Below are 56,111 nucleotides of genomic sequence, written 5' to 3' on the forward strand. Positions count from 1 at the left end.
GATCGAGACCAGCCCACGCCTGACAGAAGTCCAGCAACGGACGCTTGGCGTCACACCTTTCGCGGTTCGTTGGCACGAAACCATCGAGACGCTGCCGCGGCAGCCGCTGTTCATCGTCGGCAACGAACTGTTCGACGCCGTGCCCGTCCGCCAGTTCGTCCGCGCCGGCGCCGGCTGGCGCGAGCGCATGATTGGCCTGGATGACACCAACGAACTGCGCTTCTTCGCCGGTGCCGGCTCGGTCGACCCGACGCTGCTGCCCGCCGATGCCGACGGTGCACCGCAAGGCGCTATCGTCGAAGTGGCGCCTGCCCGCACGGCACTGATGGCGGCCATCGCAGAGCGCATATCAAGGCATGGCGGTGCCGGCCTGTTCCTCGACTATGGCCATCTCCAGCCGGGCGTCGGCGACACGCTGCAGGCATTGCGCGGCCACAATCGCGAAGATGTGCTGGCAAATCCCGGCGAGGCCGACCTCACTACCCATGTCGATTTCGCCGCCCTTGCCGCAGCCGTTCGAGCGCACGGCCTCGACGCCCATCTGTCGACCCAGGGCGATTTCCTGCTCGGCATGGGGATTCTCGAACGCGCCGGCCGCCTCGGCGCCGATGCCGACCAGGCGACACGCGACAACATAACTGAGGCTGTCGAGCGCCTCGCCGCTCCGCAAAACATGGGCGCACTGTTCAAGGTGCTTTCGGTGCTGCCGCGCGGCGTGGCCGTCCCATTCTCTGCAACAACGACCTTCGCGGCGGATTGACTTTTCACCGCCGCCCCTCCCAATCTCCCGTCCGGCGAAAAGAGACGGTCACACCGCCCAGCCCGCCTCCTTCTCGACGAAGCACCTTCTTCTTGACGAAACCGCCCACACGGACAACAACGCCCGCATGCTGAATCAGACCAAACCGGATCCCGTTCGGTCGCCGCTGCTGGACAAGGCGCAGGCACAAGGCATTCGCCACGGCTATTTCACCCGCATTGGCGGTGTCTCCAGCGGCATCTATCACGGCCTCAACATCGGCACCGGATCGAACGACGATCAGGCCCTGGTGGCCGAGAACCGCGCCCGGGTCGCTGCGTGGATGGGCGTGCCGGCACGCCATCTGTTGACCGCCTGGCAGATCCACTCACCCGATGTCGTCATCGCCCGGGAACCCTTTGCCGGCGAGCGCCCCAAGGCAGACGCCATCGTCACCGACCGGCCGGGCGTCGCCATCGGCGCCTCGACCGCAGATTGCGGTCCGGTGCTCTTCGCCGATCCGCAGGCGCGCATCATCGGCGCCGCACACGCCGGCTGGAAAGGCGCTTTCACAGGCGTGCTTGAAAACACCGTCCTCGCCATGGAAAGCCTCGGTGCCCATCGCCAAAACATCGTCGCGGTGCTCGGCCCTTCGATCGGCCCGCAAAATTATGAAGTCGGACCGGAATTCGTTGCCCGCTTTGTTGAAGCCGACGCCGAGAACATCAGCTATTTCGCGCCTTCCGCCAACGCCGGCCATGCGATGTTCGACCTCAGCCGCTACACGGTCGACCGGCTGGCCAAGGCCGGTGTAACAGCCGACGGCCTCGGACGCTGCACCTATGCCGAGGAAGATCTGTTCTACTCCTACCGGCGCGCCACGCACCGCAAGGAGCCCGATTACGGCCGGCAGATTTCGGCAATCGTTTTGGAGAGGGAATAATGGCGCTGCATTTTGAACGATCCGAATTCGACGCGCGGCGCGACCGGCTGATGATCGAGATGGCCGAGAAGAAGCTCGACGCCATCCTCCTGTTCGCGCAAGAGAGCATGTACTGGCTGACCGGCTACGATACGTTCGGTTTCTGCTTCTTCCAGTGCCTGGTGGTGAAGGCCGACGGTTCGATGGTGCTTCTGACCCGCTCGGCCGATCTGCGTCAGGCGCGCCAGACCTCGATCATCGACAACATCGTTCTGTGGACCGACCGCGATGGCGCCAATCCGGCGGTCGACCTGCGCAATCTGCTCAACGAACTCGACCTGCTTGGCGCTCGCATTGGCGTTGAATACGACACTCACGGCCTGACCGCCTTCAACGGCCGCCGGCTCGACGAACAGTTGCAGACCTTCGGCCAGATCGCCGATGCATCCGGCATCGTCGGCCGGCTGCGCCTGTTCAAGAGCCCAGCCGAAATCGCGAAGGCCGAGAAGGCCGCCAATCTCTCGGACGACGCGCTCGACGCGGCCTTGCCGCTGATCAAGCAGGGTGGCGACGAAGCCTTGATCCTGGCCGCCATGCAAGGTGCGATCTTCGCCGGCGGCGGCGACTATCCAGCCAACGAGTTCATCATCGGCTCCGGTGTCGATGCCCTGTTGTGCCGCTACAAGGCCGGCCGCCGCAAGCTCACAAAGAACGACCAGCTGACGCTTGAATGGGCTGGCGTCTTCAACCACTACCATGCGCCGATGATGCGCACGGTGCTGACCGGCAAGGTCTCCAAGCGCCATCAGGAGCTGTTCGACGCCGCCCGCGCCGCCCTTCTGGCCGTCGAGAAGGCGATGACGCCGGGCAACAGCTTCGGCGACGTGTTCGACGCCCACGCCCGCACCATGGAGGCGCACGGCCTGACCAAGCACCGGTTGAACGCCTGTGGCTACTCGGTCGGAGCCCGCTTCACGCCATCCTGGATGGACATGCCGATGTTCTACCAAGGCAATCCCGAGCCGATCGCGCCCAACATGACGCTGTTCGCCCACATGATCATCATGGATTCCGACACCGAGACGGCGATGACGCTTGGCCGCACCTACCTGACCACAGAATCCCAGCCGAAGCCGTTGTCCCGCCATGATCTCGACTTGATCGTACAGTGAATCCATAATGGGAGGCGTTCTTCGCCAAGGAGTTAGAAGGCAAATGAGACGATCGCATGTGACGACCGTGTCATTGCTTGTGGCATTGGCTCTTGGCGCCTGCACCAACGCAAAGGACGTGCTCGAACCCTCTGCCATCACCCCGCCGGCAACGTCGACCCAGACACTGCCCGCCACATCAGGCAACACGGCAGCTGCGGTTGCGGCCCCGGGCGGCCCTGCCACCACCGCGGCGGGCGCTCCTGCAACCACCACCACACCGGTCACATCAGCCCAAAGCGCCGCCGCCCTGGCGAAGACCCGGCTGCAGATCGCGCCGATTGTCGGCGCGTCGGTCGAGGCCGCGACACCGCTGACGGCGGAGCTGCAGACGCGCGCCCGGCAGCGCGGCATTACGCTCGCCGGCAGCGCCGACCAGACCGCGACGCATGTGCTCAAAGGCTATTTCTCGACGATGTCTGAAGGCACCGACACCACCGTCATCTATGTCTGGGACGTCTATGACCCGGCAGGCAATCGCCTGCACCGCATCAACGGTCAGCAGAAGGCGCCTTCGGTTAGTGGCGGCGCCAGCGGGGCCGGTGACAGCTGGAAGGGGGTCTCGCCGGCCACCATGCAGGCAATCGCCGACCAGACCATCGACCAGTTCGCGGCCTGGCTTGGCGGCAAGGCGGGCTGAAATGATTTCTACCGGCGATGGTGCAAGGCTTTCCTAGGATTATCCGGCGGATTCCCGATCTCGGTGCTTGCAATACCGGCGCGGGCCGCTAAAAGCCCGGTTAAAGGGCGCAGGCGAGTCCGTCAGGGCTTTCCATCCTCCACCAGGAACGGTGCATGAAACTCTTCGCGGGCAATTCCAACAGGGTGCTGGCCGAAGCGGTCGCCCGGTACCTCAACGTCCCGCTGGGCAAGGCCACTGTCAGGCGCTTCGCCGACCAGGAAATCTTCGTCGAAATCCAGGAAAATGTGCGCGGCGAGGATGTCTTCATCCTGCAGTCAACCTCGTTCCCGACCAACGATCACCTGATGGAACTGCTCATCATGATCGATGCCTTCATGCGCTCATCGGCCAAGCGCATCACGGCGGTCATCCCCTATTTCGGCTACGCCAGGCAGGATCGCCGCGCCTCCGGCCGCACGCCGATCTCGGCCAAGCTGGTCGCCAACATGATCACCCGCGCCGGCGTCGACCGTGTTCTGACGCTCGACCTCCACGCCGGCCAGATCCAGGGCTTCTTCGACATCCCGACCGACAATCTGTTCTCGGTGCCAGTGATGGCCCGCGACGTGAAGGCCAAATACAAGCAGCTCGGCAACGTCGTGGTGGTATCGCCCGACATCGGCGGCGTCGTGCGGGCGCGCGCGCTGGCCAAGCGCTTCGACGCGCAACTCGCCATCGTCGACAAGCGCCGCGAGCGACCCGGTGAATCGGAAGTGATGAACATCATCGGCGCGGTTGCCGGCAAGGATTGCCTGCTGATCGACGACATCGTCGATTCCGGCGGCACGCTGTGCAACGCCGCCGATGCGCTGCTGGCCAACGGCGCCACCAGCGTCACCGCCTATATCACCCACGGCGTGCTGTCGGGCGGCGCGGTTGCCCGCATCAGCGGCTCGAAACTGCAGGAACTGGTGATCACCGATTCCATCCAGCCGACCCAAGGCGTGCTCGATGCTCCCAACATCCGCGTCATCTCGATCGCCGACCTGATGGGCGAAGCCATTTCGCGCACGGCGACCGAGGAATCGGTGTCCAGCCTCTTCGACTAAGACCGATACCTGACCTTACGGCGCGGGGCCCTCCAGCCGGACCGGACCGATCAGGCGACGAGCGACTTCGAGCTTTCGCGTGCGCCGCGCATATAGCCGCGCGGCGACGCGCCCAGCATGCGTTTGAACATGGTGATGAAGGCCGGCACGCTGTCATAGCCGAGATCGAGCGCCACCCTGGTGATCGGTTCGCCATCGGCCAGCCGCGGCAGCGCCGCGAACAGGCAGGCTTGCTGGCGCCATGTCGACAGCGACAGGCCGGTCTGGCGCTGGAAGGCGCGGGTGAAGGAGCGGCGGCTCATGCCGGCGGCATCGGCCCACTCGTCGATCGTCGCGTGCGGCGAAGGTGCGGCGACGAAGCGCCGACAGAGTGCCGAGAGTCTGGGATCGGACGGGAACGGCAGACCGAGCGGCCGTTCCGGCAGGGTCGGGATTTCGTGCAGCAGCAGATTCATGATCAGCCCGCCGCGCCCTTCCAGCTCGCCGCCTTGCGGCAGCTTTTCCGATTCCACGATCAGGCTATGCATCAGGTCAGTGACGCCGACGACGCGCAAGCCTTCCGGCAGCCCGGGGATCGCCTGCGGCATGACATAGACCGAACGCATCGACACATCGCCCAGCATCTCCACGGAATGCTCGGTGCCGGCGGGAATCCACATTGCATGGTCGGGCGGCACCATCCAGCGACCGTAGCGCGTGGTCACCAGCACGACGCCTACCAGCGCATGAAGCAACTGACTGCGGCTGTGGCGGTGCAGCGGCACACGATAGCCGTCAGGATATTCGGTCGGCAGCGCCACCGCCGGCCCGGCCACTTCCTCCAGCCACTGCCAGCGGCGCTCGTGCAACTGCTCGAGATCGGCACTGCCGGCGTGGAAGACTTCTTTGCCGTGCGGCATCTTGTATGGCCCACTTGCGAAACTATTGGACCAAACCACGAAAGAATTCACCCTGCAAGCAGCTTATAAGGCAACCGTTCCTTAGGCGGCCTTCAGCAGCGTCCGCCAGTTTGCCCTGCGGGCGTGCCGCCAAAAAGACCACGGAGCCTACCTTGACCGACACGACAGCCGCCAGCGTCGCCCCACCGACCGCCAGTCACGCTTCAGCCCAGGCGACGGCCTTCACCGTCATCCTGGCGGTGAGCTTCTGCCATTGCATCAACGACATCATGCAATCGCTGCTATCGGCCATCTATCCCTTGCTGAAAGAGAATTACGGCCTCGATTTCTGGCAAATCGGCCTTCTGACCTTCACCTTCCAGGTGACCGCATCGCTGCTGCAGCCGGTGATCGGCATGATCACCGACAAGCGGCCGATGCCCTATTCGCTGCCCTACGGCATGGCATCTTCGCTGATCGGCCTGGTCGTGCTCGCCTATGCCGGGCACTATTCGCTGCTCCTGGTCGGCGCCTCGCTGATCGGCATCGGCTCGGCGATCTTCCATCCGGAATCCTCGCGCATCGCCCGCTTCGCCTCTGGCGGCCGCTTCGGTCTGGCGCAGTCGCTATTCCAGGTAGGCGGCAATTTCGGCCAATCCATGGGGCCGCTGCTGGCTGCCTTCATCGTCGTGCCCTTCGGCCAGACCAGCATCTCCTGGTTCGCTGTCGGCTCGCTGATCGGGATCATCGTTTTGTGGCGGGTCGGCGGCTGGTACAGCCGGCTGCGCGCAGCACAGGGCAATCGCAAGATGGCGAGCTTCGTCTCGCCCTTCCCGCGCCGCAAGGTGATGTGGGCACTGGCGGTGCTGACGCTGCTGGTGCTGACCAAGAACGCCTACATCGCCAGCCTCGCCAGCTACTACACCTTCTATTCGATCCATAAGTTCGGCGTTTCGGTGCAGATGTCGCAGGTCATGCTGTTCCTGTTCCTTGGCGCCTCGGCGCTAGGCATCCTGCTTGGCGGCCCGTTCGGCGACCGCTATGGACAAAAGGCCATGATCTGGTTCTCCATCGTCGGCGTGCTGCCCTTCACGCTCGCCCTGCCCTACGCCAACCTGGAATGGACGATGGTGCTGACGGTGCTGATCGGCCTGATCCTGTCATCGGCCTTCTCCAACATCGTCGTTTTCGCCCAGGAACTGGTGCCGGGACGTGTCGGCATGATCGCCGGCATCTTCTTCGGCTTCGCCTTTGGCATGGGCGGCATCGCGGCTGCCGTGCTCGGCGTGGTCGCCGACATGAAGGGCATCGATTATGTCTTCCAGGTCTGCTCGTACCTGCCGCTGCTTGGGCTACTGACCGTGTTCCTTCCGAATATGAAGGAAGCCAGGAAGGCTCAGGCGGTCGCTGCAAGCCGGTAAGGCCGGGCGATATAGGCACCCGCCCGATGGCGGGTGCCTTCTGGAAAAATATCCTAGGCCTTGAAGAAGGCCAGCAGGTCGGCGTTGATGATGTCGGCATGGGTCGTGGCCATGCCGTGTGGGAAGCCCTTGTAGACCTTGAGCTCGCCTTTCTTGAGCAGCTTGATCGTCAACAGCGCCGAGTCGGCTATTGGGACGATCTGGTCGTCGTCACCGTGCATGACCAGAACCGGCACGTCGATCTTCTTCAGGTCTTCGGTGAAGTCGGTCTCCGAGAAGGCCTTGATGCAATCATAATGCGCCTTGGTACCGCCCATCATGCCCTGGCGCCACCAATTGTCGATGATCCCCTGCGAGATTTCCGCGCCCGGACGGTTGAACCCGTAGAACGGACCTGCCGGGACATCGCGGAAGAACTGGGCGCGGTTGGCCGCCTGGGCGGAACGGAAGCCGTCGAAGACCTCGATCGGCAGGCCGCCGGGATTGGCCGCGGTCTTGAGCATGATCGGCGGCACCGCGCCGATCAGCACCGCCTTGGCGACACGGCCGTCCGAGCCGTATTGAGCGACATAGCGCGCCACCTCACCGCCACCGGTCGAATGGCCGACATGGATGGCGTCCTTGAGATCCAGATGGGCGGCGAGTTCCGCGACATCGGCGGCGTACGTATCCATCTCGTTGCCGACGTCCGTCTGGGTCGAGCGGCCGTGCCCGCGCCGATCATGGGCGACGACCCTGTAGCCTTGTGACAGGAAGAACAGCATCTGGGCGTCCCAGTCATCGCTGCTCAATGGCCAGCCATGATGGAAGACGATCGGCTGCCCGGTCCCCCAGTCCTTGTAGTAAATTTGCGTTCCGTCCTTGGTGGTGATCGTGCCGCTGCCGGAGCTGGGCTTGGATTGCGAGGTCATCTCAATCTCCGTTCTGTTGACTTCGCGATAAACGATATCGCGATAACTATCGCTATCGCAGTTCGAAAACCTTGTCCATAAAAATATATATCGCGATATCGTTTTTCGTGGTATAGAACCGACTGCCGTACCGGCAGAAGGAAATGCGCCGTGCCTCTCCCGTTGGACAATCAACTCTGTTTCACGCTCTATGCCACCAGCATGGCGATCAATCGCACCTATAAGCCGATGCTGGACCAGATGGGCATCACCTATCCGCAATATCTGGTTCTGAACGCGCTTGGAGAGACCGATGGCATGTCGGTTGGCACGGTTGCGCGGCGGCTTGCCCTTGAATCGAGCACCGTCACGCCACTGGTGAAGCGGATGGAGCAGGCTGGACTGGTGACCCGCCAGCGCAGCCAGACCGACGAGCGCCAGGTGCAGGTCGATCTGACCGCCGCCGGTCGCACACTGCTTGTCCAGTGCAACTGCCTCAACGAGACCTTGATCGAGCGCTCAGGCATGACTCTGGCACAGCTTGATGCGCTGAACCGGCAGATCAGGGCACTGCGCGCCGCGTTGAGCGGCGAACACTAAGCCACACCCCTTGCGTGCCCGCCTGGCTTTGCCATTGGTCGATAGCAATCGGCGCGGCCCTTGAGCCATAGCGGCCAAGGGCAGCTAAGCCAAACCTCGGAGAGCAGGCGCAATCATGCCGATTTAAGCACGGTGAATGGGCGTTTGCGGATGGCCCGCTTTGGCTGGTAACTGACGGCGGGAGCGGGACGGCCGACATGAAAGCCTTGGACCTTGTCTATGCCGAATTCGCGCATGAGTGCCATCTGTTCGTCGGTTTCCACCCCTTCGACCAGGATTTTGTGGCCGCGATTCCGCACCAGGGTGATAATGTCCTGGAGCATTGCCTTGCCGTTCGGGGCGCTGCAATCGTGCAGGAACGAGCGATCGATCTTTACCGTATCGAAATCGATCAGGCGGAGCCACGAAAGGCCCGCGAAGCCCGTCCCGAAGTCGTCAAGCCATATCTTGATCCCCAGCAGCTTCAGGTCGCTGATGCACCGAAGAATGTCCGAATGCATCTCCATCTCCAGCCCTTCGGTGATCTCGAAGGCCAGCCTGCTTCCGGAGACGCCGGTCTCGCCCAGAATGGTCGCTACCGACGTTGCAAAGCCAGGTGTCTTGAGCTGGATCGGAGAGACGTTGACACTAACGACGCGGACGTAATCGTCCGCCAGGAGCTCGGCGCACACCGTTCTTATTGCCCAGCGCCCGAGTTCCAGGATTGCGCCGGTTCGTTCCGCGACGGGAATGAACAGGCTCGGCGGAACCGACGTGCCGTCCAGCATTTTGAGGCGCATCAGAGCCTCTACGGCTTCAACTCGGTCCGTTTTGACATCCTGGATAGGCTGGTAAACGAGTGACACGAGGTTCTGGCCGATAGCGATCTTCAGCAAAGCCGCAATGTTCTCGCTCTCGTCGCTGCTCTGGGGATCGGAGGGGTCGAACAGGCGAGCACAGTTTCGGCCACCGGCTTTTGCCAGATAGAGTGCGCGATCAGCCTCGTGGATGATCTTCTCCAGCTTGGCGCCAGTCTGCGTTCTGGTGAACGCAGCGCCAACGCTCACGGTCACGATCGAGACGCCGTCTCGCCGCAGCTCGTGGATGAGCGCCAGGTTCTCCACCGTGCTGCAAATGGCTTCCGCGATCTCCAGGATCTGCTCTTTGTTCTCCACGCGAGCCAGGATAATGAACTCTTCACCGCCGTAGCGGCCGATGGAGCCATTGTACCGCCTGATCATTTCGCTAAGAGCATTGGCGACATGGATCAGGCAGCGGTCGCCTTCCTGATGGCCGTAACAATCATTGAACTTCTTGAAGAAGTCCACGTCGATGAGGATCGCCCCAAAACTGGTGCCAACCTTTTGCCAGTCGTTCCAGTAGTCCCTTAGCTTCTCGTCGATCGCCCGCCGGTTCTCCAGGCCTGTAAGCGGATCGGTCCGCGACAGTCTCAGCAGGGCCTTACCGCGTTCGGTCGCCTCGTTGTGCTGGATCTTCGCTTCCAGGGCGTTCAGGAAGACGTTGTAGCGCTCTTCATTCAGTTTCCAGTTGACATATGAGGTAAACGTGAAGCAAGAGATATAGAAAGTTCCGAATACCATCTTGTATATTAGCGTCGAAGGCACGAAATAATTTACCACGTACAGTATACACAATATTATTGTGGAAGTTACTATCGAAAGTTTGAAATTGAACGTGAAGAAAAGATTGGCGCTCATCATGAAGATGGTGCCGAAGACCATATAGTAAGAGACGCTTTCTTTGTCCGCACCAAAAACTGCAGGGCACAGCCAACCGACATAGCCAAAGATGATGGCTCCGGCGCAAGTGACGTCAAGCCATTCCGTTGCTACCTCCCGGCGAAGCTGCGCTTCCAGGATCAAAAGCGCAGTCAATCCGACCGCGAAGCGCGCAGTGATCGTGTATGCAGCCACATCTGGGATCAGCAGCAGATCCGTTGCAGAAAACAAGAGATAGATGACAACGGCCATCCAAAGCCCTGGCCGGGCTTCCCCTCTTCGCGTCGCATGAGCTTCCGTACGGTAGAGGGCGCGGAGCTCGTCGGTCCCCAGTTCATAGCGCGGTTCGTACGGCTCCGCATGAACAGTATCGGCCAATGCGGATGACGCGTGATCGTTCATCACAGCAAACCCCGTTTGAAGGGGATTTTCGGCTCCGAACTCATTTCTAGTTTCTGCCCTCACGCAGGCCGACTCCCTGGACGCGACAGCGATTGCGACGCCACGCGTACAAATGCAATCGCGCAGGACAAGTTTCCGTTAACTCGAAACCCGAATCCGGCCCGGAAGAAGTGCAATGATTAAAGATGGTTAGCGGGAAATTAATCATAACGCTAAAATGCGCCCGGCCCATCATTGGCAAATGGAGCATTCTACGCAATAAGTTAACTGACTGTTAACTATGGAGCGTTGGTGTGCAAACCGTTCTTGATGGAAAAAGCCTGATTACTGCCGAGATGCTCGCCGGAAGTCTGCCTCGGGGAAGACCCGAGGATCACGGCGAAGTCTTCGAAACCGCTCGTGCAGAGCTTGCACTCATTCTCCATGCGACCCATCAGCAAATCGAACAAGGAAAGGACCCCGCCGAGGTCATTCGTAGTCTGATGTCGCACCTCAACGCGACACGTGCCAAAGTTCATCCCGACGTTTGGCAAGCATTGATACCGGTGGTGCAGAACCATCCGGTCCTGGAGTATTTTCTCGAGGATCCGCTTACGCGGTGGTCTTTCAGCAAGCCCAGAGGTTATGCTGGTGATGCGGAGTTACTCGACTACATCTATTGTGATCCGCACGTGGCCGAGAGCGTGGCAAACGCCTCGGAGATCGGCAAGGCGCTCTATACCCATACCCAGGACGTCCCGTCTTGCGTCGCTGCACGGGAACGACGTGACCTATTGACCCGCTATGTCGATGAGATCGCGGCCAAGAACGGACCGGAAACCGAGATCCTGGCGATCGCGGCCGGGCATTTGCGGGAGGCCAATCGCTCGGTCGCCCTGGCGGAAGGACGTCTCAAGCGTTGGGTTGCGCTCGACCAGGATCCACAGAGCGTTGGGTTGATCGCACGTGACTTCCAGGGCACCGCGATCGAGGCCGTCGACGGGTCGGTGCGGACCGTGCTCACGAGGGGCCACAGGCTGGGCAAGTTCGACTTCATCTACGCCTCCGGCCTTTACGACTACCTCCAGCACAACGTCGCCGTAAAACTCACGAAGACCTGCCTGCAGATGTTGAAGCCGAACGGGACATTTCTCTTCGCGAACTACGCCGAGGACAATCCTGACGCCGGCTACCGGGAGACCTTCATGGACTGGGTGTTGCTGCTGCGATCGGAGGTCGACATGTGGAACATCGTCAATGCCAGCGTCGACCGCAACGCCGTCAACGCGCAGGTGTTCTTTGGCGAGAACCGCAACGTGCTCTATGCCGTCATCGAAAAGCGGGGATAATCACCGCCCCGAACTGCGCGCCGGCGGACGTGCCTTTGGCTGACGTGCCTTTGGCTTGCACCTCCGGCCGCCTTCCGCTATAGAGCCGCCACCCGCGTAGACACCCTTGGAGGCAACGCGGCGGAAGGCCGCCTTCCCGCACGATCCCGAAAAGTGGATTCCGGTTTTCGGACCAGATCATGCATGGGTATGTCGGCTTTCGACGTTTACGGCCAGGCAGGTTGCCAACCGTAAGCGCTCCAGAACAAACCGAAAGGAAATGCCATGAGCCACGACACTTACGAGCTCAAGGCCGAAGCACGCGAACAGGTCGGTAAGGGGTCCGCCCGTGCAGTTCGCCGCAACGGTAAAGTGCCTGCAGTAATCTATGGTGACAAGCAGCCTCCCCTGGCGATCGCACTCACCTACAAGGACATCTACTACAAGATCCATGGCGGCGGGTTTTTGACCACGATCGCCACGATCGATGTCGACGGCAAGAAGATCCAGGTCCTGCCGAAGGACTTCCAGCTCGACCCGGTCAAGGATTTCCCTGTCCATGTCGACTTCCTGCGCATCGGCAAGGACACCCAGGTCAATGTCGACGTGCCTGTCCATTTCATCAATGAGGACAGGTCGCCCGGCATCAAGCGCGGCGGCGTGCTCAACATCGTGCGTCACGAAGTCGAGTTCCACTGCCCGGCCAATGCGATCCCGGAATTCATCACCATCGATCTCACCGGCGCCAACATTGGCGACTCGATCCACATCTCGTCGGTCAAGCTGCCGGCTGGTGTGAAGCCTGTGATCTCCGACCGCGACTTCACCATCGCGACCATTGCCGGTTCGTCGGCGATGAAGCCGGAGGCGGAAGAGACGACTGAAGTGGCTGCACCCGAAGCGGCTCCCGCCGCCGAAGAGAAATAACTCTTTCCCGCTCGGAGCAGACGATGCTTGTCTTTGCAGGCCTCGGCAATCCGGGCGCGAAATATGCCAACAACCGCCACAATGTCGGTTTCATGGCGGCGGACGCAATCGCCCGCCGCCATTCCTTTTCGCCCTGGTCGAAGAAATTCCAGGGCCTGATTTCAGAAGGCACGCTCGGCGGCGAAAAGATCGTCCTGATCAAGCCGCAGACCTTCATGAACCTGTCCGGCCAGTCGGTCGGCGAAGCGCTGCGATTCTACAAGCTCGAGCTGTCCGCACTCACCGTCTTCTATGACGAGATCGACCTTGCCGAAGGCAAGCTGCGCATCAAGACCGGCGGCGGCGCCGGCGGCCATAACGGCATCCGCTCGATCGACGGCCATGTCGGCAGCGCCTACCGCCGCGTGCGCATCGGCGTCGGTCACCCCGGCGTCAAGGAAATGGTCCAGCACCATGTGCTCGGCGATTTCGACAAGGTCGACCGCGAATGGCTCGAACCGCTGCTCGACGCAATCGCCGAGAACGCCGCCATGATCGCCAAGGGCGACGACTCCGGCTTCATGAACAAGGTCAGCCTCGCCGTCCAGGGCAAGGCCGGCACGGAACCAGAAAAGCCGGCGCAGAAGCAGCAGGGCCCCAAACACCAAAGCCACATCCGCCAGGCACGCCCGCAACAGGCCCCCGCCAAACCGCCTGAGACCGGCCCGATGGCCGCCATGCTGAAGAAGCTGTTCGGCGGCAAGGACTGAGCGGGATCGGCGCCACAGGGCTTGACGTTGATCACCCCTATCGCCCATAGCCCTGATCAAATTTCTATTTCCCTATAGGACCGGACAAAAAATGGGTTTCAAATGCGGCATCGTTGGCTTGCCCAACGTCGGCAAGTCGACGCTTTTCAACGCGTTGACCAGGACGGCGGCGGCGCAGGCCGCCAACTATCCGTTCTGCACCATCGAACCGAACACCGGCGAGGTAGCGGTGCCCGATCCGCGCCTGCAGAAGATCGCGGCGATCGGCAAGTCGAAAGAGATCATCCCGACCCGCATCTCCTTCGTCGACATTGCCGGCCTGGTGCGCGGCGCCTCGAAGGGCGAAGGGCTGGGCAACCAGTTCCTCGCCAACATCCGCGAGGTCGACGCCATCGTGCATGTGCTGCGCTGCTTCGAGGATGACGACATCACCCATGTCGAAGGCCGCATCGACCCTGTTGCCGACGCCGAGACGGTCGAAACCGAGCTGATGCTCGCCGACCTCGACAGCCTCGAGCGCCGCATCGTGCAATTCCGCAAGCGCGCCGGCAGCAAAGACAAGGAAGCGACCACCGTGCTGCCGATGATGGAGGCAGCGCTCGAACTGCTGCAAGCCGGCAAGCCGACCCGCATCCTGCTTAAGGGCATCTCGGCGGAAGACCTGCGCATCCTGCAGGGGCTGAACCTTCTGACCTCGCACCCCGTGCTCTACGTCTGCAATGTCGCCGAGGCAGATGCCGCCACCGGCAACGAGCACACCAGCGCCGTGGAAAAGATGGCTGCCGCGCAGGGCGCGGGCACCGTGGTGATCTCGGCGGCGATCGAGGCGGAAGTCGCCCAGCTCTCCGACGAGGAAGAGATGGAATTTCTGTCCTCGCTGGGCCTCGACGAACCCGGCCTGAACAAGGTCATCCGCGCCGGCTACGATCTGCTGCATCTGATCACCTATTTCACCGTCGGGCCGAAGGAGACGCGCGCCTGGACCATCCACAAGGGCGACAAGGCCCCTCAGGCGGCCGGTGTCATCCACACCGATTTCGAGCGCGGCTTCATCCGCGCCCAGACCATCGCCTACAATGATTTCATCACGCTTGGCGGCGAAGTGGCGGCCAAGGAAGCCGGCAAGGCGCGTGACGAAGGCAAGGAATACGTGGTCCAGGACGGCGACATCCTGCTGTTCAAGTTCAACACCTGACGCCTCAAGCGGCCGGGTATCCAAAACATCCCGGCGAGCTTTTTTCTCGACGAGTTCTTCCGAGCGGCCGACGCCCATCCGCCGGGCAGCCGCTTGTCTTGATTTTGTCATGCCACAGGTCTAAGCGGCAGGCGCGAGGTCGGCGCTGGCGCCGAGAACCGTGCAATCCGACACGACGCGTCAATCCGAACGCACCCTTTAATCCAGCAAGGGAGACCCGGCGATGATCAAGGCCTTCGTCGTGGACAATGACCGCCTGCGCGCCGTCGATGAACTCTTGGCAAACAGCGACAATGTCGTCTGGGCCGATCTGCTTAACCCGACCAAGGAAGAGGAAGCGGCGATCGAGGCGTGGCTCGGCGTCGCCATTCCGACGCGCGAGGAGATGGAGGAGATCGAGATTTCGAGCCGCCTCTATGTCGAGGATGGCGCCTACTTCATGACCGCCACCCTGCCCGCCCAGACCGAAATCGACGATCCCCTGATGTCGCCTGTCACCTTCGTGCTGGCCGGCACCAGGCTGATCACCGTGCGCTACCACGAACCGAAGGCCTTCAAGACCTTTCCGCAGCGCGCCGAGAAGGTGGCGACCGGCTGCACCAGCGGCGACACCATCCTGATCGGGCTGCTGGAGGCGATCGTCGACCGTCTCGCCGATATTCTGGAACGCGCCGGCCGCGACATCGAAGTAATCTCGCGCGACATCTTCGAGGCGCGGTCGACCAAGGTCTCCAAGCGCAACCGCGACTTCCAGGAGCTTTTGAAAGCGATCGGCCGCAAGGAGGACATCGCCTCCTCGATCCGCGACAGCCTGATCTCGCTGCAGCGCCTGGCCGGCTTTTTCGCCCATGCCTCGACCCGCACCAAGATGAGCAAGGACACCAAGGCGCGCATCAAGACGCTGTCCCGCGACGTGCTGTCGCTCGCCGACCACGCCACCTTCCTGTCGCAGAAGATTTCCTTCCTGCTCGACGCGACGCTTGGCATGATCTCGATCGAGCAGAACGCCATCATCAAGATCTTCTCGGTTGCCGCCGTCATCTTCCTGCCGCCGACGCTGGTCGCCTCGATCTACGGCATGAACTTCGACGTCATCCCCGAGCTCAAATGGGAACTGGGCTATCCCTTCGCAATTGCCATGATGGTGTTGTCGGCGATCCTGCCGTTCTGGTATTTCCGGCGCCGCGGTTGGCTCTGATCCGCCCGCCAAAGGCCATGCAGCCACGACTTGGCGCTATAGAAATCTCTTGACCAAATGTGCTGCGGCCTGCATCCGGAAACCCTTCGTCAGCCGGATTTCAGACCATGACTGCAAAAACAAAAACCTGGGCCTATGAGGATTTCGTCGAGGGTGCGTCGCTCGATCTCGGTAGCAAGCTGGTGAGCGCCGCCGAGATCGTCGAATTCGCTGGAGAATTCGACCCGCAGCCGATGCATCTCGACGAGGAGGCGGGTAAGGCCAGCATCCTCGGCGGTCTCGCGGCGTCTGGCTGGCACACCTGCGCCGTGTTCATGCGCATGCTGTGCGATGCGTTCCTGCTGGACTCCACCTGCCAGGGCGCACCCGGTGTCGACCATGTCAAATGGAAGAAGCCGGTCCTGGCCGGCGACCAGCTCACCGGCACCCTAGTGGTTGTTGCCAAGCGCCTGTCGAAATCGAAGCCGCAACTCGGCTTCGTGACAATGCGCAGCGAGCTGTTCAACCAGCGTGGCGAAAGCGTCTTCGAGCTTGAGAATTCCGCCATGTTCCTCACGCGCGATGCCGCGAGGAGCCAAGCATGACACTGGACGAATTCTTCCGCATCGGCACCACCGTGACGCTCGGCTCGCACACATTCGAGCCCGAGGCGATCAAGGCGTTCGCACGCAAATACGACCCGCAAATCTTCCATGTCGACGAGGACGCAGCGAAGAAGAGCGTGCTCGGCGGGCTCTGCGCTTCCGGCTGGCACACGGCGGCGACCTGGATGAAACTTAATCTCGAAAATCGCATGGACGCCGAGATCCCTGCGTGGAGCGGCCCCGGTCCGGTGCCGGAATTTGGCCCCTCGCCCGGTTTCAAGAACCTGAAATGGCTGAAGCCGGTCTATGCCGGGCAAACCATCACTTTCACGCGCACGGCGCTGTCGCACCGCCCGATCGCCTCACGCCCCGGCTGGCGGCTGCTGGCCCTGCGATGTGAGGCTTTTGAGTCGACCGGCGACATGGTGCTGGAGTTCGAGAGCGCAGTGCTGGTGAAGACGGGTGAGTAGCCGGTTCGGCGAATTCATCGTGCCAGCGGCACGATGAAAGGCCAACGAATGCTGCGAAGCAGCGGGGACCGCCCGGGCGGTCGTGATCAATCGCTTTTCAAACCCCTTCAAACCCAATCAGCGTCCGCACCGGCACGCCGAGCGCTTCGAGCTTCGCGCGGCCGCCCAGGTCCGGCAGGTCGATGACGAAGCAGGCGGCGAGGATATCCGCGCCGATCTGGCGCAGCAGCTTGACCGCCGCCTCAGCGGTGCCGCCGGTGGCGATCAGATCGTCGACCAGGATCACCTTCTCGCCGGGCGAAACGCCGTCCTTGTGCATCTCCATCTCGTCCAGCCCGTATTCCAGGCTGTAGGCGACGCGCACCGTCTCGAAGGGCAGCTTGCCCTTCTTGCGGATCGGTACGAAACCCGCCGAGAGCTGATGGGCGACAGCGCCGCCGAGGATGAAGCCGCGCGCCTCGATGCCGGCGATCTTGTCGACCTTCTGGCCGGCATAAGGATGCACCAGCTCGTCGATGGCGCGGCGGAAGGCGCGCGCATTGCTGAGCAGCGTGGTGATGTCGCGAAACAGGATACCGGGCTTGGGATAGTCCGGAATGGTGCGGATCGCGGCAAGCAGCGTGTCTTCTAGTGAGGATTTCATGTGTCGAGATTACCTGAAACGGAGATTGTTGCGCGACAATTGTTCGATCGAACTGCAGCCCATCAGCTTCATGCCGCGTTCGATCTCGGCCCGCATCAGTTCAAGCGCCCGTTCGACGCCGGGCTGGCCGGCCGCTGCCAACGGGAACAGATAATAGCGGCCGACGCCGACGGCCTTTGCGCCGAGCGACAGCGCCTTCAGCACATGCGTGCCGCGCTGCACACCGCCATCCATGATGACGTCGATCCTGTCTCCGACCGCATCGACGATCTCGGCAAACTGGTCGAACGCCGCCCGCGAGCCATCCAGCTGCCGGCCGCCATGGTTCGACAGCACAATTCCGCTGCAGCCGATGTCCACGGCACGCCTGGCATCCTCAACCGACATGACGCCCTTAAGGCAGAACGGACCCGACCACAGCTTGACCATCTCGGCGACGTCGTCCCATGTCATCGACGGGTCGAGCATCTCGGTGAAGTAGCGGCTGATCGACATCGTGCCGCCACCCATGTCGGCATGCTCGTCGAGCTGCGGCAGCTTGAACCCCTCATGGGTGAAATAGTTGATCGCCCAGGCCGGCTTGAGCGCGAACTGCAGCATCCCGGCCAGATTGAGCTTGAAGGGAATGGCGAAGCCGGTGCGTTTGTCGCGCTCGCGATTTCCCCCGGTGATGCTGTCGACGGTCAGCATCATCACCTCGACGCCAACCCCCTTTGCCCGCTGCATCATCGCCCGATTGAGTGCGCGATCTCTATGGAAATAGAACTGATAGACCTGCGGGCTGCTGCTGATCCGGCGCGCTTCTTCAAGGCTGACGGTGCCAAGCGAGGAGACCCCGAACATCGTGCCATATTTGGCGGCGGCCTTGGCGACCGCGCGCTCGCCCTGATGGTGGAACAGCCGCTGCAAGGCGGTCGGCGAGCAATAGAACGGCATCGCCAGCTTCTGGCCCATGACCGTCACCGACATGTCGATCTCGCTCACCCCGCGCAAGACATTGGGAACCAGGTCGCAGGTGTCGAAGCTTTCGGTGTTGCGGCGATAGGTGACCTCATCGTCCGCCGCGCCGTCGATGTAGTTGAAGATAGGCCCCGGCAGCCGCTGCTGCGCAATGCGGCGGAAATCGGAAAAGTTGTGACAGTCGCTGAGCCGCATCATCGAAATCCAAACACCATGCCGTCGACAATTCTTTTTTCAAAGATGCTGTGTGGCATACCATAGGGCGCCGTGCCAACGGACCTGTGCGACAAGAACGCACCTGACCACCATGTCGCCAACCCCCGTTCAGCAAAAAGGGCGCCCCTCGGCGCCCTTTTGTGATCAAATGGCTGTGTCGCTTAATGCGCCACGCCTTCCCACACCTTGCGCTTGGTGAGATAGACCAGTGCACCGAACAGCAACAGGAACACCAGAACGCGGAAGCCGGTCTTCTTGCGATCTTCCATGTGCGGCTCGGCCGCCCACATCAGGAAGGTCGCAACGTCGCGGGAATACTGGTCGACGGTCTGTGGCGAGCCGTCGTCATAGGTCACCTGACCATCGGACAACGGCTTGGGCATTTTCAGCGACACGCTGGACATGAAGTACGGATTGTAGTGGGTGCCTTCCGGGATCACCATGCCGGCCGGCGGCGTCTGGTCGTAGCCGGTCAGCAGCGAATGGATATAGTCGGGACCGCCCGCGTCGTACTGCGTGAAGATGTCGAAGACGAATTGCGGAAAGCCGCGCTCGACGCCGCGTGCCTTGGCCAGCAGCGACATGTCGGGCGGTGCAGCACCGCCATTGGAGGCAGCGGCGGCCTCGTCATTGGCGAAGGGCGCCGGGAAATGATCGGACGGCTTGCCGGGACGGTCGAACATGTCGCCGGCATCGTTGGGGCCGTCATGAATCGTGTACTCCGCCGACAGCGTCTTGATCTGGGCATCGGAATAGCCGAGGTCCGACAGCGTGCGGAAGGCCACCAGGTTCATCGAATGGCAGGCCGAGCAGACTTCCTTGTAGACCTTGAGGCCGCGCTGCAACTGCGCCTTGTCATAGGTGCCGAACGGGCCGGTGAAGCTCCAGCTCATTTCCTTCGGCTCGTTGATCGGGAAATGCGTCGGATTGGCCGCGTTGTGTGCCTCTTCGGCGGCGACCGCCCAAGTGCTTGCTGCCCCGGTGCCGGCGGCCACAAGGCCGATCAGCGCCATCGAGGTGAGAATCTTTTTCATGCCAAATCCCCTTAGATTCTCTACCCGTCTGTCTTCCTGCTTGAGCATGGCCTTGTCCGGAAACCGGTTCCCACTTTTCGGGATCATGCTCAGCCCTTGGTCTCTGGTGCGGCCGTGGCGCCAGCCGGATGTCCGCCACCGCCCTTGTTCTTCTCGAGAACTGCTTCGGTGATCGAGTTCGGCAGCCTTCGCGGCGTCTCGATCAGACCGAGCACAGGCAGGGCGACCAGGAAGAAGGCGAAGTAGACCAGCGTCGCCATCTGCGCCATGAACACATAGCTGCCTTCCGCCGGCTGCGAGCCCAACCAGCCCAGCAGGACGGCATCGGCCACGAACACCCAGAAGAACAGCTTGTACCAGGGCCGATAGACGGCCGACCGCACCTTCGAGGTGTCGAGCCACGGCACCAGGAACAACATGACGATCGCGCCGAACAGGCACAGAACGCCGCCGAGCTTGGAGTTGATCGGCCCGACATTGAAGGTGATGGCGCGCAGGATGGCGTAGAACGGCAGGAAGTACCATTCCGGCACGATATGGGCCGGGGTCTTCAGCGGGTTGGCGACCGTGTAGTTGTCGGGATGGCCGAGATAGTTCGGCAGGTAGAAGACGAAATAGGCGAAGAAGAACAAGAACACGAGCATGCCGAACGCGTCCTTGATGGTCGCATAAGGGGTGAACGCAACGGTGTCGGTCTTCGACTTGACCTCGATGCCGGTCGGGTTCGACTGGCCGACGACATGCAGCGCCCAGACGTGCAGCACGACGACGCCGGCAATCATGAACGGCAGCAGGTAATGCAGCGCAAAGAAGCGATTCAGCGTCGGGTTATCGACAGCAAAGCCGCCGAGCAGCAGCTGCTGGATCCAGTCGCCGACCAGCGGAATGGCCGTGAAGAAGCCGGTGATGACCGTGGCGCCCCAGAAGCTCATCTGGCCCCAGGGCAGCACGTAGCCCATGAAGCCGGTCGCCATCATCAGGAGATAGATGATGCAACCGAGGATCCACAGCAGCTCCCGCGGCGCCTTGTAGGAGCCGTAATAAAGGCCACGGAAGATGTGGATATAAACGGCGATGAAGAAGAACGACGCGCCGTTCGAATGCAAGTAGCGCAGCAGCCAGCCCGAATTCACGTCGCGCATGATCTTTTCGACCGAGCCGAAGGCAAGATTGCTATCGGCCGTGTAGTGCATGGCCAGCACGATGCCGGTCAGCATCTGTGCTACCAGCATGATCGCCAGGATGCCGCCGAAGGTCCACGCATAGTTGAGGTTGCGCGGCACCGGATAGGCGATGAAGCTGTCATAGACCAGCCGCGGCAGCGGCATGCGGGCGTCGAACCAGCGTCCGAGACCGGTTTTGGGCGTATAGGTCGAGTGTCCCTCGCTCATCGAAATATCCCCTGCCTCAACCGATAAGGATCTTGGTATCGGAAATGAACTTGAATACCGGCACCGCCATGTTCTCCGGGGCCGGGCCTTTGCGGATGCGTCCGGCGGTATCATATTGCGATCCGTGGCACGGGCAGAACCAGCCGCCGAAATCGCCTTCCTGGCCGAGCGGAATGCAGCCCAGATGCGTGCAGACCTGAACCATCACCATCCAGGCTTCCTTGCCGGGCGTGGTGCGGTTGGCATCGGTCGCCGGTGCGTCGGCCGGCAGATTGGCGTTGCGCGCGATCGGGTCCTTGAGATCGGCCAGCTTGACCGCCTCGCCGTCCTTCATTTCCTGTTCGGTGCGGTTGCGCACCACGACAGGCTTGCCGCGCCACTTGACGATCAGCGACATGCCCGGCGTCAGCGAGGCGACGTCGACCTCAACCGAGGCGAGCGCCAGCGTCGAGGCATCGGGGCGCATCTGGTCGATGAACGGCCACGCGAATGCACCCGCGCCGACCACTGCGGCCATGCCGGTGGCGACGTAGAGAAAATCACGACGGTTGGGATCCTGGGTGTCGGTTGCGCTCACGGGTGCCTGATCCTTTCGCCTCTTCCGTGCCGGTGGCTGAGCCTTTTTCCCCGCTCAATTACGCCAACCCGACAGCGCATGGCGAACAGGCTTGCGAATTCCTCCAGCATTTGGACCTCGGTTTATGCGTGAAGCCTGTTTTTGTCCAGACGGATCAAGGCACAAGGGCAGATTGTCGCGGGGACAAAATCCGCCGCCGGGCAATGCGACGCCGGATAGCCGTCAAACATCGCTAAGCAGCAGGGAAACAACCGCAAATCCGATGCCCTTGTGCGCCTCGACACAAGGGCGCCAGCCGGGTCTATCCTTACCATCATGGCATACGTGATAGACCGCGACACCTGGGCCGTTCGCTCCGACCGCTGGAAGGGCGAACTGCAATGCGGCGCCTACGGCTCCAACTCCTGCCTGATCTTCAACTACCTGCCCGATGTCGGCGGCGGTCCTCGGCTGCACACGCATCCCTACGCAGAGATCTTCATCATCCGCCAGGGCACCGGACTGTTCACGGTCGGCGACAAGGAGATCGAAGCCTCCTCCGGCCAGATCCTGATCGTGCCGCCGAACACGCCGCACAAATTCACCAATCTCGGGCCGGGTGCGCTGGAAACGACCGACATCCACGAGAACGGCACGTTCATCACCGAATGGCTTGAATGATCTCTAGGTCGCGCCGAGCCTCGCCAATACGGCCTTCGGGATGTTGTATTCGCGGATGACGGCGTCATGCCTACGCAATCCGCACAGTTCGCGCTGGATGAAATAGCCGTGCACCGCCTCGGCGGCCTCCTTGAGCAGCCGGGGGCGCAGTTGCTCGTCGGCATTGTCGCGCAGCCTGGCCAGCGTTTCCTCGACCCGCTGGCCGGCGCGGCCGAGTGCGGCTGCCTTCTCCGCCAATATCTCATGGCCGAGGGCGTCGAAGGCGACCTCGGCAGCCGAGGCGCCGGCAAGATGAGATGGCGGACGCAAGGACATTTCAGCCTCCTTTCCCGAAAATCATGTGGTGGGTAACGAATTCTTCGCCTTCCACGCGCAGAAAGCCAAGCCGTTCATAGAAACCGAAGGCTTCGTGCGGCGCGCGTGTGTTCAGCACGGCGAAATGGCGACGCGCCCTGTCGACGACGGTCTCGACCAGCATCCGGCCGAGGCCGGTGCGACGGTGACGCGCACTGACGAACAGGTGCCGGACCCGGCCATGGTCCCTGCCCTCGAAATAAGGATCGATGTTCAGCCCGCACACACCGACGAGTTCCCGGCCATTCCAGGCGCCGTACAGCGCCTCGCCGCGCCTCAGGAACTTGTTGCGGCCGCTTGCCCAGCCATCTGCCAGACCCACCAGCATCCAGTAGCCTTCCAGCCGGCTTTCCTGCTTCAGCGTATCGAAGGCCAGGGTGGTTGGCCGGAGCCGCTTGAGCACATAGCTCACCCCGGGGCCGATCTCTGGGTCCGCATATCCAACCATGGAGCTACTCCGCCGGGCGTGTCTCTTCGAGCAAGCTGTCCTCGTGATAGAGAAAACCGCCGGACTGGCGTTTCCACAGCCGCGCATAGAGCCCATCGAACGCCACCAGTTGGTCATGCGTGCCTTGTTCGACGATGCGGCCACCGTCGAGCACCACCAACCGTTCGAGCGCGGCGATCGTCGACAGCCGGTGGGCGATGGCGATGACCGTCTTGTTCTCCATCAGCCGCGTGAGATTCTCCTGGATCGCCGCCTCGATGTCGGAATCGAGCGCCGAGGTTGCTTCATCGAGAATCAGGATCGGGGCGTCCTTGAGGAAGACGCGGGCGATCGCCACGCGTTGGCGCTGGCCGCCCGACAGTTTGACACCGCGCTCGCCGACAAAGGCCTCGTAGCCGACACGATCCCTATTGTCGCGCAGGCCCAGGATGAACTCGTGCGCCTCGGCCTTCTTTGCCGCCGCGATCACTTGCGTCTCGGTCGCGCCAGGCATGCCGAGCTTGATGTTGTCGCGCAGCGAACGGTGGAACAGGGTCGTGTCCTGGCTGACGACGCCGATATTGGCGCGCAGCGAATTCTGGGTGACATCGGAGACGTTCTGACCATCGATGGTGATTAGCCCGCGTTCCAGGTCATAGAGCCGCAGGATCAAATTGGCGAGCGTCGTCTTGCCGGCGCCCGACGGCCCGACCAGCCCGACCTTTTCGCCCGGCCGCACCGCAAGGTCGATGCCGTTAAGCACGCCGAATCCCCTTCCGTAATGGAACTCGACGTTCTTCACCTCGATGCGACCGCCGGCCACCACGAGCTCCTTCGCGTCGGGTGCATCGACCAGGCCAAGTGGCTGCGAGATCAGCGCCTTGGAATTTTCCAGCACGCCGAGGTTTCGCAATATGCTGTTGAGCTGCATCATCAGCCGCCCGAGCAGCATGTTGAGCCGCAGCACCAGCGACAGCGTGAAAGCGACCGCGCCGACGGTGATCGAGCCTTCGACCCAGAGATAGACGGCAAAGCAGCCGATTGCCGTGATCATAGTGCCCGACAGCGTCGTCAGCGCCATTCGCACGCCGGTCAGCCGGCGGGTGAAGGGGCGCAGCGCGTCGAGATAGATGTCGAAGCCGTTTTTGATGTAGCGGTCGTCGCCGTCGGCCGAGAACAGTTTCAGCGTCTGCACGTTGGAATAGGAATCGACGATGCGGCCAGTGATCATCGAGCCGGCTTCGGCGGTTTCCTCCGCGTGCTTGCGGATCGCCGGCAGATAGAGCTTGGCCAGCCAGCCGAAGGCGGAAATCCAGATCACCACCAGCACCGCCAGCCTGAGATCGAGGCCAGCGACCAGCGCCAGCGTCGTCACAGTGTAGACGATCATGAACCAGACGACCTCGATGAAGCTTTCCATCAGGTCGCCGGTCGCCTGGCCCGCCTGCCAGACCTTGGTGGCAATGCGGCCGGCAAAATCGTTCTGGAAGAAGGCGTAGGACTGGCGCGACACATGCCTGTGCGCCTGCCAGCGCACCAGATTGTAGAAGCCGGGCGTGATCGTCTGTTCGTCGACCAGCGCCGACAGGCCAACGACGATGGTCCGGATGACCAGCACCACCGCGATCATGAACACCAGTTCAGGGCCGGCGGCATTCCACAAGGCATGCCAGCTGCGCTCGGCGGGAAGCTGGTCGAGAATATCGACCAGCCGCCCGACGAAGTAGAACAGGCCGGCCTCCACCAGCGGCGCGATGCCGCCGATGACCAGCATGGCGAAGAAGGCGAACTTCGCCTGGCCGACATAGTGCCAGAGAAAGCCGCCGACGCTGGTCGGTGGCCGAAGATTCGCTGGCTCCCTGAACGGATAGACCCAGTTCTCGAACCAGCGATAGACGGCAGTCATCATTCGGCAGCTTGGCCCTTTGCAAGTGCGTCATTTGCGGCGTCAGCTGGGGCGGCGTCGGCCGGACCGTCCGCGAGCAGGAACCCGCCCGACTGGCGCTGCCAGAGCTGCGCGTAGAGCCCGCCCTTGGCGACGAGTTCGTCGTGCGAACCTTCCTCGATGACACGGCCCTCGTCCATCACCACAAGCCTGTCCATCGCCGCGATGGTCGACAGCCGGTGCGCGATGGCGATGACGGTCTTGCCTTGCATAAGCTTGTAGAGATTCTCCTGGATTGCCGCCTCGGCTTCGGAATCAAGCGCCGAGGTGGCCTCGTCAAGGATAAGTATAGGTGCGTCTTTCAACATAACGCGAGCAATTGCGATGCGTTGCCGCTGGCCACCGGACAATTTGACACCGCGATCGCCGACATGGGCATCGAAGCCCTTGCGGTCGCTGGCGTCCGAAAGCCCTGATATGAAATCCAGCGCCTCGGCGCGCCGCGCTGCCTCGACAAGCATTTCTTCCGCGGCGTCGGGCCGGCCATAGAGGATGTTCTCACGCACGGAACGATGCAGCAGTGAGGTGTCCTGCGTGACCATGCCGATCTGGGCGCGCAGCGAATCCTGCGTCACACCAGCGATCTCTTGGCCGTCGATCAGGATCTTTCCGCTCTCCAGGTCGTAGAAACGCAGCAGGAGATTGACCAGCGTCGACTTGCCGGCGCCCGAGCGGCCGACGATACCGACCTTTTCTCCCGGCTTCACCGCCAGCGACAGGTCCTCGATCACCCCTTTCCGCTTGCCATAATGGAAGCGGATATTCTCGAAGCGGATCTCGCCCTTGGAGACGGCGATGTCCTTGGCGCCCGGCCTGTCCTCGACCAGACGCGGCAACGAGATCGAGGCGATGCCGTCCTGCACCGTGCCGATATTCTCGAACAGGCCCGACATTTCCCACATGATCCATTGCGACATGCCCCACAGCCTGAGCACGAGTCCGATGACCACGGCGACAGCGCCGATCGTGACCGACTGCCCGAGCCACAGCCACAGCGCCATCGCCGTGACCGAAAACAAGAGCAGCGAATTCATGATGTAGAGCAGGCCGAAAAGCACCGTCACCAGCCGCATCGACCGATAGACGGTCTGGAGGAAGCCGGCCATGCCTTCCCGCGCAAACGAAGCCTCGCGGCGTGCATGGCTGAACAGCTTGACCGTCTGGATGTTGGAGTAGCTGTCGACGACACGCCCGGTCATGGTCGAGCGCGCATTGGCCTGCTCCTCGCCGACCTTGCCCAGCTTCGGAATGAAATAGCGCAGCAACAGGATGTAGCCGACCAGCCAGACGCCCAGAGGCGACGCCAGCCGCCAGTCGGCCGAACCGACGATGAACAGCATGCCAAGAAAATAGACGATGACGTAGTTCAGGACGTCGATCAGCTTGATGACGCATTCGCGCACGGCGAGCGCGGTCTGCATCAGCTTGGTCGCTATGCGGCCGGCGAACTCGTCCTGGTAGAAGCTCATCGACTGCTTGAGCAGGTAGCGATGCACCTGCCAGCGGATGCGCATGGGATAGTTGCCCATCAATGTCTGCTGGTTGAGAAGCGAATGCAGCCATACCGTGCCCGGCAACGCGAACAGCACGATGAAGGCCATGCCGGCGAGCTTCCAGGCTTCCGTCTGCAGGAAGGTTTCGCGATTCTGCCCCGACAGCCAGTCGACGATGCGGCCGAGGAAGCCGAACATCCACACTTCCGCGATCGCGATGGCCGTCACCAGCACCGCGTCGAGAAGGATGTAGGGCCAGGCACCGCGCGTATAATGCACGCAGAAGGCCACCAGCGTCCTGGGCGGCTCGACCGGTTCCGCCGCGGGGAACGGATCGAGCCGTCTTTCAAACCAGCTAAACAACAACATAGGTCATGCTCATGAACTCTGTTTTCCGCTTATGCGGCGCGCGAACGTACAAGGTCCGCAGAACGAATGGCGCCGCGGGCCGACGGTCCGGAATCATCCGGACCGTCCGCCTTGCTTCGCGCAATATAGGGGCTCGCGGGCTTTTCGCCGACAGGTGCGCCTGACGATCCTGACGGCGCACTGTTCACGATCCGGACTTTCGCGCCAGGCCTGATCAGCCGGATGATCCGGCGCACCAGCGACGGCCGGCTGTGGTCGGGAACCGCGCGCGAGAAATCGACATCCGGCAGCATGCCGCGATGCGGCCGGCGGCGGACTTCGGCGTGAACCGCCGACGAATAGGTCTCGCCGATGAGCAGCGCCCAGGTCGGCAGTCGGTGGATATGCAGGCTTCTTGAGCCCGGTATTCTGTAGGGATCGAACATCGGTCCATCCTCCGTGTGAAAATCGAGATAAAAAGGCGAAGCAACATCGTCCGCCGGCATTCGGCCGGAGGCACGCATTGCGTCAGTCCGGACACGATAAGCATCGGTCTGGACACGACGGACAGCATCGGTCCGGACAGGTCCAAGTGGGGCGTTCAGCCCTTTTGACTTTTTGAAAAACATCGCAGGATTCCTTCGAGAGCCGAAAAATCGTTTCGGCGGGAATCGGTGCGATCAAGTCTTAGAGAGTCAGGAGAATTGTCGTACCGAAGCCGCCAGCAGGCAGGTAAGCCCACGAGAGGGGCGCTGAGTGTGCATGGTCATCATGAATTACCCCTCCATCGGTTCGGGTTGACAATGGAGCTGACATACCCGACTTCGCAGAAAATGGCCACCCGCAGGTCCAGCATTTTCCAAAACCGCGAGCCCTCTGTGGCCGATCTGCCACTTATTAGAAGGACGCGGAAATGAACTGCCGTCTCCGCATCGCGCTCTACCAGCCGGATATCGCCGGCAACACCGGGACAATCCTGCGTTTCGCCGCTTGCCTCGGGCTCGGCGTCGACATCATCGAACCGGCCGGCTTTCCGCTCTCCGACAAAACGCTCAAGCGAGCCGGCATGGATTACCTCGAAATGGCTGCCCTGACCCGGCATGTCGACTGGCACGCCTTCGAGGACTGGCGCAAAGCCAGCGAGCGCCGGCTGGTGCTGCTGTCGACCAAAGCCACGACCCCTTACACCAGCTTTGCCTTCGCCGATGGCGACATCCTTCTGTTCGGCCGCGAATCCGCAGGCGTTCCGGATCCTGTCCATCAGGCGGCGGATGCGCGGCTGACCATACCAATGCAGGGCGCGGCGCGCAGCATCAACGTCGCGCTTTCCGTCGCCATGGTGGCGGGCGAAGCCATCCGGCAACTCGGCTAACGGCACTCCGTCTCCCGCCATCTTGACCCAGGCGCACATCGCCTCCTCCTTCGTTTGCAGATCCTTGGCTTCTTCGCTACAAGCTCAACTTAACTTGAGGTCAAGCGGAAAAATCGGAACGAAAAACAGAGATGGCACCGGTAACGGAATTGACGGTCGGCCAAGTGGCCATGCGCAGCGGTGTGGCGGTGTCGGCGCTGCATTTCTATGAGGCCCGTGGGCTGATCCGCAGCCACCGCACGTCAGGCAACCAGCGCCGCTACGGCCGCGACGTGCTGCGGCGTGTGGCGATCATCAAGGTGGCGCAGGAGGTCGGTATCTCGCTGGCCGAGATCGGCCCGGCCCTGGCCTCGCTGCCCGAGGGCCGCACGCCGACGCGCGACGACTGGAACCTGCTATCGACCGCCTGGCGCGACGGGCTCGACCACAAGATCGCCCAGTTGAAGAAACTGCGCGACGGGCTGACCGACTGCATCGGCTGCGGCTGCATGTCGATCGACAAATGCCCGCTGCGGAACAAGGGCGACCGGCTGGCAAGGGAGGGGACGGGCGCGAGAAGGCTGGTTGCTCTTCCGTCTACCCGTTCACGGGGAGAAGGTGCCTGAACGAACTGAAGGCGGATGAGGGGCAGCGCCAGCATTCAGAGCTTCGCGCCACCCTCACCCGCTTGCCGGCGTTTGTCGTACGAAAAGAAAGCAGTTGGATTTCGCCCGCTGTGCGGACCACACTCAACTCGCCGCAAACGGGGCGAGGAGAACCTAATCCGCCGCCGGCAACCGCCTGATGGTGAACTCGATCACATCGCCCGGCCGCTCGAACCAGCTTTCGATCTCGGTCCAGTAGGCCTGCTTGGGAAAGCGATCGAACCATTCCTTGGCTTTGAGCCGCGCATCGGAGCGCGGCAGCACGAAGGTCTCGCGCAAGAAACCGTCGCGCGGCATGCGTGCGCGTTCGGCCCGGCTTTGGTCCAGCCTTTTCTTCAGGCCATCCAGCGGCGGTCTTGCCGGAGTGCGCACGAAACAACTCCTTGCACCTGGCGCATGAACCCGAAATCGGAATCGAGTTTCGGAAAGGATCATGCGCAAAACCAAAGTGACTTGACCCTTGCCCTTAAGAGATTAGGGATCGCGCCGGCAAAAGACGAGTCATTTGTCGGACTCATCGCCCCCGCAACCGGAGACGGCACTTGGAACGACCTGAAATACCGGCTGGCCTGCCCGCCGACATCGAGCAGAAGAAGATCAAGGCGCGCCTGTGGTTCGAGGCATTGCGCGAACGCATCTGCGCCGGGCTTGAACAGATCGAACAGGATCTTGGCGGCCCACTGGCCTCGTGGTCGCCAGGCCGTTTCGAAAAGACGCCCTGGGAACGAGACGAGGGCCGCGGCGGTGGCGGCACCATGTCGATGATGTACGGCCGCGTCTTCGAGAAGGTCGGCGTTCATACCTCGACGGTTTATGGCGAGTTCTCTCCCGAATTCAGGAAGCTGATGCCCGGCGCCGAGGAAGATCCGCGCTTTTGGGCATCCGGCATTTCGCTGATTGCTCACCCGTGGAATCCCAACGTTCCCGCCGTGCACATGAACACGCGCATGGTGGTTACATCCAGCCAATGGTTCGGCGGCGGCGCCGATCTGACGCCGGTTCTCGACCGCCGCCGCACACAGGACGATCCCGATACCGTCGCCTTCCATCGCGCCATGCAGTTCGCTTGCGAGAAGAATGCCGGCGTCGCCGACTACCCGAAATTCAAGGCCTGGTGCGACGAGTACTTCTATCTTCCGCACCGCAACGAACCGCGCGGCACCGGCGGCATCTTCTTCGACTGGCTGCATTCGGGCGAGGACAGAGGCGGCTGGAATGCCGACTTCAACTTCGTCCAGGATGTCGGCCGCTCTTTTCTCGTCGTCTACGGCCACCTCGTGCGCGCCAACTTCAACGAGAACTGGACCGACGGTGATCGCGACGAGCAGCTCATCCGCCGCGGCCGCTACGTCGAATTCAACCTGCTTCACGATCGCGGCACCATCTTCGGCCTGAAGACCGGCGGCAATGTCGAAGCGATCCTCTCCAGCCTTCCACCTGAGGTCCGCTGGCCGTAACAAAATGGTGAGCGCGGCGTGAGCCGCATTGATGTCCCATTCGCTCGAAATGCGGCGTCGAATGTGGCATGAGGTGCGGCGAAAATTTATTTTTCGTCTAATAGGCTCTTGAAAAGGCTGGTCTATTTGTTGCGCCGGGTCGGGAAGCGCCGGCGGTTCGCCTGAGCGCAATTCCAGGAAAGCGTTAAACGATTTTCCGTTCGGAATTGCCTCAAAACAAGCGAGCCGCGACCCGACGCGACCGGACGGCCCAGACGATGCGGGACACATTCGTCAAAAGGATACCCGCCCTTCAGGAGTACTTCACAATGCGCAAGATCATTGTTTCGGCTGCCGCCGCTGCCCTTCTCGCTTCCGGTTCGGTGGCGTTCGCCGCCATCAAGCACACCACCGGCACGATCAAGACCTTTGACGCAACGGCCATGAGCCTTGTCCTCGATGACGGATCGTCCTTTACGCTTCCCAAGACCTTCAAGGATCCTGGCCTGCAGGTCGGTGAAAAGGTCCGCGTCTCATGGGAGATGAGCGGCAAGAAAAAAGTCGCCGAGGCCGTCAAGATCGCGAAGTGATGGCCTGCCAAAGCAGGGCAAGATGATGATGTCTGGTCCTGCTTCGGGCTAGCGCGAAAGGGCGGAGCAGAGCTGTTTCGCCCTTTTTGCCGTTGACGGCAACCGATACCACCCCATCTGTGTTATGCTTTCCACCCGCTCGCGGCTCCACGGATTCAATCCTGAAATCGGACCATGAGCCAGGAAAGTGCCGGAGCCTCGATCGGGCTCCACGGAGGAAAAGGAGAAATCGCATGAAGGAATTTCACTGCGGGTCGCTCGTGCCCGGCTGTGACTGGCACACGCGTGCCGACGAGGAGGCCGAGGTCATGCGTCGTGTCGTCGAGCACATGCGCGAAACGCATGGCGAGACGGTTATCCGTGAGACGATGATCGAGGCGATCCGCTCGCGCATCGAAAAGACCCGCGACGCGGCCTAGTCTTTGCCGCTCGGATTCATCCACAACACCAAACGAGCCGCGTTGGCGCCTCAAGATTGGTTGAGAAGCGCCATCGCGGACGTCCTGCCGGCAAGACCCGCAGGTCAAAGAATTATATTTTCCTCGGCTAAAATAAACCCCGCGGTAACCGACCCCGTGCCACTGTCGGGCAGATAATCCGGCTACAGTGGGGCTGCAAGAGAAGCCCGTCGCCACCAGGCACTGGTCCGGGATCGGTGGGGCGAGGTGTTTCGCGCATGCGCGAAAAGTCCGGCAATCGAGTGAGTTTTCGCACGACGGCGCTCCTGCTGTACGGGCTCCTTTCAGCGTATCCGGCGATAGCCCAGGAAGTGACCACATCGCTGGTCGACCTCCATCAAGGCTCGCCGCTCAGCGATCGCGCGCACGACCTTGGCGGCGGCGGTTATGAACTGCAGGACGGAAGCCGGATATCGTTCAACCAATGGTACCACGCAAGCTGGGTCGACATGCATGTCGAACTTTTGACCCAGATCACGGAAGATACCGGCATCCTCTGGGGATTTGGCACCGGAGAAGAAGGTGAGAAATATCGCATCGAGCCCAGCCTGAAGCTGGGCTTCCTCACGCAGATGCATCCGGGTCCGAACAGTACTCTTTCCTTGTCGCTCACCACCACCCTCGGCGGCAAGCTCACCGAAAAGCCATGCGAAGCGAACTACGGCGATTTGGGTACCTACAGCGTCAATTGCCGGCTCGCGGCCAGCGAGATGGCGCCAGAGGAAACTTTGAAATATCTGGTTAACGCTAAACCGGAGAGCCAGCACCTCTGGCTGAATTACCGTGTTACTTTCTGATCGCCGGGGAGGATGCAAATGAGAAAATCATCCCATCCCGAAATTCGCGTTCGCCCGTCCTGGTTCCTGTTTGAACGGAGTAAGAGCATGTCCGGTAGTTGCTTGAAATTCGTTTTCGTTGCGGCTCTCACCACCCTGTCGGCGCCGATGGCTTCGGCACAGGAGGCGGTCAATGCGGATGAGATGGCCGCGCTGTGTCACGGCGGCGGCCGGTCCACATGCGCGAGTGCAACGATACCGGCTGCGACCACACAAGCGGTGCAGGGGTGGATGAGCCCCGACGTCGGCGCGGCATGGGCCGCGGGGTACAAGGGCAAGGGCGTCACGATTACCATTGTCGACGATTTCTCTAGTACATCGCGCTTCTCGGGCAATTTCGGTGTCGGGGTTCAAACCCAGCGCCACGGTGAATGGACGCGCGAGGAAGCTGGCATGATCGCGCCCTTGGCGACCATCAGGTCGAAGGACTTTTCAACCAGCTCGGCCGTCAGCCTGACGCCTGGCCTGAACGTGCTCAATCTGAGCTATGGCATGTACGCCAAAGCGGGCTACAGCCCGAACCAGATCGGATGGAGCCCCGAGGAAGCCTCCATCATCTCCTATGCCACCAAAGGGTCAGCTGTTGTTTCGAAGGCGGCGGGCAACGATTCGGTTGCCGTGGGCGGAGAAACAGGCGGTCAGCAGGACTATCTCGATATCGCCCTGGTTGGCAAAGCCTCTGCGATCTTCGTCGGCGCCCTGTCGACGAACGGCGCAACAACCAACAAGGCCCAGCTTGCCTGGTACTCCAACTATGCCGGCTCCGACCCGCTCGTGCAAAGCCACTTTCTTGTGGTTGGCGTCGATGGGAGCAAGACAGGCCTATATGGCACCTCCTTCGCAGCGCCGATCATTTCAGGATATGCGGCGATACTAAGCGGCAAATTCACCAAGGCCACGCCGACTCAGATCACCAACGATCTGCTCAATACGGCTCGCACCGACACCCTGGTCAACTATAGTGCTTCCACGTACGGCAAGGGCGAAGCGAGCCTTTCACGCGCCCTGGCTCCCGTGGCAATCAGGTAGTTTCGCTCGTTCGACGACATTTGACCGTCACGGAGCACGGGCTTCGAGCCAAGGCCTAGGTTTCCAGTGCCTTCGCGGCGCGAGCAAGCAGTGCGCCGCGATCAGGCGCAAATCCCGTTTCGATCCATTCCGCCTCGAGGTTCTTGAGGATTTCGCCCAGCTTCGGTCCTGGCGTTGCGCCGAGCGCCGTCAGATCGTCGCCTTTCAGCGGGAACACCGGTTTTTTCCATTTGAGCGCGAAAGCCAGCAAGCGCGAGAAGCCGCCGGCTTCAAGCAGCGCCTCATTGTCGTCGACAGCACGAACGCGGGCCGCAGCCAGCGACAGGCGCAAGCGGTCGACAAATCCCTGCCGATCGCCGCGATAGAGCCTTTTCGCCAGTTCGCCCTCGGTCGTCTTCGGCTCGACAGCGGTGGCAAGCGCCCAGTGGCGAAGGCGATCCGCTTCGGCAGTCGAAAATCTGAGCCGGTCGGCGAGCGTCTTCATGCGTGCGGCATCCGGCGGCACGATCGCTTCCAGCCGCAGCAGCGGGTCGGGCGCCCAGCCCAGATCTTTCTCGGCCTTGGCCAGCCCATGGATCGCATCGATGCCCCATTTCTCGCTTTCCGGCAGCGCGGCGGTCAAGACGCCAGCCTGCCGCATCCAGAGCAGCGCCCGAGAGGGATCAGGCGCCGACAAAAGCTTCTTCAATTCGGACCAGATGCGCTCGGCCGAAAGCTGGGCCAGACCTTCCTTCAGCCGGGCACAGGCTTTCAGCCCATTGGCATCCGGCCGGCCATCGCCATACCAGGCGAAGAAGCGGAAGAAACGCAGGATGCGCAGATAGTCCTCACGGATGCGCGCTTCCGCATCGCCAATGAAGCGCAGCCGGCGAGCCTCGATGTCGGCAATGCCGCCGACAAGGTCGACAACCCGGCCATCGGCCTCGGCATAGAGCGCATTGATGGTGAAATCGCGCCGCTCGGCGTCAAGCTTCCAGTCGCGCCCGAACGACACTTTGGCCCGCCGCCCGTCAGTCTCGATGTCGGCTCGCAACGTGGTGACCTCATAGGGCTTGCCGCCGGCGACCACCGTGATCGTGCCGTGCTCGAAGCCGGTCGGCACCGCCTTGAAACCTCCCGCCTCGGCGCGGCGGATGGTTTCCCCCGGCAAGCAGGTGGTGGCGATGTCGATGTCGGCGACCAGTTGGCCCATCAGCGTGTTGCGTACGGCGCCGCCCGCAACACGCGCCTCTTCACCGCCCTCGCTCAATGCGGCCAACAGACGCTGCAGATGCTTGTCGCCGAGCCAATCGGCCCTGCCCGCGATCGTGACGCTCACGCATAGAGCCTTTCATAGACGGTGCGGATGATGCCGGCGGTGACGCCCCAGATGCGCCGCTCGCCATAGGGCATGTCGTAGAAGAACCATTCGAGATCGTTCCACATGCGGCTGTCGCGCTTGTGGTTGGCCGGGTCCATCAGGAAGCGCAGCGGAACTTCGAAGGCGGCATCGACCTCGTCGGCGTTCAAGCTCAGTCGGAAGCCCGGCTGCACGATGCCCAGCACCGGCGCGATGCGGTAGCCGCTGCCGGCGACATAGTCGGGCATGCGGCCGATGATCTCGATGCGATCACGGTCAAGGCCGATCTCCTCGAAGGTCTCGCGCAGCGCCGCCGCCTCTGGGCTTGGATCGGTCTGATCGATGGTGCCGCCCGGAAAGGCCACCTGCCCCGAATGATTGCGCAGCTTTTCGGCCCGTTTTGTCAGAAGAACCGTCGCATCGCCTTCGTGGTCGACCACCGGGATCAGCACGGCGGCATTGCGCAGCGCCTTGCCCTGGTTGAGGCGTGGATGACCGGGGTTGAAGCGATGATCGCCATAGTCATCGCTGGCATGCGCATCCGGCTGCGCGGCAAAGCGCGCGCGAAAATCCGCTGATGAAAAAGGCGCCGGAGACACCTGGTCCATCACGCGCTCAGCCGCTTCAACTGGTCCGCCGGCATGATCGGGAACACAGCCTTTTTCGAGCGCACCGCGAACATGGTCTTGCCGCCGATCTCGACCTCCTCGCCATGGCCGACCAGCTCATACATCACCGGCCGCGCAACCAACGCCTCCAGCCGGCCCCGCACCAGCACATAGGGCTTCAGCCCGCCAGTACCGTTCTCGTCGACGAAACGCAGCGGCCGCTCCGGCCCGGCCTCGACGACGTCGCCGACATTGGTGCGGAAGGTGATGACCTGCCCGTCACCGTCGCCCGAAACGTCCATTTCGACGGCAATGAACGGCGCATCGGCGACCCGAATGCCGACTCGCTCCACCGGTGTCACCAGATAGGTCCTGCCGTCGGCATCCTTGCGCAGCACCGAGGAGAAAAGCTGAACCAGCGGTATGCGCCCGATCGGCGTGCCCAGATAGAACCAGGTGCCATCGGCCTTGATCTCCATGTCGAGATCGCCGCAGAAGTCGGGATTCCAGCGTTCGACCGGCGCCGCACCCTTGCCGGCGCGGGTGGCGCGCGAGATCAACGCCTCGAGACCGCGCGCCTCGGTGGCACTCGTAAGGCCCTGTTCGAGATCTTCAGAGTGTTCCGTCATGGTCACGAAATAGTCACTGTTGTTCCGCTTGTCAGCCTAAGTCTGTGATTTAAATTCTAATGCAGACGCTAGGCGAGGCCGAATCGCGGCAGTCATGGTATGCTGCAGGCAGGTATTTCCAATCACAAGGATCGATGCGGCATGAGCGTAATGGTCAAGGAAAGCCCGATCAGCGAAACGGACATGATCGCCGAGGCCGAGAAAGCGCTGGCCGACATCTCCAGGATCCGCGACGGGGTCGGCCGGGTCATCTTCGGCCAGGAGAGCGTCGTCGAGCGCACGCTGGTGGCGCTGCTCGCCGGCGGCCATGCGCTGCTGGTCGGCGTGCCGGGCCTCGCCAAGACCAAGCTGGTCGAAACACTCGGCATCGTGCTCGGCCTCAATTCGCGCCGCATCCAGTTCACCCCCGACCTGATGCCGTCCGATATCCTTGGCTCCGAGGTGATGGAGCAGGACGAGGCCGGCAAGCGCTCCTTCCGCTTCATTTCCGGCCCGATCTTCGCCCAGCTGCTGATGGCCGACGAGATCAACCGCGCTTCGCCGCGCACCCAGTCTGCGCTGCTGCAGGCGATGCAGGAGTACCACGTCACCATTGCCGGCGCCCGCTACGACCTGCCGGCGCCCTTCCACGTGCTGGCGACGCAGAACCCGCTGGAGCAGGAAGGCACCTATCCGCTGCCCGAGGCCCAGCTCGACCGCTTCCTGATGCAGGTCGACATCCTCTATCCCGAAATCGAGGCCGAGCGCCGCATTCTGCTGGAAACGACCGGCGTCGAGGACGCGAAAGCCCAGAACGTTCTGCAGCCGGCGCGGCTGAAGGAAATCCAGACACTCATCCGCCGCATGCCGGTACCCGAAAGCGTCGTCGAGGCGATCCTTACGCTGGTGCGCTCAGCGCGTCCGGGCCAGGGCAATGCCGAGACCGACAAGCACGTCGCCTGGGGCCCCGGCCCACGCGCCAGCCAGGCGCTGATGCTGTGCACCAGGGCGCGCGCGCTTTACGATGGACGGCTGGCGCCGTCGACCGACGATGTCCGCGCGCTCGCCGAGCCGGTGCTGCAGCATCGCATGGCGCTGACCTTCGCCGCTCGCGCCGAAGGCACCAGCGTGCGCGACGTTGTGGCGAAACTGGCCAAAGGTATCTGATGGCGCATATCGGCGAGGTCCAGGCTCCGGCAGCGACGCGCGACGCGCTCGCCCGTGGCCGGTTGCGGGCCTCTCTTGTGCCCGACCTGCTGGTCGAGGCGCGGCGCATCGTCAACACCGTGATCGCCGGCTGGCACGGCCGCCGCAAGCGCGGCATCGGCGAGAATTTCTGGCAGTTCCGGCCCTATGTCGAGGGCGATTCCTCGCGTATCGACTGGCGCCGCTCGGCGCGCGACGATCATACCTATGTGCGCGACCGCGAATGGGAAGCCGCCCATACGGTCTGGCTATGGGCCGACCCCTCGCCGTCGATGCTCTACAAATCGACCGGCGCCAGCGTTTCCAAGCAATCGCGCGCGCTGGTGCTGGCGCTGGCCATGGCCGAGCTATTGTCGCGCAGCGGCGAGCGTATTGCCTGGCCCGGTCTCACCGATCCGTTCACCGCCCGCAACGGCGCCGAGCGCATCGCCGCCCAGCTCATGCATGCCGGCGATTTGCCGGCAAAACCCGATCTTTCCGACATCCGCCGCTTCTGCGACATCGTCATTGTCAGCGATTTCCTCGATCCCGTCGAGGAGACGATGACCTGGCTCGACGTTCTAGCCCGCCACGGCGTGCGCGCGCATCTGATCGAGGTTGCCGACCCGGCCGAGGAGACCTTCCCCTATGCCGGCCGCACCGAATTCACGGATCCCGAGACCGGCGACAAGCTGACCGCCGGGCGCGCAGAAATGCTGGGCGATGAGTATCGCCTACTCTACACCGCCCGCCGCCACGAATTGGCCGTCTGGTGCAAGCGCCTCGGCTGGAGCTTTACCGTCAACCACACCGATCGGCTGGCTTCCGACGCGCTGGTGCGCCTGCACATGGCGATGACCGCCGATGGTGCCGCTGCCGGAAGGGTCAGCGCATGAGCTGGCTGCCGCTCTCCTTTGGCGCCCCCATGGTGCTGTGGGGTCTGCTGGCGCTGCCGGTGATCTGGTGGCTGTTGCGGCTGACACCGCCCAAGCCGCAAACCGAGATCTTCCCGCCGCTGAAGATCCTGGCGCGCGTCCTGAAGCGCGAGGAGACGCCGCAACAGAGCCCGTGGTGGCTGACGCTGCTGAGACTGCTGATGGCGGCGCTCATCGTCGCCGCATTGGCCGACCCGGTCTTCAACCCGCGCGAGAAACTGCCGGCCGAGGGTGCTGCCCTGGCCCTGGTTATCGACAATGACTGGGCAAGTGCCGCCGACTGGGGCAAGCGCGTCGCCACCGCCGAGCGGCTGATCAACGATGCTGGCTCGAACGGCGTGCCCGTCATCATCGCCTTCACCGCCGAAAAAGCCAATGCCGAGATCGGCCCGTTCGATGCCGCCGCCGCGCTCGACCGGCTGCGCGCCGCCAAGCCGCGGCCGATTCCGACCGACCGGCCGGCCGTCTATGCTCGCGTCGCCGGCGTGCTGGAAAGCTTGCCCGGCGCCAGTGTTGCCGTGCTTGCCGACGGACTTGCGGCAAAAGGCGACGAAGCCGCCTTCAACACGCTGTTGTCCAGGAATGCCGCCCGTGTTGTTTGGGCAACCGCCGACAGGCTGTCGCTGACCGGCCTGACCGCCGCCGACAATCAGGTTGACGGCTTTGCGCTTACCGCCATTCGCGCGCCGGGCGATCCTGCCCCGGCGCAGGTCACCGCCGGTGCCTTCGACGACATGGGCCGGCGCATCGCCGATGCGACGCTGACCTTTTCACCTGGCGAAACCACTGCCACTGGCATTATGGCGGTGCCGTTCGAACTGCGCAACGATTTCGCCTCGGTCGCGCTCGACGGCGAGCGCCAGGCCGGCGCGGTGCGCGTCCTCGACGAAAGCTCCAAGCGGCGGCGCGTCGGGCTGTTGTCGCAGGCCGAGGCCGACCAGGCGCAGCCGCTTTTGTCGCCGCTCTATTACATCAGGCGCGCGCTGCAGCCCTTCGCCGATCTGGTCGAGCCCTCAAGTGCCGATCTCGCCGATGCCATCCCGCAGATCCTCGACCAGAAGCCGGCGATGATCGTCATGGCCGACATCGGCACCATTCCCGCGCAGGTCCGGCAGAGGCTGGTCGACTGGGTCGACAATGGCGGCACTTTGGTGCGTTTCGCCGGATCGCGGCTGGCCGCCGCCGGCAATGACGACGATTTGCTGCCGGTCCGTCTGCGCACCGGCGAACGTTCGCTCGGCGGCGCGCTGTCGTGGACGTCGCCGCAGCCGGTCACCGAATTCCCCAAGGCCGGCCCGTTCGCCGATCTTGCGCCGCCGACCGAGGTCACCGTCAGCAGGCAGGTGCTGGCTGAACCGACGCCCGACATCGTCGAGCGCACCTGGGCGGCTCTTGCCGATGGCACGCCGCTGGTCACCGGACTGAAGAAGGGGAAGGGCACGCTGGCGCTGTTCCATGTCACGCCCGAGGCGACCTGGTCGAACCTGCCGATCTCGGGCAGCTTCGTCGAGATGCTGCGCCGCATCGTGCAACTGTCGCGCAACCAGGGCGCGGCGATCGCCAATGCCGAAGCCGCCGCCACCTCGCTGGCGCCCTATCGCATGATTGCAGCCGACGGCTCGCTGGTGCCGCCGACACCCGACGCACGGCCGCTGGTGCCGGGCGCAGGCGCGTTGCCAGTGACGTTCGAGAACCCGCCCGGGCTCTATGGTTCCGAGACGGGTGTGTTTGCCCACAATCTGCTTGGAGCCGACAGCACGTTTGCGCCGCTGGCGCGGCCGCAGATCACGGTTCCCGTCACATCGATCCAGTATGCCTTTGACGAATCGCGCAATTTGAAAGGCGCGCTGGTCGCGGCCGCCCTGGTGCTGATGCTGCTCGACACGCTGGCGGTGTTCTGGATAGGCGGCCTGTTTACCCGCCGACCGCGCCGCTCAGGCGCCGTGGCAACCACTTCTGCGATCCTGATTGCGCTTGGTGTGCTGTTCGGCCATGCCGACCTCGCTCGCGCCGATGACGCCAAGGCGGGCGACGAGGTTGCAATAGAGGCGATTTCAAAGACCCGCATCGCCTATGTGCTGACCGGGGTGCCGGGCGACGATTCGATCAGCCGCGCCGGGCTCGAAGGCCTGACCCGCTTCCTGATCGAGAAGACGGCTCTCGAACCGGGCGCGCCGACCGGCGTCGACATCTCCAAGGACGAGCTGTCGTTCTATCCGCTGATCTACTGGCCGATCGATCCGGCTGCACCGATGCCGAGCCAGGCCGCGATCGCCCGCATCGACGCCTATATGCAACAGGGCGGCACGGTACTGTTCGATACGCGCGACCAGTTCGCCAACGGCATCGGCGCCGATTCGACCAGCCCGGCGACGGAGCGGCTGCGCGACATCCTCGGCAATCTCAACGTGCCGCCGCTGGAGCCGGTGCCATCCGATCATGTGCTGACCAAATCCTTCTTCATCCTGCCCGAATTTCCCGGCCGCTTCAGTGGCAGCCCGCTCTGGGTCGAGGCTTCGCTCGACGCCAGCAATGCCGAGAACCGGCCGGTGCGCACGGGCGACGGCGTCTCCCCGATCATGATCACCGCCAATGACTTCGCGGGCGCCTGGGCGGTCGACGAGAATGGCGACCCGCTGCTGCCGACCGTACCGGCGGATCCGATGCAGCGCATCTACGCGCTACGCGCCGGCGTCAACATCATGATGTACATGCTTACCGGGAACTACAAATCCGACCAGGTCCACGTGCCGATACTGCTCGAACGGCTGGGGCAGTAAGATGATGTCTTTTATTGCACCTCCGCGGATCGACCCTCCCAAATGGGAGGGTAAGGAATGAACTGGTCGATCTCCTTCGAACCGCTGATCTCTTGGCCCTGGCTGATCTTGGCGCTGGTGCCGCTGGCGCTGCTTGCGCTGGTCGGCCTGTGGTTTCGTCAGCGCGGCTCTGTCTTTCGTTTCATCGCTCTGATGGCGCTCGCCGCCGCCCTGTTCAACCCGGTGTTCCTCAACGAGGAACGCGAGCCGCTGAAAAGCATTGTCGCCCTCGTTGTCGACCGCAGCCAGAGTCAGGATATCGGCGACCGCACGAAACAGACCGACGAGGCGCTGGCCGGGCTGCAGCAGCGTCTTGGCCGCTTCAAGCAGTTCGACGTGCGCGTCGTCGAGGCCGGCAAGTCCGAGGCCGCTGAGGAGCGCACCGAGACACGGCTGTTCAGCGCGCTCGATGGCGCCTTCCGCGATGTCCCGCCGTCACGCATCGGTGGTGCCATCATGATCACCGATGGCGAGGTGCATGATGCGCCTCCGGGCGCCCCCGATTTCAACGCCCCGCTGCATGCGCTGATCACTGGCAACGACCACGAAAAGGATCGCCGCATCCGCTTCGAGAATGCGCCGCGCTTCGGCCTCGTCGGCAAGCCGCTCGACATGACCTACCGCGTCATCTCGACCGAAAACGAGACCGGTCCGGTCGACGTGCGCGTCTCTGTCAATGGCGAGCAGGTCGCGGTCGAGCACGCCACCGTCGGCCAGGCCATGCCGCTGCAGGTGACCATTCCCGCTGCCGGCCGCAACATCGTCGAACTCGCCATCGACCGCGAACCGGGCGAACTGACCGACACCAACAACCGCGCCATCGCGCTCATCGATGGCATCCGCGAGAACCTGCGTGTGCTGCTGGTCTCCGGCGAGCCGCATGCCGGCGAGCGCACCTGGCGCAATCTGTTGAAATCCGATGCCTCTGTCGACCTTGTGCATTTCACCATTCTGCGGCCACCGGAAAAGCAGGACGGCACGCCGATCAATGAATTGTCGCTGATCGCCTTCCCGACACGCGAGCTGTTCGTCGAGAAGATCAAGGATTTCGACCTCATCATCTTCGACCGCTACCAGCACCGCGACGTGCTGCCGATCCTCTATTACGACTACATCTCCGAATATGTCGAAAAGGGCGGCGCGCTGCTGATCGCGGCCGGCCCCGAATACGCCGGTGAAAGCTCCATCGCGCGCACGCCGCTGATGTCGGCCCTGCCGGCGATGCCGACGGGCGAGGTTGTCGACAAGGCCTTCTATCCCCGCCTCACCGATCTTGGTCAGCGCCATCCGGTGACGCGCGGCCTGGATGGCTCGGCCGCCGAGCCGCCGCACTGGAGCCGCTGGTTCCGCACCATCGGCGTGCAGAACCCGGAAGGCGAGGTGGTGATGAAGGGCGCAGACAACCGGCCCCTGCTGTTGCTCGACCGCAAGGGCGAAGGCCGCGTCGGCATGCTTCTGTCCGACCAGGGCTGGCTTTGGGCGCGCGGCTTCGAAGGCGGCGGCCCGCATGTCCAGCTCTATCGGCGCATCGCGCACTGGCTGATGAAGGAGCCAGAACTCGAGGAGGAGCGGCTGACCGCCGACGGTCGCGGAATGGTGCTGGAAATCCGTCGCCAGACGATGGCCGACGATCCCGGCCCCGCCCAGATCATCACCCCTTCCGGCAAGACCTTGACCGTCAAGCTCGAGAAATCCGAGCCCGGCGTTTTCCTTGGCAGTGTCGAGACAAACGAGATCGGCCTCTATCAGGTCGCCAATGGCGACCTGACCGCGCTCGCCCATGTCGGACCGGTCAACGCACCGGAATTCGCAGATGTCATCTCCACCGAAAACCGGCTGAAGGCGCCGGCGGAAGTCACCGGCGGCAGCGTGCGCCGGCTGGCGTCGTCCTCGACCCTTGGCAGCGACGTGACGCTGCCCTCCATCGTGCCGGTGCGCTCGGCCGGCGCCGCGTCCGGCAGCGACTGGATCGGCCTGCGCACCACGGACGACAGCGTGCTCAAGGCCGTCTCGCGCGTGCCGCTTTTCGGTGGCTTCCTCGGTCTCGGCCTGTTGCTTCTGGCGATGGGTTCGATGTGGTACCGCGAAGGACGGTAGCGCCACCTCCCCTTGTGGGAGAAGGGAGAGAGCGAGCAGCCCTACTCCTCCGGCTCGGTGGTGAACATCAACGGATAGCCCTTGGCCTTGCCGGCGTCGGTGGCTCGCATCGCCTTGGTCTCGGCGACATCCTTGGTGAAGACGGCGACGACGCAGACGCCGCGCCGATGCGCGGTGATCATCACCCGGTGCGCCTGGTCTTCGCTGAGCTTGAACTCCCCCTTCAGCACCGTCACCACGAATTCGCGCGGGGTGAAATCGTCATTGATGAGGATGACCTTGTAGAGCTTCGGCCGTTCGATCTGCGGCTTGACCTGTACGCGCGGTTTTGTGGTGATTTCAGGCATTGGAACTGACAATTTGCGTGAGCGATGTGGCCGCCATTCTGGCACCGGGGAAGGCGGTCGTCCATTTTGATCGAGGCGCCAGCCGGTGTCCGGCGAGCGCGGCACTCACTATGTGGGAAACTGTCGGTTGCCGTTCAACGGCCGGGCCGGAAGCGTTTTCCCCCGGCATCCGCCCGGCGTTCCAGGAAGGCTGCGATCGGCCAGGCAATGACGCAGATCAGGGTCGCGCCGGTCAGCACGATCAGCGACCAGGTCTGTGCCGGCGTGATGTAGTCCCAATTGGTGGAAATCACCGGCGCGAAAAGCGAAGGCTCGGTGCGTCCGCTCGCCGGATCCGGCACCGGGCTGGCGGTGAACAGGATAAGTACCCTGGAGATACCGGTGGCAACCAGGCCACCAAGCACCAACGAGCGCAGAATGGACGAAAGCCGCTTCTTCATGCGGATTGTCCTACACAACTGGCGTTGCAAACGGGTTAAGCGCGATCGAGATACGTGTTCAGTTTATCGACCATGCACTTGGCAAAAGACCGTCCCAGCCGATTTACGGCTGGAACGGCCTTGCTGGAACTGACCTCGAAGCTGATCAGGGCTTCTTCGGAGCAGCCTTCGGGGCCGCCTTCGAGGGCGCCTTCTTGACCGGGCACTTGTGCGTCTTGGTCACCTTGCAGACAGTCTTCTTGGCGACCTTTTTCGGAGCAGCCTTGGCGGCAGGAGCGGTGGTCGTCGCGGCAGCGGCCGGAGCGGTGGTCGTGGTGGCAGCAGCCGGCGCAGCGGTCGTGGTGGCGGCTGCGTTGCCGAGAACCGGCATCGAGAAGGCGAGAGCGACGGAGAGGCCGAGGGCGGACAGGAGGGACTTTTTCATGGCTTCGTTTCCTTTTTATGCGGGTCGAATTTCTGATGTCACTGAACCGGGTCGTTCGGTGTCACTCCAAGCAACTTCAAAGCGTTGGCAAGCATCCGGATGCCCTGTGCCTGTTTCTTGGCGGCGCAGTACCGGTTACCCTTTCTCTGAAGTGCCTTTGCCGCGGTGACCTGCGTTGCCGTGGCATGGGTTTCGAGGGCTTCATCAAATTGGTGGCTGAGATTGGCGCACCGTTCGCTCCGAGTGAGCGGCGCCTTTGCGTCCGATTGTCCGGCAGCGGCGGTGACCAGGCCAAGGCCCAGCAACGCACCCAACAAACTGATCGACAACCTTGGCATTGGTTTATCCGTAAACCCGGAGACTAGCGTCGCAGCCGATGACCTGACCGCCACGAGATCAGTTATGCCTTTGAAATTTTTCAGGAGTTTTTCTGAACTGTAGAATTTTGTTTCTGGATTGTGTCTGAGAAAGCCGGTGTGAACCCATCATCACCACTGGCCAACATATGGCCTGAATTCTATCGTGTGGGTGGCGACAGAACGGCTTGGCAATCAACAACGACAGGGCTCAAGTGAAATCCGACGCGCACATACTGATCGTCGACGACGACAAGGGCATTCGCGACCTGCTGCAGGAATTCTTCCAGAAGCGGGGCCTGCACACCTCGGTTGCCGCCGACGGTGTCGAGATGGAGGCCATCCTGCGCCGCGCGCAAGTCGATCTCATCGTCCTCGACGTGATGCTGCCCGGCAAGAGCGGGCTGGAGCTGTGCCGCGACCTGCGCGCCAAGTATTCGACGCCGATCATCATGCTGACCGCCGTCACCGAGACCACCGATCGCGTCGTCGGCCTGGAAATGGGCGCCGACGACTATGTGCCCAAACCGTTCGATCCGCGCGAGCTTTTGGCGCGCATCCGCGCCGTGCTGCGCCGCAATGGCGGCGCCGAGCCCAAGCGCGCCACCACCAGGCAGATCTACCGCTTCGCCGGCTGGACGATGGATTGCTCGCGGCGCCGGCTGATCGCGCCCGACGATGTCAGGGTCGAACTGACCATGGCCGAATTCAACCTGCTGCAGACCTTCGTCAAGAGCGCGCAGCGCGTGCTGACCCGTGACCAGCTCATCGAACTGTCCGGCGGCGATAGCGACTACTCCTTCGACCGCAGCATCGACATCCTGGTCAGCCGGTTGCGACGTAAGATGGAAGACGACCCGAAAACGCCCCAGTTCATCCTGACGGTGCGCAGCGGTGGCTACCAGTTTCTGCCGGAGACGACCTCCGAATGAAACGTTTCCTGCCGCAGACCTTGCCTGTCTGGGTGCTGCTGATCGTCATTGCCGGCCTGCTGATCAGTCAGGTCGCAACCCTCTATATCGTGTCGCGCGACCGCGCCGTCGCCAACGGCATCGTCGACCTCTACCGTCTCAACGACCGCGCCTTTTCCCTGGTGCAGCTGATGCATGACGCCACGCCGGAGCAACGCAAGGCGACGGCGACAGGCCTGTTCAATTCCACTTACGCGCTCACTATCTCGGACACGCCGGCGGTCACCTCGTCGATCGCAAGCGACGACGAACTGGCGGAACTCGAAGACATCCTTGTCGGCCGACTGTCGAAGTTCGGCATCACCGATGCGCGCGTGCGGCGCGACCCGGCCACGCGCGAGGCCGACGACGCCGACGGCACGGCGCCGGGGCCCGATATCGGCCAGGTCGAACGCGACCTTCTGGTGCTGGCCGCCAACTTTGCCCAGAGCGAGAAGCTGACGGCGTCGCTGCGTTTCGCCGACGGCCATTGGCTGAACTTCACCGAGCCGATCACGCCCGTCGGCCCGATCCTGAGCTTCGACAGTCTGCCGCTCTATTCGCTGATCGCCGGACTGGTGGTGATCATGTCGATCTGGTCGTTGCGCCGGCTGACAGCGCCCTACCGGATGATGGAAACCGCCGTGAACCGGATCGGCAAGGATCTGAAGAGCCCGCCGATCGCTGAAGGGGGCAGCCGCGAGGTCCGTGCCGCCGCCAAGGCGATCAACGCCATGCAGGCCCGGCTGCGCGAATATGTCGAGGATCGCGAACATCTGGCGGCGGCACTTGCGCATGATCTACGCACGCCGATGACCAGAATGCGCCTGCGCCTGGAGCTATTGCGCAAATCGGCGGTTCGCGAAGCGCTGGCGCATGATCTCGCCGACGTCGAGAGCATTGCCAGCTCGGTGATCGACTTCGCCACCTTCGAGGTGACCGAGGAGAAGAACGAGCGCATCGACTTCTGGTCGCTCGTGGAGTCGATCGCCGACGCCTATCCGGACGTGTCGTTCGAAGATGATACCCGCTCACGCGGGCTCATCTGCATGGCCCGGCCGGTCGCGCTCAAGCGCTGCGTCACCAATCTGCTGCAGAACGCGGTCACCTACGGCAAGAAGGCGCATCTCAGCCTCGGCCGGTCGGACAACACGATCCTGCTCACCATCCGCGATGAAGGACCGGGGATACCGCAGGCGCAGATCGACGCCGTGTTCGGCTCTTTCGTGCGCCTTGAGCAATCGCGCAACCGCCAGACCGGCGGTCTCGGGCTCGGCCTGACCATTGCCCGCAACATCGCGCGCGCCGCCGGCGGTGAGGTCAGCCTGTCCAACAACCCGGGCGGTGGCCTGCTGACGCAACTGCGCCTGCCGCTGGCGGCTTAGAACGAGGCGCGCTCAATCGCAGCGCCTTGTCGACTTTGGTATCCGACGAACTTTACCGCCGCAGCACCGCGCTCAACACATCGCGGATGCCGATGGCGCCGACGAAACGCGACTGGTCGTCGAACAGCGCCACGGGGGCTGTCTGCGAGCGGTGCATGGCCAGCATCACGGTTTTCAGCGAGGTGCCGGGATTGGCCCAGAACACTTGCGCTGCTTCCTCTGACTGGGTCTCGACATCCGCGCACGAAACCCACACCGCCGGCTTGCCGTCGCGTTCGGCCGCCGCCACCAGCCCGTGATCGTCGATCTTAAAGCGCGTCGTTTTGCGCCGATCTAGCCAGACCCAGCCATTGTCGCCGTGTTCCAGATCGCGGCGGTCGCGCATCACGTTCCAGGCGGTCAGCACCGACAACGGGTTCACATTGGCGATGAAGTCGCGGACATAGTCGTTGGCGGGCCGCAGCACGATGTCTTCCGGTGCCCCAGTCTGCACGATGCGTCCGCCTTCCATGATGGTGATGTGGCTGCCGATCTTCAGCGCTTCCTCGAGGTCGTGGCTGACGAAGATGATGGTCTTCTTCAACTCGGCCTGCAATTGCAGCAACTCGTCCTGGAGCTTGGTGCGGATCAGGGGGTCGAGCGCCGAGAACGGCTCGTCCATCAGAAGGATCGGGGCCTCGGTGGCGAATGCACGGGCCAGGCCGACGCGCTGTTGCATGCCGCCCGAAAGCTCATGCGCGTATTTCTTCGACCACTGGTCGAGATTGACCAGCTTGAGCTGGCGTTGCACGCGTTCCTTGCGCTCTAGCTCCGGCACGCCGGCGAGTTCGAGGCCCAGGCCGACATTCTCCTCCACCGTGCGCCACGGCAGCAGGCCGAACTGCTGGAACACCATGGCCACCTGTTTCTGGCGCAGGCGCCGCAAGGTCGCCTCATCGCAAGTGACGACATCGACGGTCTTGTCGCCATCCTTGACCAGGACCTGGCCGCGCGACACCACGTTGAGTCGATTGACCGCCCGCAGCAATGTCGACTTGCCCGAACCGGACAGGCCCATCAGCACCGAGATCTCGCCCTCGTTCACAGTCAGGCTGGCGCCGGCGCAGCCAAGCACATTACCGGTCTTTTCGAGGATATCGGCACGGCTGGCGCCGGCGTCTATCATCGCCAAAGATCCGGCCTGGTCTGCGCCGAAGACGATATCGACGTTCCTGAAATCAACGGCGACGGTCATTTCTTGCCTCCAACGCCGATGCGCGTCATGCGGTCGAGCACGATGGCCAGCACGACGATGGCCAGGCCGGCTTCAAGGCCGAGGTCGATCTTGCGCGAACCGAGCGCCCGGTTGATCTCGGTGCCGAGGCCGCCGGCACCGATGAGAGCCGCGAACACCACCATCGACAGCGACAGCATGATCGACTGGGTGAGACCGGCCATGATGGTCGGCAGGGCCGAGGGCAGTTCCACCTTCCAGAGCAGCTGGCTCTTGGTGGCGCCGAATGCCTCGCCTGCCTCGATGATCGACTTCGGCACCGAGACGACGCCCAGATGCGTGAGACGAACCGATGTCGGGATGACGAAGATTATGGTGACGATGAGGCCGGGCGCGTTGCCAAGGCCGAACAGCGTCAGCACCGGGATCAGGTAGACGAAGGTCGGCAGCGTCTGCATCAGGTCGAGCACCGGCAGCATGATGCGGTAGACCTTCGGCTTGTGAGCCGCCCAGATACCGAGTGGCACACCGATGGCCATCGAGGCGGCGGCAGCGGCAACCACCAGCACCAGCGTCTCCACCGTCTGCTTCCAGAGGTTCTGGTTGAGGATGAACAGCAATCCGAAAAAGACCGCCACAGCCAGGCCTCTCGATCGCTGCAGATAATAGGCAAGCAGCGCAATCAGGGCGATGAGAAGGACGGGCGGTATATGCAGCAGCATATCGACCACGCCGTCGAGCAGGAAATTCAGGCCGCCCGAGAGGCCGCGGAAGAAAGTGTTGAAATTGTCCGTGAGGAAGGTGAAGAACGCTTTGCCCCATTCGCCGATGGGAATCTTGTAACCGACAAAGAATTTTGAAATCGGATCCATCTAGCCCCTCTTTGGCAGTCGCCGTCCTTGCCGGACAGTCATCTTGTCACAGGATATGAAAAAGGGCAGCCTTTTCTATATGGCTGCCCTCGCTCGGATCATGTCGGATTCACAGTCGGCTCAGCTCCCGAGTGCGGTCTTTACCGCCGCGGCCGCGTCGCCGCCATCGAAGGTGGTCACGCCGGCAATCCACGGAGCGACCGCGTCCGGATGCTTCTTCAACCAGTCGGTCGCGGCCGTGTTGGCGTCGCCGCCTTTGAGGATCGCGTCCATCATCTCGCCTTCCATATCGAGGTTGAACTTCAGGTTGGCGATGAACTTGCCGGCATTCGGGCACTCGGTGGTATAGCCCTTGCGCACATTGGTATGCACGGTGGCGGCGCCGAAGCCGCTGTCGCCCATGCCATCGAGATAGGTGATCTTCATGGCGCCCATCACCGGATGCGGCGTCCAGCCGAGGAACGCGATCCACTCATTGCTCTTCATCGACTGCTCGGCCTGCGTCAGCATGCCGGCTTCCGAGGATTCGACCAGTTCGAAGCCTTCGAGATTGTCCTTCGGGTTCTTGATCATGTCGAGGATGATGCGGTTGCCATCATTGCCGGCCTCGATGCCGTAGATCTTGCCGTTGAACTTGTCCTTGAACTTGCCGAGGTCGGTCAGCGTCTTGACGCCGGCGTCCGCCACATAGGTCGGCACGACGATGCCATAGCCGGCGCCGCTGAGGTTTTCGCTGATGGTCTCGACGGAGCCGTCGGCGGTGTAGTCCTTGATGTCGTTGGTCATCGACGGCATCCAGTTACCTAGGAAGACGTCGAGGTCCTTGTTTTTCAGCGACGCATAGGTCACCGGAACCGATAGCTGGATCACCTGCGGCTCGTAGCCGAGTGCGGTCAGCAGTACGGAAGCGATGCCGGTCGTCGCCTGGATGTCGGTCCACCCGACATCGGAAAGACGCACCGCCTTGCAGCTCGCCGGATCACCGGCGAAGGCAGCGCTCGTGGACAAAAAAGCCGCCAGGCCGAGGCCGGCGACGAAAGAGTTCATACGCGACATAGGTAGTCTCCCATTGTGATTCTTTGGCGAAGCATAGCTACGGTTTCTCTGCCCGCCTTGTTTCGTCAGCCAAACACCATTCTGGTGCGGTTTCAAGCACTAAGGCAATCACGATCAACGGCGCAGACTGGCCAATCAGCGACACGGCTGACGCTTTTGTCTTGCCAGACAGTTTTTCAGGGGCCAGACAGTTTTTCAGGAGCGAGACGGCTTTTTCGGGGAAAGCCTGCCGTGGCCCCTCCCCGTATCAGGCCAAGTCGGCATAAGGTCTGTTTAGATTCAGGTCAGGCCGAGACGAAAATGGTGGACTCCGAGAACCGGAGCGGAGCGTACTTTTGGCCACGTGAGCACCGGAAGCGCAGGAACCGCCATTTGCAGGCCGGCATCACCTGAATATCAACAGACCGTAAAGGGCGGCATGGCTAAGCTCTACTTCCACTATGCAACGATGAACGCCGGCAAGACCACGATGCTGTTGCAGGCGTCGTACAATTATCGCGAGCGCGGCATGGGCACGATGCTGTTCGTCGCCGGCCACTACCGCAAGGGCGATACCGGCCTGATCTCGTCGCGCATCGGCCTGGAGACGGAAGCCGAGATGTTCCGCGACGGTGACGATCTGTTCGCCCGCGTCGCCGATCATCACGCGCACACATCGGTGCATTGCGTCTTTGTCGACGAGGCACAGTTTCTCGAAGAGGAGCAGGTCTGGCAGCTCGCCCGCATCGCCGACCGGCTGAACATCCCAGTCATGTGTTACGGCTTGCGCACCGATTTCCAGGGCAATCTGTTCTCCGGTTCTCGCGCGCTGCTGGCCATCGCCGACGATTTGCGCGAAGTGCGCACCATCTGCCGCTGCGGCCGCAAGGCGACGATGGTGGTGCGCCTCGGACCTGACGGCAAGGTGGCGCGTCAGGGCGAGCAGGTGGCGATCGGCAAGGACGTTTATGTCTCGCTCTGCCGTCGCCACTGGGAGGAAGAGATGGGCCGCGCCGCGCCCGACGACTTCATCGGCTTTATTAAGGGCTGATCGCCCGGCGACCTTGCCCAGGCCCCGATGCAACCCGATCGGCATCTTCCGCAATCGCGCCATGATGCAGCGTTTGTTAAGGCCTCGGTCCTATAACGCCGCCAGCCAGAGCTCTCCGGAGACAGCCATGTTTCGCGCCGCTTCGTTCGCCAGCATTCTTCTCCTTGCCACCTCGCTTGCCGCTCATGCGGGCGGTGACCCGACCCTTGGCAAGAAGGTCTTCAACCGGTGCATCGTCTGTCATGAAGCAGCCACCGACCGCGACAAGGTCGGTCCGCATTTGATGGGCGTCGTCGGCCGCGCAGCCGGTAGTGCCGAGAGCTTTCTTGGTCATTACTCCGAGGCGATGAAGAGTGCCGGTGGCGCCGGCCTGGTCTGGGACGAAGCCAACCTTGCCGAATATCTCAAAGCACCCCGGCTCAAGGTGCCCGGTAACAAAATGGCGTTTGCCGGCCTGACCAACGACGACGACATCGCCAACGTCATCGCCTATCTGAAGGCCGATCCTAAGCCCTGACCCGCTGCACGCGCGTCTCTGTGACGCCGGCGTTCGCTTCGCATGTCGCCGCCGCTATTGCTGTATTGATTTGCCAACTACAAAGGCATCCCGCGCGTCGTCGTTTTGCGGCATAGAAGTTCAATGGCAGTTGAACTATGACTGACCGGCAGGCTAGTCACGCCATGACCTCGCTTCCATTGCCTTTCAAGACCGTGACCGAATATTTTGTTTTCGGGGCGGGTCTTGTCTTGCGTCTTTCAATCCCAGGATGCCCCACATATATTCGCCGCTGTTCGCGACCAGCGACGTGATGCCGAAGCGGGAGGCCCCAATGGCGACATTGCAGAATTTCGATGCCGAAATTGCCAAGACCAAGCAGGTCGTGCAGGACATGCGCAGCAAGATCGAGCAGTCCGGCACCGTGCTTGATACGCTCGCGACCGCCGACAAGAAGATCGGCGACGCGAATTTCGACATCGAGAACGCCCGCATCGAGGATGTGCTGAAGCAGCAGAAGGTCATGGAAGGCAACATCGCCGACCTGATCATCGGGCTGGAGGACGCCACCAACGTCTTCGGCGCCGAGTTCGAGAGCATGAAGAACTACACCGGCTGGGAAAAATTCATCGGCGTCTTTTCCAGCCAGAGCAAGCAGCGCATGCGTACCGACCGCGTCCGCAACATGTCGCTAGCGGGCAATCTGCAGGAACTGCTGGTCAAGTCCGACACCATCGTCGGCATCCTGAAGGCCCAGAAAGGGGTCCTCGACCAGCGCTACAAGACTTCCGAGACCAGCCTGTCGCAGGTCATCGAGCGGCGCAAGACCACCATGACCAACCTCGAAGCCGTGCAAAAGCGCATCGAGGAACTCAACCCGATGCTGCTCGACATCGAAAACAAGATCGCCGCTTCGACCAGCCAGAAGGAGCGCACGCAGCTCGAAGGCGAGCGCTCCAAGCTGGCGACGGAATACAATGAAAAGCAAGCCAAGGAACAGGAGCTGCTAGCCGAGAGCCAGACGCTCGAGCGCTACACCTCGATGTTCCAGACCTTTGTCGATTCGCTCAACAACCAGATCGCCGCGCAGTCGACGCTGATCAACAAACTGACCATCGACACCGAGCAACGTATCGTCCTCTACAAGGCGCTCGAAGATTCGCTGAAGACCGCCGCCCAGCAGGACGTCGCCCACAAGATCAACACGCTGGGCAGCCAGGTCGACAACACCGCCGAGGAAACCATGGCCGGCATCGGCGCTGCTTCGCAAAAGCACATCGGCGACCTGCTCGAGATGCACGAGAAGAACATGGTCGCCACTGCCGACATCCAGCGCCGCAAGAAGCTGGCCGACGATGCCTTTGCCCGCCGCTTCGACGAGGTGTTGAAGAAGCACAATTCGGCAAATTACGTGCAGTCTTAGGAGTGGCAGAACTGCCCGCGAGCGTACAGGCATGACCCCCGAAAACGAAGCGGCGGCACGGTATTTCTCTGCCATCACGGCCGCGCTCAGCGGCCTTGAAGTGTTCATGCGCGACGATCGCTCGCCGCTCTACCGGCACGGCATCGTCGCCAAGATCGTCGCCGAATACATCGCCCGGCTCGACAAGTCATTCGCCTGCTGGCGCAATCGGCTGGGCTTCATGGACACTTTCCGCATTTCGCGCGCCGAGAGCGGATTTCCGGTGTTCCAGAACCTGCTCGAACTGGAAAATGACCGCCGCCAGGCGGACGCACGGCTCGCCAACATTCCGCTGGCCGGCGAGTTGCGCGAGGAGATGGCCGACTTCATCCTGCGCCACAAGGAGTTCCCCGAGGCGTTGCAGAAGTCGATGGCCGAACGGCTTTATCTAGAGGACGTGAAGAGCGAAAACACGTTCGGCTCGTTCACACTGGCGCAAACGGCCAAGGTCTCGGTCAACCCGAAGACGGGGCGTCCCTACTATCTCGTCCACTGGGCGACGTTCGACGGCAGTGCCAACCTGCCGCTGGTCTACATGGTGACGGTGGAGGATTCTTCCGAAGACATGGTCCGACAGCTTGTCGACAGAAACGGCAAGCTGAACGAGACGATCGACATCCCGCTGCCGGTGGACGGCCTGCTCAATCCCGAGCTCGCCCATCGTTTCGACGATTTCACCGAGAAGAATTCGGCCTATACGCTGTCGCCGGCGACCATCGCGGTCAACCTCGACAAGGATTTCGAGCCGCTGCATCCCAAGCAGCTGCGCCGCGTCGTGCTCGGTCCATTCTATTCGGCCGGCATCACCGACAACAATTCAAGGGTGACCGAAGTGCTCGCCAAGGTGCGCAAGCCGGAAAACGCCTGGCTGCTGACCTGGACCATCCAGGAGGTCTATTCCAAAGCCGAGAAGCCCGGTCGCAAGGGGCTGTTTTCAAGCGAGAAGACGACGCAGGAATTCTTCATCAACACCGACGACCTGGAAGCCGCGCGCCAGGGCGTGTCGAGCTACGAAAACCACGCGCTGATCCCGCACGAAGCCTATCAGGCGCTGTATGCCGTCGGCGAGGCGCAGAAGATTTTTGCCGGCTACAAGGTTCACATCCTGTCCAACGGGCAGGTCATCTCAGACGTCTGACCGTCACACCACGGAGCACCCTTCATGGATACCGGCCTGACCACCATACCGGAAGCCGCCATCGAGAAGCACCGCGCCACCGCGCAGAGCTTCATCACCCGCATTGTCATGCTGGAGGATCCGTCACGTGAGTCCGGCACGGCACTTGCCGGCACCAATCGCCGCTTCGTCTCGACCGTCTCGGTCGGCTCGGTGCGCCGCACACGCGAGGTCGAGCTGTCGAAGACCGTCGGCGCCGTCCATCCCGACGATCAGTTGCTGACCATCCCGCAGCACACGCTTCTGTTTCGGGCCCGGCGCGGCACGGCGATCGCGCTCGCAATATCGGACGTTTTTGCTGAAGGCTCGGACCTCGAAAGCCTGCAGGCCAGGAACACCCGCGCCCCGCTCGAGGGCGACGAGGCGTCCACCTTCAAGAAGCTTCTGTCGGCCTCGGCCTACGTCTCCGCCTTCAGCCTCGCCTCCTATCTGTTCCAGTTGATCGACAGCGACGGCGAGGCACCCAACGATATCCCCGAGCCGGATTTCCTGTTCGATACGCCGCAAGATGCGGTGAAGTCGATCCTGGCCGGCCTCGACAAGGCGATCTCAGGCTCGTCCGATGATGCCGATTTGATGACCAGGGCGCGGGCCTTTTCCCGCGTCGCCATCGACGGGCTTTTGGCCCGCAAGGGTCGCTTCGACGGCATCGGCCCGTTCGAGAACGCCCATATCCGCATCGATGTCGATGACTTCACCCTCGATGGCTTTGACGTTGCACCGGGCAAGCGCTCCAAGCCACTGGTGATGACCTTCAAGAAGCCGGAGGAGGTCGTCGGCAATCACATCGCCAAATACCAGTCGGTCAAGCTCGCCAAGATGCTGATGGCCTACGACTTCGAGCGCGAGATGAACCCGTTCGTCGAGCTCGGCGGCTTCCTGTTCACCTTCATCGGCGACGGCGCGCCCGGCACCGGCAAGACGACGCTGATCCAGATGATCGCCGGCCTCGTCAACGGCTATTGCCAGGTCGCCCGCTATCCCTTCGCCTATGAGAATTTCGGCGTCGACCAGATCTCGTCCTACCAGGGCAAGTCCGGCCAGAACTGCCGTCAGTTCATCAACAATGTCTTGAACCCGCGCGTCATCGGCTTCGGCACCATCGACGACATCGACCAGGTGGCGGCGCGCCGCTCCGACGACCGCGCCTCGGCCGGCCAGCAGGAGATCACCGGCGTCTTGATGGATGCCTTCGCGGGCGCCGCCACCGTGGTGCGCGGCAATTGCTCGTTCGGCATGTTTTCCAACTATCCCGAGAACGTCGACGATGCGCTGCGACAGCGCGCCGGCGCCCGCTGGCTGGTCGACGGGCCGCAGAGCCGCGACGACTACATCGACATCTTCGTGCTGCTTGCCGGCAAGAACCACAAGATCCCGCTCGGCGACCACGATCTCTATGCCGCGCAGGAGATCCAGCGCGCCGTGACCGAGGCCTATGAGGAGCACGAGAAGCCAAGGGAAGACGGGCTGATGAAGGTCTACGAGCGCTACATGAAAGAGAACGGCGCGCCGAAATCGATGGCCGACATCGGCACCTATCTGCACCTGATCAAGGATGCCGAACCGCGCTTCACCGGCCGCGCCATCAAGAACGTCACCGACGCCATCAAGATGCGCGCCATGGACATCGAGCTTCCCGACGACTGGTTCGAGAAGCCGGAAGTTTTCATGCACAAGGGCTACGACGAGAAGAAAGCGATGATCGAGGAACTGCGCGGGCCGTTCTCGATGGACATGGTCATGCAGGAGATCAACCGCTACGCCGACAGCGAGTTCCGCTATTCCGACAAGTCCGACGACGCCGCCGTGGAAAAGCTGCTGCGCGACGCGCGGCTGCGCGAACGGGCTGCACGGGAGATGGAGGAGATGAAAAAGAAGGGGCTTTGGAATGCGTGAGCTGAGCCGTCCTTCCCTTCTCCCCTTGTGGGAGAAGGTGTCGCCAAAGGCGACGGATGAG

Annotated in this window: 57 protein-coding genes (1 of these 57 only partly in view); 33 read left to right on the plus strand and 24 right to left on the minus strand. The window is 62.5% G+C overall.

What is annotated here, in order from left to right:
- The 5 genes from NKH57_RS00870 to NKH57_RS00890 form a co-directional block, all read left to right on the plus strand.
- Positions 1 to 760, plus strand: the 3' portion of a protein-coding gene (locus tag NKH57_RS00870) for a class I SAM-dependent methyltransferase (RefSeq protein ID WP_352940921.1). The gene continues 341 nt to the left of window position 1, outside the view; only the last 760 of its 1,101 coding nucleotides appear in the window; its start codon lies beyond the left edge, outside the window; the stop codon is at positions 758 to 760.
- 127 nt (positions 761 to 887) lie between these two features.
- Positions 888 to 1,682, plus strand: a complete 795-nt coding sequence (gene pgeF / locus NKH57_RS00875) for a peptidoglycan editing factor PgeF (RefSeq protein ID WP_352940923.1) — start codon at positions 888 to 890, stop codon at positions 1,680 to 1,682.
- A complete protein-coding gene (locus tag NKH57_RS00880) occupies positions 1,682 to 2,833 on the plus strand; it encodes a M24 family metallopeptidase (protein WP_023761207.1) in 1,152 nt (383 codons plus the stop codon). Before pgeF ends, NKH57_RS00880 begins: the two co-directional genes overlap by 1 nt.
- Before the next feature lie 43 nt (positions 2,834 to 2,876).
- On the plus strand, positions 2,877 to 3,512 hold the full coding sequence (locus NKH57_RS00885; RefSeq protein WP_352940925.1) for a hypothetical protein: 636 nt from the start codon (positions 2,877 to 2,879) through the stop codon (positions 3,510 to 3,512).
- A 155-nt stretch (positions 3,513 to 3,667) separates the two neighbouring features.
- On the plus strand, positions 3,668 to 4,603 hold the full coding sequence (locus tag NKH57_RS00890) for a ribose-phosphate pyrophosphokinase (protein ID WP_013530002.1): 936 nt from the start codon (positions 3,668 to 3,670) through the stop codon (positions 4,601 to 4,603).
- 50 nt (positions 4,604 to 4,653) lie between these two features.
- Here NKH57_RS00890 and NKH57_RS00895 read toward each other — a convergent pair whose 3' ends face one another.
- Entirely contained in the window at positions 4,654 to 5,502 is an 849-nt protein-coding gene (locus NKH57_RS00895; RefSeq protein ID WP_352940927.1) for an AraC family transcriptional regulator, read from the minus strand.
- Positions 5,503 to 5,654: 152 nt separating this feature from the next.
- Between NKH57_RS00895 and NKH57_RS00900 the strand changes: the two genes are divergently transcribed.
- Positions 5,655 to 6,902, plus strand: a complete 1,248-nt coding sequence (locus NKH57_RS00900; RefSeq protein WP_352940929.1) for an MFS transporter — start codon at positions 5,655 to 5,657, stop codon at positions 6,900 to 6,902.
- A gap of 53 nt (positions 6,903 to 6,955) precedes the next feature.
- Here the strand turns inward: NKH57_RS00900 and NKH57_RS00905 are convergent, their stop codons facing one another.
- Positions 6,956 to 7,813 carry an alpha/beta fold hydrolase gene (locus NKH57_RS00905; RefSeq protein ID WP_352940931.1) on the minus strand — a complete coding sequence of 286 codons (858 nt, stop codon included), beginning with the start codon at positions 7,811 to 7,813 and terminating at the stop codon, positions 6,956 to 6,958.
- Between the two features lie 150 nt (positions 7,814 to 7,963).
- Between NKH57_RS00905 and NKH57_RS00910 the strand changes: the two genes are divergently transcribed.
- On the plus strand, positions 7,964 to 8,392 hold the full coding sequence (locus NKH57_RS00910) for a MarR family winged helix-turn-helix transcriptional regulator (protein WP_352603470.1): 429 nt from the start codon (positions 7,964 to 7,966) through the stop codon (positions 8,390 to 8,392).
- Between the two features lie 113 nt (positions 8,393 to 8,505).
- On the opposite strand, the gene NKH57_RS00915 is transcribed toward NKH57_RS00910, so the two are convergent.
- Positions 8,506 to 10,512 (minus strand): putative bifunctional diguanylate cyclase/phosphodiesterase, encoded by a 2,007-nt coding sequence (locus tag NKH57_RS00915; RefSeq protein ID WP_352603472.1) that lies wholly within the window; start codon positions 10,510 to 10,512, stop codon positions 8,506 to 8,508.
- A gap of 293 nt (positions 10,513 to 10,805) precedes the next feature.
- Between NKH57_RS00915 and NKH57_RS00920 the strand changes: the two genes are divergently transcribed.
- The 7 genes from NKH57_RS00920 to NKH57_RS00950 all read left to right on the plus strand — a co-directional run bounded on the left by NKH57_RS00920 (position 10,806) and on the right by NKH57_RS00950 (position 16,942).
- Entirely contained in the window at positions 10,806 to 11,840 is a 1,035-nt protein-coding gene (locus NKH57_RS00920) for a class I SAM-dependent methyltransferase (RefSeq protein ID WP_023760730.1), read from the plus strand.
- A gap of 264 nt (positions 11,841 to 12,104) precedes the next feature.
- Positions 12,105 to 12,746, plus strand: a complete 642-nt coding sequence (locus NKH57_RS00925) for a 50S ribosomal protein L25/general stress protein Ctc (protein ID WP_023760729.1) — start codon at positions 12,105 to 12,107, stop codon at positions 12,744 to 12,746.
- A gap of 23 nt (positions 12,747 to 12,769) precedes the next feature.
- Positions 12,770 to 13,495 (plus strand): aminoacyl-tRNA hydrolase, encoded by a 726-nt coding sequence (gene pth, locus NKH57_RS00930; protein ID WP_352940934.1) that lies wholly within the window; start codon positions 12,770 to 12,772, stop codon positions 13,493 to 13,495.
- A gap of 91 nt (positions 13,496 to 13,586) precedes the next feature.
- Positions 13,587 to 14,690 carry a redox-regulated ATPase YchF gene (ychF, locus tag NKH57_RS00935; protein ID WP_023760727.1) on the plus strand — a complete coding sequence of 368 codons (1,104 nt, stop codon included), beginning with the start codon at positions 13,587 to 13,589 and terminating at the stop codon, positions 14,688 to 14,690.
- Positions 14,691 to 14,913: 223 nt separating this feature from the next.
- Positions 14,914 to 15,888 carry a magnesium/cobalt transporter CorA gene (corA, locus tag NKH57_RS00940; RefSeq protein ID WP_023760726.1) on the plus strand — a complete coding sequence of 325 codons (975 nt, stop codon included), beginning with the start codon at positions 14,914 to 14,916 and terminating at the stop codon, positions 15,886 to 15,888.
- 107 nt (positions 15,889 to 15,995) lie between these two features.
- Positions 15,996 to 16,472, plus strand: a complete 477-nt coding sequence (locus tag NKH57_RS00945; protein ID WP_352940937.1) for a MaoC family dehydratase — start codon at positions 15,996 to 15,998, stop codon at positions 16,470 to 16,472.
- A complete protein-coding gene (locus NKH57_RS00950; protein ID WP_352940939.1) occupies positions 16,469 to 16,942 on the plus strand; it encodes a MaoC family dehydratase in 474 nt (157 codons plus the stop codon). The genes NKH57_RS00945 and NKH57_RS00950 overlap by 4 nt, the downstream gene beginning before the upstream one ends.
- A 97-nt stretch (positions 16,943 to 17,039) precedes the next feature.
- On the opposite strand, the gene NKH57_RS00955 is transcribed toward NKH57_RS00950, so the two are convergent.
- The 5 genes from NKH57_RS00955 to petA form a co-directional block, all read right to left on the minus strand.
- Entirely contained in the window at positions 17,040 to 17,585 is a 546-nt protein-coding gene (locus tag NKH57_RS00955; protein ID WP_023760724.1) for an adenine phosphoribosyltransferase, read from the minus strand.
- A 9-nt stretch (positions 17,586 to 17,594) separates the two neighbouring features.
- Complete coding sequence (locus NKH57_RS00960) at positions 17,595 to 18,740, minus strand: alpha-hydroxy acid oxidase (RefSeq protein WP_352940941.1); 1,146 nt, start codon at positions 18,738 to 18,740, stop codon at positions 17,595 to 17,597.
- A 182-nt stretch (positions 18,741 to 18,922) separates the two neighbouring features.
- The gene (locus NKH57_RS00965; protein WP_352940943.1) at positions 18,923 to 19,795 is read right to left on the minus strand and encodes a cytochrome c1; all 873 of its coding nucleotides are present in this window, start codon (positions 19,793 to 19,795) and stop codon (positions 18,923 to 18,925) included.
- Between the two features lie 89 nt (positions 19,796 to 19,884).
- The gene (locus NKH57_RS00970) at positions 19,885 to 21,186 is read right to left on the minus strand and encodes a cytochrome b (protein ID WP_352603480.1); all 1,302 of its coding nucleotides are present in this window, start codon (positions 21,184 to 21,186) and stop codon (positions 19,885 to 19,887) included.
- Positions 21,187 to 21,202: 16 nt separating this feature from the next.
- Complete coding sequence (gene petA / locus NKH57_RS00975) at positions 21,203 to 21,763, minus strand: ubiquinol-cytochrome c reductase iron-sulfur subunit (RefSeq protein ID WP_013529984.1); 561 nt, start codon at positions 21,761 to 21,763, stop codon at positions 21,203 to 21,205.
- A 315-nt stretch (positions 21,764 to 22,078) separates the two neighbouring features.
- Here petA and NKH57_RS00980 point away from each other — a divergent pair, with 315 nt between their 5' ends.
- Entirely contained in the window at positions 22,079 to 22,423 is a 345-nt protein-coding gene (locus tag NKH57_RS00980; protein WP_352940946.1) for a cupin domain-containing protein, read from the plus strand.
- A 3-nt stretch (positions 22,424 to 22,426) separates the two neighbouring features.
- Here NKH57_RS00980 and NKH57_RS00985 read toward each other — a convergent pair whose 3' ends face one another.
- Genes NKH57_RS00985 through NKH57_RS01005 form a run of 5 tightly spaced genes read right to left on the minus strand, consistent with a single transcriptional unit; the run spans position 22,427 to position 27,436 of the window.
- Positions 22,427 to 22,738 carry a DUF6665 family protein gene (locus NKH57_RS00985; RefSeq protein WP_352940948.1) on the minus strand — a complete coding sequence of 104 codons (312 nt, stop codon included), beginning with the start codon at positions 22,736 to 22,738 and terminating at the stop codon, positions 22,427 to 22,429.
- 1 nt (position 22,739) lies between these two features.
- Entirely contained in the window at positions 22,740 to 23,189 is a 450-nt protein-coding gene (locus NKH57_RS00990; protein WP_352940949.1) for a GNAT family N-acetyltransferase, read from the minus strand.
- A gap of 40 nt (positions 23,190 to 23,229) precedes the next feature.
- Positions 23,230 to 25,113, minus strand: coding sequence for an ABC transporter ATP-binding protein (locus NKH57_RS00995; RefSeq protein WP_352940951.1), 1,884 nt, complete (start codon positions 25,111 to 25,113; stop codon positions 23,230 to 23,232).
- Entirely contained in the window at positions 25,110 to 27,011 is a 1,902-nt protein-coding gene (locus tag NKH57_RS01000) for an ABC transporter ATP-binding protein (protein ID WP_352940953.1), read from the minus strand. Before NKH57_RS01000 ends, NKH57_RS00995 begins: the two co-directional genes overlap by 4 nt.
- Before the next feature lie 29 nt (positions 27,012 to 27,040).
- Positions 27,041 to 27,436, minus strand: coding sequence for a hypothetical protein (locus NKH57_RS01005; RefSeq protein ID WP_352603494.1), 396 nt, complete (start codon positions 27,434 to 27,436; stop codon positions 27,041 to 27,043).
- A 467-nt stretch (positions 27,437 to 27,903) separates the two neighbouring features.
- Between NKH57_RS01005 and NKH57_RS01010 the strand changes: the two genes are divergently transcribed.
- Both NKH57_RS01010 and soxR read left to right on the plus strand, forming a co-directional pair.
- Entirely contained in the window at positions 27,904 to 28,362 is a 459-nt protein-coding gene (locus NKH57_RS01010) for a tRNA (cytidine(34)-2'-O)-methyltransferase (RefSeq protein ID WP_352940955.1), read from the plus strand.
- Positions 28,363 to 28,493: 131 nt separating this feature from the next.
- Positions 28,494 to 28,967 carry a redox-sensitive transcriptional activator SoxR gene (gene soxR, locus NKH57_RS01015; RefSeq protein ID WP_352940957.1) on the plus strand — a complete coding sequence of 158 codons (474 nt, stop codon included), beginning with the start codon at positions 28,494 to 28,496 and terminating at the stop codon, positions 28,965 to 28,967.
- A 153-nt stretch (positions 28,968 to 29,120) separates the two neighbouring features.
- On the opposite strand, the gene NKH57_RS01020 is transcribed toward soxR, so the two are convergent.
- Positions 29,121 to 29,378 carry a hypothetical protein gene (locus NKH57_RS01020; RefSeq protein ID WP_023760711.1) on the minus strand — a complete coding sequence of 86 codons (258 nt, stop codon included), beginning with the start codon at positions 29,376 to 29,378 and terminating at the stop codon, positions 29,121 to 29,123.
- 170 nt (positions 29,379 to 29,548) lie between these two features.
- Between NKH57_RS01020 and hemF the strand changes: the two genes are divergently transcribed.
- The 5 genes from hemF (at position 29,549) to NKH57_RS01045 (ending at position 33,355) form a co-directional block, all read left to right on the plus strand.
- The gene (gene hemF, locus NKH57_RS01025; protein ID WP_352940959.1) at positions 29,549 to 30,463 is read left to right on the plus strand and encodes an oxygen-dependent coproporphyrinogen oxidase; all 915 of its coding nucleotides are present in this window, start codon (positions 29,549 to 29,551) and stop codon (positions 30,461 to 30,463) included.
- A 308-nt stretch (positions 30,464 to 30,771) separates the two neighbouring features.
- Positions 30,772 to 31,032 (plus strand): DUF1344 domain-containing protein, encoded by a 261-nt coding sequence (locus NKH57_RS01030; RefSeq protein WP_023760709.1) that lies wholly within the window; start codon positions 30,772 to 30,774, stop codon positions 31,030 to 31,032.
- A 233-nt stretch (positions 31,033 to 31,265) separates the two neighbouring features.
- The gene (locus NKH57_RS01035) at positions 31,266 to 31,451 is read left to right on the plus strand and encodes a DUF1059 domain-containing protein (RefSeq protein WP_023760708.1); all 186 of its coding nucleotides are present in this window, start codon (positions 31,266 to 31,268) and stop codon (positions 31,449 to 31,451) included.
- Positions 31,452 to 31,708: 257 nt separating this feature from the next.
- Positions 31,709 to 32,287: a hypothetical protein gene (locus tag NKH57_RS01040; RefSeq protein ID WP_352940962.1), complete on the plus strand. Its 579-nt coding sequence runs from the start codon at positions 31,709 to 31,711 to the stop codon at positions 32,285 to 32,287.
- An 18-nt stretch (positions 32,288 to 32,305) separates the two neighbouring features.
- On the plus strand, positions 32,306 to 33,355 hold the full coding sequence (locus NKH57_RS01045; RefSeq protein WP_352940965.1) for a S8 family serine peptidase: 1,050 nt from the start codon (positions 32,306 to 32,308) through the stop codon (positions 33,353 to 33,355).
- 55 nt (positions 33,356 to 33,410) lie between these two features.
- On the opposite strand, the gene NKH57_RS01050 is transcribed toward NKH57_RS01045, so the two are convergent.
- From NKH57_RS01050 to NKH57_RS01060, 3 genes are read right to left on the minus strand one after another with little or no spacing between them, the layout of a single operon-like run.
- The gene (locus NKH57_RS01050) at positions 33,411 to 34,673 is read right to left on the minus strand and encodes a CCA tRNA nucleotidyltransferase (protein WP_352940967.1); all 1,263 of its coding nucleotides are present in this window, start codon (positions 34,671 to 34,673) and stop codon (positions 33,411 to 33,413) included.
- On the minus strand, positions 34,670 to 35,302 hold the full coding sequence (locus NKH57_RS01055; protein WP_352940970.1) for a CoA pyrophosphatase: 633 nt from the start codon (positions 35,300 to 35,302) through the stop codon (positions 34,670 to 34,672). The genes NKH57_RS01050 and NKH57_RS01055 overlap by 4 nt, the downstream gene beginning before the upstream one ends.
- Complete coding sequence (locus tag NKH57_RS01060; protein ID WP_023760703.1) at positions 35,302 to 35,931, minus strand: DUF1285 domain-containing protein; 630 nt, start codon at positions 35,929 to 35,931, stop codon at positions 35,302 to 35,304. Before NKH57_RS01060 ends, NKH57_RS01055 begins: the two co-directional genes overlap by 1 nt.
- Before the next feature lie 141 nt (positions 35,932 to 36,072).
- On the opposite strand from NKH57_RS01060, the gene NKH57_RS01065 reads away from it, so the two are divergent.
- From NKH57_RS01065 to NKH57_RS01080, 4 genes are read left to right on the plus strand one after another with little or no spacing between them, the layout of a single operon-like run.
- Positions 36,073 to 37,077 carry an AAA family ATPase gene (locus tag NKH57_RS01065; protein WP_023760702.1) on the plus strand — a complete coding sequence of 335 codons (1,005 nt, stop codon included), beginning with the start codon at positions 36,073 to 36,075 and terminating at the stop codon, positions 37,075 to 37,077.
- A complete protein-coding gene (locus NKH57_RS01070; protein WP_352603505.1) occupies positions 37,077 to 37,991 on the plus strand; it encodes a DUF58 domain-containing protein in 915 nt (304 codons plus the stop codon). Before NKH57_RS01065 ends, NKH57_RS01070 begins: the two co-directional genes overlap by 1 nt.
- Positions 37,988 to 40,810 carry a DUF4159 domain-containing protein gene (locus tag NKH57_RS01075; RefSeq protein ID WP_352940974.1) on the plus strand — a complete coding sequence of 941 codons (2,823 nt, stop codon included), beginning with the start codon at positions 37,988 to 37,990 and terminating at the stop codon, positions 40,808 to 40,810. Before NKH57_RS01070 ends, NKH57_RS01075 begins: the two co-directional genes overlap by 4 nt.
- Positions 40,811 to 40,867: 57 nt before the next feature.
- A complete protein-coding gene (locus NKH57_RS01080; RefSeq protein ID WP_352940977.1) occupies positions 40,868 to 42,946 on the plus strand; it encodes a hypothetical protein in 2,079 nt (692 codons plus the stop codon).
- A gap of 41 nt (positions 42,947 to 42,987) precedes the next feature.
- Here NKH57_RS01080 and clpS read toward each other — a convergent pair whose 3' ends face one another.
- From clpS to NKH57_RS01100, 4 genes are all read right to left on the minus strand, one after another.
- Positions 42,988 to 43,293, minus strand: coding sequence for an ATP-dependent Clp protease adapter ClpS (clpS, locus tag NKH57_RS01085; protein ID WP_023760698.1), 306 nt, complete (start codon positions 43,291 to 43,293; stop codon positions 42,988 to 42,990).
- A 134-nt stretch (positions 43,294 to 43,427) separates the two neighbouring features.
- A complete protein-coding gene (locus NKH57_RS01090; protein ID WP_352603511.1) occupies positions 43,428 to 43,733 on the minus strand; it encodes a hypothetical protein in 306 nt (101 codons plus the stop codon).
- Positions 43,734 to 43,878: 145 nt separating this feature from the next.
- Complete coding sequence (locus NKH57_RS01095) at positions 43,879 to 44,157, minus strand: hypothetical protein (protein WP_023760696.1); 279 nt, start codon at positions 44,155 to 44,157, stop codon at positions 43,879 to 43,881.
- A 38-nt stretch (positions 44,158 to 44,195) separates the two neighbouring features.
- Positions 44,196 to 44,495 carry a hypothetical protein gene (locus tag NKH57_RS01100; protein ID WP_023760695.1) on the minus strand — a complete coding sequence of 100 codons (300 nt, stop codon included), beginning with the start codon at positions 44,493 to 44,495 and terminating at the stop codon, positions 44,196 to 44,198.
- A gap of 233 nt (positions 44,496 to 44,728) precedes the next feature.
- On the opposite strand from NKH57_RS01100, the gene NKH57_RS01105 reads away from it, so the two are divergent.
- Complete coding sequence (locus tag NKH57_RS01105; RefSeq protein ID WP_352730502.1) at positions 44,729 to 45,445, plus strand: response regulator; 717 nt, start codon at positions 44,729 to 44,731, stop codon at positions 45,443 to 45,445.
- Positions 45,442 to 46,848: an ATP-binding protein gene (locus NKH57_RS01110; RefSeq protein WP_352940982.1), complete on the plus strand. Its 1,407-nt coding sequence runs from the start codon at positions 45,442 to 45,444 to the stop codon at positions 46,846 to 46,848. The genes NKH57_RS01105 and NKH57_RS01110 overlap by 4 nt, the downstream gene beginning before the upstream one ends.
- Positions 46,849 to 46,900: 52 nt before the next feature.
- Here the strand turns inward: NKH57_RS01110 and choV are convergent, their stop codons facing one another.
- From choV to NKH57_RS01125, 3 genes are all read right to left on the minus strand, one after another.
- Positions 46,901 to 48,082 (minus strand): choline ABC transporter ATP-binding protein, encoded by a 1,182-nt coding sequence (choV, locus tag NKH57_RS01115; protein WP_023760692.1) that lies wholly within the window; start codon positions 48,080 to 48,082, stop codon positions 46,901 to 46,903.
- Positions 48,079 to 48,933, minus strand: coding sequence for a choline ABC transporter permease subunit (gene choW / locus NKH57_RS01120; protein ID WP_023760691.1), 855 nt, complete (start codon positions 48,931 to 48,933; stop codon positions 48,079 to 48,081). Before choW ends, choV begins: the two co-directional genes overlap by 4 nt.
- A 120-nt stretch (positions 48,934 to 49,053) precedes the next feature.
- On the minus strand, positions 49,054 to 49,989 hold the full coding sequence (locus NKH57_RS01125) for a choline ABC transporter substrate-binding protein (protein WP_023760690.1): 936 nt from the start codon (positions 49,987 to 49,989) through the stop codon (positions 49,054 to 49,056).
- A gap of 418 nt (positions 49,990 to 50,407) precedes the next feature.
- Here NKH57_RS01125 and NKH57_RS01130 point away from each other — a divergent pair, with 418 nt between their 5' ends.
- From NKH57_RS01130 to NKH57_RS01150, 5 genes are all read left to right on the plus strand, one after another.
- Positions 50,408 to 51,019, plus strand: a complete 612-nt coding sequence (locus NKH57_RS01130) for a thymidine kinase (protein ID WP_352603515.1) — start codon at positions 50,408 to 50,410, stop codon at positions 51,017 to 51,019.
- Positions 51,020 to 51,146: 127 nt separating this feature from the next.
- Positions 51,147 to 51,536: a c-type cytochrome gene (locus tag NKH57_RS01135; protein ID WP_352940986.1), complete on the plus strand. Its 390-nt coding sequence runs from the start codon at positions 51,147 to 51,149 to the stop codon at positions 51,534 to 51,536.
- Positions 51,537 to 51,849: 313 nt separating this feature from the next.
- Positions 51,850 to 52,938 carry a hypothetical protein gene (locus tag NKH57_RS01140; RefSeq protein ID WP_023760687.1) on the plus strand — a complete coding sequence of 363 codons (1,089 nt, stop codon included), beginning with the start codon at positions 51,850 to 51,852 and terminating at the stop codon, positions 52,936 to 52,938.
- 31 nt (positions 52,939 to 52,969) lie between these two features.
- Positions 52,970 to 54,115 (plus strand): hypothetical protein, encoded by a 1,146-nt coding sequence (locus NKH57_RS01145; RefSeq protein ID WP_352940989.1) that lies wholly within the window; start codon positions 52,970 to 52,972, stop codon positions 54,113 to 54,115.
- Positions 54,116 to 54,139: 24 nt separating this feature from the next.
- Positions 54,140 to 56,050, plus strand: a complete 1,911-nt coding sequence (locus NKH57_RS01150; RefSeq protein WP_352940991.1) for an AAA family ATPase — start codon at positions 54,140 to 54,142, stop codon at positions 56,048 to 56,050.
- The last annotated feature ends 61 nt before the right edge of the window (positions 56,051 to 56,111 follow it).

The organism is Mesorhizobium sp. M1050, from assembly GCF_040318715.1.
GTDB lineage: Bacteria > Pseudomonadota > Alphaproteobacteria > Rhizobiales > Rhizobiaceae > Mesorhizobium.

Coding starts and splice junctions, on each gene's coding strand:
- NKH57_RS01145 (WP_352940989.1), top strand. CDS start 52,970: ATGACCCCCGAAAACGAAGCGGCGGCACGGTATTTCTCTGCCATCACG.
- ychF (WP_023760727.1), top strand. CDS start 13,587: ATGGGTTTCAAATGCGGCATCGTTGGCTTGCCCAACGTCGGCAAGTCG.
- NKH57_RS01095 (WP_023760696.1), bottom strand. CDS start 44,157: ATGAAAAAGTCCCTCCTGTCCGCCCTCGGCCTCTCCGTCGCTCTCGCC.
- NKH57_RS00880 (WP_023761207.1), top strand. CDS start 1,682: ATGGCGCTGCATTTTGAACGATCCGAATTCGACGCGCGGCGCGACCGG.
- clpS (WP_023760698.1), bottom strand. CDS start 43,293: ATGCCTGAAATCACCACAAAACCGCGCGTACAGGTCAAGCCGCAGATC.
- NKH57_RS01010 (WP_352940955.1), top strand. CDS start 27,904: ATGAACTGCCGTCTCCGCATCGCGCTCTACCAGCCGGATATCGCCGGC.
- NKH57_RS00985 (WP_352940948.1), bottom strand. CDS start 22,738: ATGTCCTTGCGTCCGCCATCTCATCTTGCCGGCGCCTCGGCTGCCGAG.
- NKH57_RS01060 (WP_023760703.1), bottom strand. CDS start 35,931: ATGACGGAACACTCTGAAGATCTCGAACAGGGCCTTACGAGTGCCACC.
- NKH57_RS00885 (WP_352940925.1), top strand. CDS start 2,877: ATGAGACGATCGCATGTGACGACCGTGTCATTGCTTGTGGCATTGGCT.
- NKH57_RS00995 (WP_352940951.1), bottom strand. CDS start 25,113: ATGATGACTGCCGTCTATCGCTGGTTCGAGAACTGGGTCTATCCGTTC.
- NKH57_RS00980 (WP_352940946.1), top strand. CDS start 22,079: ATGGCATACGTGATAGACCGCGACACCTGGGCCGTTCGCTCCGACCGC.
- NKH57_RS01130 (WP_352603515.1), top strand. CDS start 50,408: ATGGCTAAGCTCTACTTCCACTATGCAACGATGAACGCCGGCAAGACC.
- NKH57_RS01065 (WP_023760702.1), top strand. CDS start 36,073: ATGAGCGTAATGGTCAAGGAAAGCCCGATCAGCGAAACGGACATGATC.
- NKH57_RS01090 (WP_352603511.1), bottom strand. CDS start 43,733: ATGAAGAAGCGGCTTTCGTCCATTCTGCGCTCGTTGGTGCTTGGTGGC.
- NKH57_RS00955 (WP_023760724.1), bottom strand. CDS start 17,585: ATGAAATCCTCACTAGAAGACACGCTGCTTGCCGCGATCCGCACCATT.
- NKH57_RS00925 (WP_023760729.1), top strand. CDS start 12,105: ATGAGCCACGACACTTACGAGCTCAAGGCCGAAGCACGCGAACAGGTC.
- NKH57_RS00890 (WP_013530002.1), top strand. CDS start 3,668: ATGAAACTCTTCGCGGGCAATTCCAACAGGGTGCTGGCCGAAGCGGTC.
- NKH57_RS01135 (WP_352940986.1), top strand. CDS start 51,147: ATGTTTCGCGCCGCTTCGTTCGCCAGCATTCTTCTCCTTGCCACCTCG.
- NKH57_RS01045 (WP_352940965.1), top strand. CDS start 32,306: ATGAGAAAATCATCCCATCCCGAAATTCGCGTTCGCCCGTCCTGGTTC.
- NKH57_RS00895 (WP_352940927.1), bottom strand. CDS start 5,502: ATGCCGCACGGCAAAGAAGTCTTCCACGCCGGCAGTGCCGATCTCGAG.
- NKH57_RS01075 (WP_352940974.1), top strand. CDS start 37,988: ATGAGCTGGCTGCCGCTCTCCTTTGGCGCCCCCATGGTGCTGTGGGGT.
- NKH57_RS01080 (WP_352940977.1), top strand. CDS start 40,868: ATGAACTGGTCGATCTCCTTCGAACCGCTGATCTCTTGGCCCTGGCTG.
- NKH57_RS00960 (WP_352940941.1), bottom strand. CDS start 18,740: ATGCGGCTCAGCGACTGTCACAACTTTTCCGATTTCCGCCGCATTGCG.
- NKH57_RS01055 (WP_352940970.1), bottom strand. CDS start 35,302: ATGGACCAGGTGTCTCCGGCGCCTTTTTCATCAGCGGATTTTCGCGCG.
- pgeF (WP_352940923.1), top strand. CDS start 888: ATGCTGAATCAGACCAAACCGGATCCCGTTCGGTCGCCGCTGCTGGAC.
- NKH57_RS00970 (WP_352603480.1), bottom strand. CDS start 21,186: ATGAGCGAGGGACACTCGACCTATACGCCCAAAACCGGTCTCGGACGC.
- NKH57_RS01110 (WP_352940982.1), top strand. CDS start 45,442: ATGAAACGTTTCCTGCCGCAGACCTTGCCTGTCTGGGTGCTGCTGATC.
- NKH57_RS01150 (WP_352940991.1), top strand. CDS start 54,140: ATGGATACCGGCCTGACCACCATACCGGAAGCCGCCATCGAGAAGCAC.
- NKH57_RS00945 (WP_352940937.1), top strand. CDS start 15,996: ATGACTGCAAAAACAAAAACCTGGGCCTATGAGGATTTCGTCGAGGGT.
- NKH57_RS01100 (WP_023760695.1), bottom strand. CDS start 44,495: ATGCCAAGGTTGTCGATCAGTTTGTTGGGTGCGTTGCTGGGCCTTGGC.
- soxR (WP_352940957.1), top strand. CDS start 28,494: ATGGCACCGGTAACGGAATTGACGGTCGGCCAAGTGGCCATGCGCAGC.
- corA (WP_023760726.1), top strand. CDS start 14,914: ATGATCAAGGCCTTCGTCGTGGACAATGACCGCCTGCGCGCCGTCGAT.
- NKH57_RS01140 (WP_023760687.1), top strand. CDS start 51,850: ATGGCGACATTGCAGAATTTCGATGCCGAAATTGCCAAGACCAAGCAG.
- NKH57_RS00950 (WP_352940939.1), top strand. CDS start 16,469: ATGACACTGGACGAATTCTTCCGCATCGGCACCACCGTGACGCTCGGC.
- choW (WP_023760691.1), bottom strand. CDS start 48,933: ATGGATCCGATTTCAAAATTCTTTGTCGGTTACAAGATTCCCATCGGC.
- NKH57_RS01000 (WP_352940953.1), bottom strand. CDS start 27,011: ATGTTGTTGTTTAGCTGGTTTGAAAGACGGCTCGATCCGTTCCCCGCG.
- NKH57_RS00965 (WP_352940943.1), bottom strand. CDS start 19,795: ATGAAAAAGATTCTCACCTCGATGGCGCTGATCGGCCTTGTGGCCGCC.
- NKH57_RS00905 (WP_352940931.1), bottom strand. CDS start 7,813: ATGACCTCGCAATCCAAGCCCAGCTCCGGCAGCGGCACGATCACCACC.
- NKH57_RS01125 (WP_023760690.1), bottom strand. CDS start 49,989: ATGTCGCGTATGAACTCTTTCGTCGCCGGCCTCGGCCTGGCGGCTTTT.
- NKH57_RS01040 (WP_352940962.1), top strand. CDS start 31,709: ATGCGCGAAAAGTCCGGCAATCGAGTGAGTTTTCGCACGACGGCGCTC.
- NKH57_RS01035 (WP_023760708.1), top strand. CDS start 31,266: ATGAAGGAATTTCACTGCGGGTCGCTCGTGCCCGGCTGTGACTGGCAC.
- NKH57_RS00915 (WP_352603472.1), bottom strand. CDS start 10,512: ATGAACGATCACGCGTCATCCGCATTGGCCGATACTGTTCATGCGGAG.
- NKH57_RS01005 (WP_352603494.1), bottom strand. CDS start 27,436: ATGTTCGATCCCTACAGAATACCGGGCTCAAGAAGCCTGCATATCCAC.
- NKH57_RS01070 (WP_352603505.1), top strand. CDS start 37,077: ATGGCGCATATCGGCGAGGTCCAGGCTCCGGCAGCGACGCGCGACGCG.
- choV (WP_023760692.1), bottom strand. CDS start 48,082: ATGACCGTCGCCGTTGATTTCAGGAACGTCGATATCGTCTTCGGCGCA.
- pth (WP_352940934.1), top strand. CDS start 12,770: ATGCTTGTCTTTGCAGGCCTCGGCAATCCGGGCGCGAAATATGCCAAC.
- NKH57_RS01030 (WP_023760709.1), top strand. CDS start 30,772: ATGCGCAAGATCATTGTTTCGGCTGCCGCCGCTGCCCTTCTCGCTTCC.